Source organism: Amycolatopsis sp. NPDC059657, assembly GCF_042734395.1.
Lineage (GTDB): Bacteria > Actinomycetota > Actinomycetes > Mycobacteriales > Pseudonocardiaceae > Amycolatopsis.
Window position 1 is genome coordinate 49,109 of sequence record NZ_JBHWEB010000028.1, and the last position, 41,124, is coordinate 90,232.

Sequence of the window (41,124 nt, forward strand, 5' to 3'; positions counted from 1 at the left end):
GCGGGGGTGTTGTGGTGGGTGGTTTTTTTTTTTTAAGAGACCGTGGTGTGTTCCCCCACGGTTTCGCCCCCCCGCAAACACCCACGACCCGGAAATCAGCGCTTGCCGTAGATGACCACGGACCCCGACGGTCCCGCGCATTCGTATTCCCAGGAGATCGACTCGCAGCCGTCCGGCACCTGCCAGACCGAGCGCGTGTCGGCCGGGATGCTGTCGAAGTGCATGGGTTCCTGCACTCCGTTGAAGAACACATGGACGTCCTGCATGTCGTGATAGCCGGCGGACACCGCGAACCAGACGTCGCCGACCACGGCGGAGATGCCGCGGGTCTCGATCGTGCGGTGGTGGTACTGGCGCTCCTCGCTGCCCGGGTATTCGTGATCTAGCGGGCCTGCCATGTCGTCATCCCCTTCGGACGGTGTGGTCAGCAGATGGTTGTCGGTGTAGGACTCGTTGAGGTCGACCCCGCTCCTGGCGGTGATTCCCGGGATCTGCCCCGACTCGGAGTACTGATGGATGTCGTAACGGCCCGCGTCGGCGTGTGGCCTGTTGCCGCTGTACCTGGCGATCCAGATCACCAGGTCGTCGATGCCCCACAGGTCTGGGCGCAGCTGCCGCGCGAGGCCACTGTTCATGTAGATGCCGGGCCGGAAGCCCAGCTCACGCACCCGGTTGCAGAACCGGATGCCGAAAGGTTTCTTCTGCGCCAACGGGATCTTCGGCGCTCCCGGCTTCGACTGGTCCTCCATGTCGAGCATCGGGACCACCTCGGTCGCGCCCAGGCGCCTGACCTCGGCGATGAAGATCTCGGCCTGCCGCTCGGGACCGGGCGTCGGCTCGACGAAGTGATACCCGCCGACCGCGATGCCGACCGATTTCGCGCCGGCGACCTCCGCGTCGCCGGGGCCCTTCGGCGCGACACCGCCGCCGTCGGTGAGTTTGACCCAGCAATAGGTGACCCCGTGGGCTTTGACCTTGTGCCAGTCGGTGACCTTTTGGTTGGCTCGATAGATATCGATGCCCAAGGCCATGATGCGTCCCCCTTTCGTGCGGTCACGGCCTGGGTTCGGCCGCGGGTTTGAACTCCAGCCGCAGGTCGTCGACGGCCTCGCCGCCATGCACCCACGCCAGCGGCGCGTAGTGGTGCCGGAGACCTCGCGGCTTTTGCAGCAACGGGCGCCCGCGCGCGTCACGCGGCCATTCCACGTCGCCGTTCAGGGTGCGGGCGGCGATCAGCCAGTAGTCGCCCGCGTGATAGGTGCCGCCGGTGAACCAGGCCTGCACCCCGTCCTCCAGGTCGAGCCACTGGCCCGAAACCAGCGAAACCGCGCCCTGGTCGAGTGGCTGCGCGCCGCGGCCGGTGGGTGCCCGGTGGTCCCAGCGGCGCAGGAACGGGTGCCGGGTCGCGAGCCGGCCGACCGAGGGATGGGGCTCGCCGCTCAACTCGACCCGGAGCCGCTCGGTGTCGATGTCGACGACCTGCAACAGCGGCAATGTGACGCCACGTGCGTCGTACGCGTCGTCGACGACCTCGACCCAGTCGCCGATGTCGAGATCGAGCTTGGCATCGCGGCCGAGGTCGGTCAGTGTCACGATCGACTTTTCGACGGCGGAGATGCCGAACGTCACGGACGCGTTCTCGCGTGACCACTTGAAGGTCGGCTTCTCGCCGCCGCGATGCACCTCGACCCGGTACAGCTGGTTCTCCGGGCCCCGATACCGCGAGTCCGGCGGGGTGACGCACGGATTGTCGTCGGTCTTCGCGGGCTTCTCGGTGCGAGCGGCCATCTTCCCGGTCGACACCGAGCCGCGCGCCCACTCGTCGAACGCCGTGCGCAGCCGATCCTTCGTCGGCCGGTCGCCGACGGTGAGCCCGGTCAGCGGCAGCACCTGCCAGGTCACCTTGAGCCGCGCGGACGTGTCGGGCAGTGTCGTGCCCAGCGCGGTCTCGCGGATCTCGGGGTCCTGCAGGTAGGTCACCAGCCGCTCGGTCACCTTGAGATAGGCGAGGAACGGCAGGTCGGGCAGGTGATCGAGGTCCTTCTCCCGCTCCGGATCGCGGTAGGCGTCCGGCTGGGTCCAGTACGTCCAGCCCCCGGCCGCGGCGGCGGTGCCGGGCTCGTCCTCGTCCTCGACGGGCACGCCGACCGGCGGGACGGCCGCGTCGACGCCGATGCCGTCCACGTAGTACCGGCCAGCGGTGATCGTCAGATCGGCCGGGTCTTTCCCCTTGGGCACATAGCCGATCCCGAACCCGAGCGCACCGAGCGGGCCGCCGTGGCGGCCGATCAGGTCGGCGGCCAGCGTGCGAGTGGTGTGCAGGGCGATCAGCGACTGCTCGTTGTCCTCCGAGTCCAGCCGGACCCGGCCCTGCTGCGTGACGACCGCCGAGAATCGCTTCTCCGGCCGGAAGATCAGGCGCGAAAGGTCGGCCTGCATGGCAACTCCTCAAGACTCGTAGACGATGCCGGCGTCCAAGCCGGCGGGCAGGAATTCCTCCAGGCGCGCCAGCAGGTTGTCTTCCCGCTGGGGCTGGAACAGGTCGTGGAACGCGCCGAGTTCGGAACCGTCCTCGGCGCCGCGCGCGATCTCGGCCGGGCAGTGCGCGGCCAGCTGGACATACCCCGGCGTGCCGTAGCGGACGCTGGTGAACCGGGGCCGCACCCGGCGTTCCTCGGCGGGCCCGGCCAGATCCGGCTGGCAGTGGTACCGCCGCGGCGTGCGGGAACCTGGCGGCACATAACAGAATCGCAGGCAGCCGATGCCGCGCCGGGCGACGTGCACGCGTCCGTCGAAGATGCTGTTTTCGCCGAGTGAGATCGCGTGGGTGTGCACCTCGCCGAGCACCGTGCTGCGGCGGATCGACAGTATCGCGTGCGCGTGGCGGCATTCCGGCGCGGACAGCGCCTCGAACTCCCGGTCGGTGGCGTCGAGGACGCTGTCCGCGAGGTGGATGCGCAGCGGGTCGGTCCGTACCTCGTCGTCGACCACCAGGATGGTGCCGAGGATGGAACGCTCGATCTGCACGCACGCCGTGGTGCACTCGAGGATGAGGCTCGGCTCCTCCGGTTGCGCCGGATGGCATTCCGGCTCGAGTGTCCACCCGGGAACGAGCGTGCAATGCCGCAGCACGAACTCACCCATCGGTCCGCTGACGTGCACGCCGCGGCCGGTGATCAGCAGTCCGTCCATGATCAGCCGTGGCGCGCGTGTCCCGCACTGGTCCTCTTCGGACCCGGCGTTCGCTTCGACGATCAGCGCGTCCGGCCGGTTGCTGTACCAGTCGAGCAGGCGGATGACCGGGCGGACGCCGTCGGCCGCTCGCACCTCCAGCCGGTCGCCCTGGTCGAGTACGAAGGCGATCTGCTCCTGGTAGGCGCCACTGTCGGTGATCTCGATGATCGCGTTCGACTTCGACAGGTCCCCGGCACGCTCTTCGCGCCAGCGCTGGTAGGCCTCCATGATCTTGCTGTCCGGCTGACCGGGCCCGACCCGGTAGACCGAGGCGTCCGGTGGCCGCGTCAGCTCACGCGGGTACTCGCCGCCGCCCAGGTCGTCGCTGAACGCGTAGTGGTAGGTCACCCACACGCCGCGTTTCGGCGCCGACCGCGCCCCGAACGCGATCCGCCCGAGCACCGGATCGACCGCGACCTGCTTGCGCTGCGGCCGGTAGGCCCAGCCGGACAGGTCGGCGACCACGAGGTCCGTGAGCGGCACCGGATGGTGGTCACCGTCGCGCCAGATCTGGAAACTCTTGCCAGGTCCGTAAAAATCGGCGAGCCGCTCGGCCAGCGCGCGCCTGCGGATGAACGCGGGCACGTTGTCCGCCGTCGCGATGTGCGTCGGCGACGGCTCGGGCACCGGCTTCGTGACCAGCGGCGTGTCGTTGCCGAGAATGGAGAAGGTGAACAGGTTGCGGGCCCGGTCGATGCAGTACGCGGGCGCGTTGGTGATCGAATACGGCTTCAGCCGCCAGACGAACAGCCCGACCGCGGGCGGCGAATAGCGGCTTTGCCCGCGTCCGGAGCTGATCCGCCTGGCAGCGGCCCCATGCGCGAAGCCGTCGAACGGCGTGCCGAGCTCGTCCAGGTCAGCGCCACGACGGACGTCCACAGTGGACGCCTGAGTGGCACGCGGGGCGAGCCGCACGGATTGGTAGGCGTCGAGCAGTGGCTGGAATTCGACCGCCCGCGCTGGCCAGCCCGCGACCGTCCACGCGATGTTTTCCAGCAGTGGCAAGGTTCCCTTGCGCCGTCTGCTGGACACAGTCGCCGCCACGTCCGCGCGTGGTGCCAGCCTGGCGGCGAGCGAAGCGGCGCCGGGGCCACCTCTGGCGACGGCCTCCTCGTAGCCACGCAGCGTCCGGTAGCCGACCAGGTCTCCGAGGTAGGGCACCGCCCACGGCGCGCAGGTCTCGATGAACCAGTCGTCGTACAGCTGCTCGATATCGGATTCGACCAGGTCGAGCTGCTCGGCCATGACGGCGAGCAACGCGCGCAATGGCTCGCCCGCCTCGGCATCGCGCCTGCGGTGGAACTGCGGCAGCAGCTCGTAGAGGCCGTCGGGTCGGCGGCTCATGACCGCACCTCCTTGAGTATCACCGTGTCGGGCACCGCGGCGGAGACCACCGCGAGCTGGGCTGGCCGCACGCCACGGAACACGATCACCTTCCGGCCGCGGGGCAGCGGCGTGACCTCGGTGATGTCCGGGTTGAGCCTGCCCAGTTCGGCGACCGTGATGCCGTGCTTGGCCGCGATCGCGGTCAGTGTCTCGGTCGGCTCGTCCGGCGGCGGGTCGACCTTGTACTCGGTCTCGTCGAACACCGCGAGCCTGGCGGGGACGACCGTGCGTGGCTCGTCGAGCGTCTCCAGCAGGCGGTCGAGGCCGACCGGGGTGATCCCGCCCGGCACTCCCGCGAACACGTCGACGTCCACATAGTCGACGCCCGGCACCGCCTGCGCGGTGGCCAGCACCTCCGACAGGTACGCGGGCCGGCCTAGCTCACGGCTGCGGAAGCCGAGCCGCCTGCCCAGCGCCGCACGGACGGCGGGCTCGACGGTCTCCCAGTCATGGTCGGGATGCACCCGGATGTTCGCCGAGATCACCAGCAGGACGGTCTCGCGGACGGCCACCTCGGTGGGGGTCGACGGATCGCCGTGCTCGGCCAAGGCCGTGCGCAGGGTGGTGACGATGTCGGAGTCTTCCTGCAACGCGATGTCGTCGGCGCCGGCGACCGTCACGTGCACGATCTGCCTGGTGCCGTTGAACAGGCGCCGGGCGCTCGCCCGGCCGACCCCGGCACGCGCCTTCGCGAAGTCCTCGAAGTCCGGCACGGACACGAGCCGCTCGAACGCGGTCACCCGCAATGGGATGTTGCGCCGCAGCAGGCTCGCGTCGTCGCGGTCCGCGCCGCCGGTCGCGGGCAGCGGATTGTCCACTCCGGACACCCCGAGCGGCCGGGTGGTCAGCTGGGTGATCCGCCCGGTGGCGACGTTGCCCGCCTTGCCGAGCCCGACGCGGTAGCGGGCACGGACGTTCTCCACCCCGGCGGGCAGCCGCGCGCCGTGCCTGCCGTCGCCGAAGGTGACCCGCACCGCGCCGTGCTCGGCGGTTTCGGTGACATAGACCTGTTCCTCGGGCCCGCGCCCGGCGAAACTGTCCACCTCGTGCCACCGGACACCGTCGACGCGGACCTCCAGCGTGCTGGTCGCGCCGAGCGGGTCATCCGAGGCCAGCCAGGTCAGCGGGCCTTGCCGGAGCAGGAAGGACTGGCTCGGCTTGCTCGCGTCGCCGCTGCCGATCGGCTCGTCGCGGCCCGCGCCGTGCGTGGCGCGCACGACGTTGGCGTAGACGTGCACGGTCTCCCGCTTGTACCGGTACGCCAGGCCGCCGACCAAGCTGATCCTGGTGTGCACCAGCTCGCCGGGCCTGGTCGGTTCGATGACCTGCTTGACCCCGGCGAGCATGGCCAGCTCGGTGCCCTTGACCCCGGCGGGGCTGCCGGGGAGATCGGTCCGCTCGCCGGTGACGATCACCCAGCGGCCGGGCGTGAGCCCGTCGTACAGCTCGGCGAGGTCGATCTCCTTGCCCTGCACGTCGTCGGTGATCGGCTCGTCGGCCAGCGCGAGCCGGTCGCCACGCAGGTAGATCGAGGTGTCGCGGATCTCGGTCAGCCGGGTGTCGCTGTCGTCGAGCCAAGGCCGGTCGAGCGCGAGTTCGGTGACCTTGCCGCTGATCCCGAACGCCTGCTTCGCGATGACCCGGACGCCGGCGACCCTGGCGGTGACCAGCTGAAGCGGCTTGGCGAGCTTCGTCGGACGTTCGATCACCACCCAGCTGCCGACGCCGATACCCTCGTAGACGGCGTCCAGGGTGAGCACGTTCGCCGGGAACCGGGTCTTGGTGTCGAAGACGATCTCGACGAACGGCGATCCCTCCGAGGTCGTGGAACGGCGCGCCGTGACGCGGATCTGCCGTTTGGTCTTCGGTTCGAACAGGTCCTTCTGGCCCTTGTCCTCGGCAGCGAAGTCGAACTTCGCGGTGCCGGTGAAGACACCTGTCGCGGTCACCGTGACCTTCTTGGTCGTCTTGTCCTCTTTGGACACGACGATCTTGTGACCGGGAATCCCGCCACCGAACGCGAAGGTGACCTCGCCGGTGTCCTCGTCGATGGTGTACTCGACCTCGCCGGGCCCGATGGCAAGACTGCCGTCTTCGGTCAGCGTGCGGATCTCACCGGGCCAGGTGTTCGCGCCCAGCAGGAAGCGCACCGACGCCGACTTCGGCGTGTCCTTGGGACCCGGTGGTTCCACGGGATCGTCGGGATCGGGTGGTGGCTTGGGTTTCTCGTCGTAGGTCACCGTCAGGGTCAGTCTTTGCTGGCCTTCGAGTTCCCAGTCCTTCGGCGGGATGAGCTTGCCGTCCTCAGTGGTCTGCAAGGGAGCCGTGGCGCCGAACGGGGTGGCGACCTGCCGCATGGCCTGCAGTTCCTGCAACGCGAGCGGCGCCGTGAGGTCGACCTGCCGCCAAGCGGTGTAGAGGCCTTCGCCGACGCGCGGGTCGAGCGCGGTCAGCAGCTGCGCGCCGAGATCCGAGCCGGGCCCGTACAGCTGGGCCAGATCACGCTTGAGCTGGCGCGAACTGGCCGGTGGGCGGGTCGGGGTGGTGCGCAACGCGCCGAGCAGCGCCCCGAGGCCGAGCACAGCCGGGCTCGTCGGATTCGGCTTGTCGAGCGCGAGAGCGGTGAACAGCGATTCGGACGCGTCGTCCGGCTGATCCGGCTCCAGCTTCCGGACGCCTTTCTCGCAGGCTTCCAAGTCCTTCTGGAGCGCCACGAGCCATTCGTTGATGTGCGCGTAGTGCGCGGTGAGCTCGATCTCTTCGGCCAGCCGCTCCAGCACCTTGGCCAGCGCACGCAGGTACTTCGTCGGGCTGGTGAGCTTGCCAGGGTCCTCCGGGATCGGTGGAGTGGCTTCCTTGTCACCGTTCTTGCCCGCGATGGCGCGCAAGGGTTTCAGCACGCCGAGCACGAACTTCTTCAGTATCGAACTGCGCCGGACGACGGGTTCCGGGTCGTCGATGATCGGGTCGAGCAGGTCACGCAGCTGCTTGCGCAGGTTCGCGAGGTCGGGGAGCGGCTCCGGCTGCCGGAGCACGGTCGTGACGTTCTTCTCGCGGTCGAGCACGACCTCCGAGACGACGTCGAGCACCTGCCTGCCCGGCTCGGTGCCGAACACGTACAGCAGCCGGTCACCGGGCTTGATGTTGTTGGAGACCCCGGCCAGCTGGACGTTCTGCCGCTTCTCCATCCCGGTCTTCGTGAGCTGGAACGGTTGCCGCTGCCGCACCTTCAGGTCGTTCCACGACCAGCGCGCGGCGAGCTCGTCCATGCTCTCGAAGGACTGCGGCTCCTCGCCGGGGCCGGGCACGCTCTGCGCGCGGGCGCCCTTTGGGATGGTCGAGCGCAGGTCATGGCCTGGCCGCGGGTCGGCGTCGAGGGTGTACGCCAGGTACGTGCCCGCCGAAACGCCGGGCCTGGGCTGATAGCCGACCAGGCGGCCGAGCAGCGCGAGCGAGCGTTCCTCGGTCGCCGTGCGCAGGTAGCCCTCGGACGCGATCCGTTCCAGGTGGAACGTGAGCAGATCCGCCAGCGACGCTGCCGAGTCGAGCAGTCCGATGGCCGGGTCGTCCGTGGTGCGCACGGTGAGCCCGCTCAACGCCGGATATGCCGGGCTGGACAGCCTGGCCAGCATGGTCGCGAAGAACTCGCCATGCGTGCCGACCCGGCGCGCGAGCGCGTCGAGGCCGGGTGGGTTCACCACCGTCAATGGGGTCTCCACCGCGATGCCTGCGCAGGTTTCGCAGCCGCAGCCGTTCATCGTCCACCTCCCACCACGAACGAAAGCTTGCCGTTCTCTGGACTGTCGAGTGCGTTGTCGAGCTGGGCGATCTCCAGCGGGCCGAGCCGTAGCAGCCCGGCTTCGAGCTCGCCGAGGTCCTGGCCGAACAGGCGGCGCAGCCTGGTCACCCGCACAGTGGCCACCCCCGGCACCGCCGCCGCGACGGCGACGATCTTGCTGGTGCGGACGGGGTCGCCGAAGGTGACCTTGTCGGGATGGAAGAGTCCACGCTTTCTGTTGCCCAGCAAGGTCTTCAGCGCGGCCAGCACGTGCTCGCGCTGGTAACCGGGCGCCAGGCAGACGGTCAGCTCGATGTCGAGTGGCACCAGGATCGCCGGGCCGACGGCGACCTCGTGGCCGATCCGGCGGACCCTGCTCAGCGCGAGCGAGACCGTGCCGAGCAGAGCGGCGTCCGGAGTGCCCTGGCCGAGTGGGTCGATCGCGACGTGGATCTGCGTGCCCGCGCCCGTCCAGCGTGCTTCGGCCGCGGCGCGTTGCACGCCGGGGACTTTCGCGGCGAGCGTCGCGTAGTCGGCGGGGGTGACCGCGCGGAGCAGTTCGCGGCGCAGGCCGAGCGGTGCGAGCCGGCGGACCTCGTCGAGTGACTCGGGTTCGGTGCCGCCCACGGCGGACAGCGGGTTGCGGACCTTGGTGACCCCACCGGTCATCGCGCCGCAGCACAGCACGACGTGGTTGATCGCCTCGGCGCCGACATTGCCTGCCGTGCCGTTGCCGACGCGGTACAGGGCTTTGAGTGTTTCGCCTGGTGGCGGCCTCATCCCGTGCTCGCCGTCGCCGAACCGCAGCACGATCTGGCCGGTGCCCTCTTCGGCTTCGCCGACGAAATGCCGGTCGCGCGGGCCGCTGCCGAGCAGGTCGCGCCTCGGTGTCCACAGTGGATCTCCGAGCGTGACGGCCGGGAGCGCGTCGCGTGGGTCGGTGCGCAGCGCGGCCTTCGCGGAGCCTGCCAGCGCCGGGTGCTCGGGGTTCAGGCCGATCGCGGACGGCTCGCCCCAGCTCTGGGTGAGTTCCCAGGCGATGCCGGAATCGAGGACGCCACCGTCGAGCGCGCGAGCGCGCAGGGTGGCGAGCCTCCGTATCTTGGCGGCGAGCAACTCGTCGAACTGCGCCTGAAGCTCACGCAACGCTTGCAGCGGCCGATGTTCGAGCCGGAGCTTGCTGAGCACCTTCGCACCGAACAGCACAGTCAGCTCGGCGATCTGGTCCCTGGTCAGCTTGTGTCCACCGTGGACCTGCCGCCAGAGCTGCGCGAGGCGGGCACGTACCCGGCCGGGGATAGCCGCCAGCAGCCGGGCCTGGCTCGCCGCGATCACCGCGGGCGCGGGATAGGCGACCTGCTGGGTGACAGGGGAGAACCGCAGCTTCGGCCGGAAGCGGCGGCGTGCGGGCGGATACGTGACCTGGGCCAGCAGCGTGCGGAGCGCGGCGTGCTGGTCCTCGGTCGTGTCGGGCAGCACGTACTCCCTGTCCTGCTGGGTGTCCAGCGCGATGACGATGCCCGCGCGGCCGGTCGCGCCTGGTTCGAGCAGGTCGTCGAGCGTGCGGACATCCTCAGGCTGGAGCGGTTCGCGGCGCTCGGCGGCCGCGATCAGCGAGGTGATCAGGTCAGCGGCCGGGCCGGTGACCGCGTCCGTGACGCAGCCGAACTCGGGGGGCTCGCAGCTGGGCGGGTCGACCGGCGCGGGCGGCACCACGAGCTCTTCCGGCGCTCCGCCGCACGCGGTCAGGCTGCGGCCGTGATCGGCCAGCACGACATTGCCGCGCGCGACGCTGATGTCCGTGATGACGCAGCAGTCCTGGCCGCCGCGTGCCGAGAGGCAGACGCTGAAGCCGAGTGCGTCCTCCTGCGCCCAGGTCACCTCGAGAAACGGCTGGTCGTAGAGCTTGTCGACACCAGGGGTGACCGTCAGCAGCCGGACCGCCTGGCGTTTGGCGGGGTCGGCGTCGGCGGCCGCGCCGGTGCTCGGCCCCTTGACCTCTTCGATGATCAGCACGTCGCCGGGGTCGAGATCCAGCTCGTCGTCGGCCAAGGTCGCCGAGGTGGCGCCCATGGGCAGTGAGCATTCCTCGTCGCCCCAGGTCCAGAAGCGGATCAGGTTGTGTGCCGGGCGCAGGGTGAGGTCGTCGGCAGGCAAGGGCTCGAAGATCTCGAAGACGACACCGGCGGGCAGCCGTTCGAGGTCCTCGTCGGAGATGACCGTGCCGAGTTCGGGCCACTGCAACGGATCGAGGTCGCTCAGGTCGACCGCGACGAACCGGAAGTCGTCCTTGCCCAGTGTCAGCACCTCGTCGACTTCGAGGCTGACGAAGGTGCGCGCGTTGCTGCCGTCGTGCATCGGATAGTCGACCAGGCGGGCGTGCCTGCGTACGGAGACCCGGCGGCGGGCGGTGTCCAAATAGGCCTCTGTGGCAACCGCGTCCTGGTAGTAGCTGAACTGATCGCCGGTGTAGGCGAGCAGCTCGGCGACGGTGACGCCGAGGTCGGGTACGTGGCGTTCGCGCCAGTCCGGAGTGGTCAGCGTGAGCCGGTCGAGCAGGACGCGGCGGATCGACTCGTAGTCGCGCGCTGTGTAGTCGAGCGCGGGCGCGGGATGCCCGGACGGCTCGGGGTCGGTTTCGGCTCGGCAGTCCTGGTCGGTCGGGCAGGCCTGGCGGAAGCTGAAGTCGGCGTGTGCGTATCGCGGGTCGAAACCCTTGTACGGCACCGTTCCCGGGAACCCGTACGAGTCGGGCTTGACGATCGAGAGCCGGTATGTCGAGTGGTCGCCGGTCTTGTCGACGGTGATGTGCGCGCGGTCGTCGAGCGCGGGATCCTCCTGGATCTCCAGCTCGACGTCGACGGCGGTGATCCCGGTGATCCGGCGGCCGCCGTCGATCCGGATGTTCTCCGTGGCGAGGTCGTGCGGCGCCTTGCCGAGGAAGGTGACGGTGAGGACGAGGCCAGCGTCGTCGACCTCGACCCCGTCGATGCCGTTCTGATGCTCGGCGCGGATCTTCGCGCGGCGCCGGTCCGTGCGGCAGAGCGTCATTGGCCGCCGCTCCTTTCGAACGTGTCCGCGCGCCGGGTGCCGGTCGGGCGGACGACATAGCCGAGGTGCACGCGCAGGACGTTGTCCTCGCTGACCACCTCGAGCGCTTCGATGTCGATCACATCGCCCAGCCAGCGCTGCAGACTGGCCTGAATGGACAGTTGCAGCGCGGAGGCGAACTCGGGACTGTTGGGCGCGAACACCAGGTCGAGCAGCCCGCAGCCGAAGTCCGGCCGCATCACCCGTTCGCCGGGGCTGGTGAACAGCAGCTGCTCGATCATGTCGCGCACGTGGTCGTCGTAGCCGGTGTCGGCCGTGCGGCCGCGGCCGTCGGCGCGAAACGGGAACGCGATGTCGGTGCGGTCGGGCAGGGTACGCGGTGAGGGCGGTTCGACCTGGCGAGAGGCTCGGGCGTTCATTGGCCGGCCGCCCGTTGCTGTACGACCGTCACCAGCGGCGGCCCCTGCGGGATCTTCTCGGCGCTCTGACACAGTCCGACCGAGCTTTGCAGGATCGCGGGCTGGCCGTTGACCTGGATCCGCGCGGACGGCGTCACCCACTGGATGGTCACGCAAGGCTGCGGCTTGCCGCCGGGCGCGAAGGCGCAGCCGGCGATCGTGTAGACGTCGGCGAGCGTGGCGACCGGTTGCGTGCCTGCCTGGACGCGTGATTGCGACGGCAGCAGCGTCGCCCGGCCGCCGTGCGGGCACATGACGGTGGCGCCGACGTGAAGCAGGTTTCCCATAGGTGTTTCCCCCTCAGGTAACGGTGAGCGCGCCCTGGTTGACGGTGACGGTCGGCCCGACGAGCGAAATCGAGGCGCCCTGCCCGTTGCTGATGACGATGCCGCTGTCGGAGATGGTGATCATGGCTCCGCCCGCGGCCTTGAGCGTGATGCCGAGTCCCGGTTGATCGGAGAGCACAATGGACTGCTGGCCGGTGGTCTGCAGCAGGATGTTCGGCGTGGCCGGTGGCCCGGTGAACGCCAGCGGCGGCACTTCTGCGCGCGAGCCCCACCAGCACCCGGTCCACAATGGATAGTCCTTGTCACCCTGCTCGAACTCCACCCACACGCCGGCGCCGACCGGCGGCACGACGTACGTGCCCATCTGCGGCCCGGCGACCGGCAGCACCGGCATCGCCCAGCTCGACGGCGTGCTGCCGAACACGTCGGGCACCTGCGCCTGTATCCGCCCGATCCCCATCGGGTCGACGTTGTTCAGCACGGTCCCGCGGTACTTCCCGAGATAGCGATTGGCTTCTGTCATGGGTTTCCTCTCACGGGACGACCGCCGGGGTCAGCGAGATCAGGCCTTCCCTGGCGAGGGTGAAGTTCTGCGTGTAGGCGCCCCGCTGCAGGTTGTGGGTGACACTCTTGACGTAGTAGAGCCCGTCATAGGTGATGCCCGCACCGCGCACGCCGACCAGCTCACGGGCACGCAGCACGTGTCCATATCGGACAACGTCGACCTGCCCTGACCCGGAGATCGCGTCGGCGGACTCGGCGGCCTTGGCGAGCGTCTCGGCCAGCGCCTGCGGAGCGTCCTTTTTGGCCGTGTCCGCGATGACCTTCTTCTTGAGCGCGGGCGCGGGCTTGATCGCCATCCGCGGCCGCAGCACGCTCAGTTCGGGCAACGGCACCGGAGCCGAGATCTTGGTGGCCGGGATCTGCACCATGGCCTGAGGCGCTTCCCGTGCGGTGCCATCGAAACTGAAGGTCATCTGATCCACAGTGGACTGTGCGTCGGAGTTCACGGTCAGCGCGGGCTGCGGCACCCCGAGCCGCACCTCCGGCCCCCAATACCCACGGCTGACACCGGGAACCGGCCCAGGGTCGATGTAGAAGACGTACCCGTTCGCCTTGGCGAGCTCGTTGAGATACTCGAGATCGGTGCCCTTCTGTGACTCGACCCGTTGAGTCGGCAAAGCGGTCTGCGGGAAGATCTCCGGCACGACGACCGGCACGACCCCGTAGGTCGCGTACTGCGAGATGATCACCGCGGCCCGCGCGGCAGGCGACAGCGCGGGATACTGGACGTGCTCCTTCTGCTCCAGGTCCATGAGAACGCTGAGGTCCTCACCGGTCACGGTGAGCGTGGACTGCCCTGGCTGGTTGCTGACGCCGACCTCTTGCCGGATGCAGATCCCGTCCATCAGCACGGTCGGCGTCCCGCGCAGGGTCACCATCAGGATCACCCGGATCTCGGGATCGAAGAATCCCGCCGGGAGCAGGGTCTCGCGGATGAGCCCCTTTTTGGACAGATCGAAGCTGAGCTGGAACCCGCTGCGCTGGCCCGCCGTCACGGTCACCTGCGCGGACAGCAGGGCGTCGGTGACCGGCTGCGGGACCGGCACCGGGATGCGCGGGCCCATCAGCAGGGTCAGGTGCAGCGGCGAGAGCTCAGCCATTGCCGGGAACCCCTTGCGGCAGCGTGATCCTGAGCCGCCCACCCGGCTCGGCGGTCAGCTCACGCGGATCGAGCACCGGGTTGGCGTCGGCGATCCGCCACCACGCCTCGGCGTCCCCGAAGTACCGCTCGGCCAGCAGGTCGGCGCGATCGCCCTCGTTGACGGTGTGCTCGGCCATGGTCACCAGCGCCTTCGGCGACGGCAGCAGCCTGCGCTTGAGGTAGGGCACGGTCCGGCCGTCCGGGGTCACGTGCGTCGACGTCTCGATGCCGTAGTGACGACTGCTCCGCGGATACGGGGTCGTGGTGGGCATCGCGGCGGCCATCGCGTCCATGGGACTGGTCATCGGGCTGGCTCCTGCCTCGTTGCGTACGTGGATGGACGACACGCGTGCCTGGATGGACGACACGCGTACCTGGATGGACGACACGCGTACCTGGATGGACGACACGCGTGCCCGGGGAGTCGACACGCGTGCCCGGGGAGTCGGCACGCGTGCCTGGGCGGTCGGCACGAGGTGCGCGGGCGTGCGACACGCGGTGCCGGCGTGTGGGACACGCCGAGGCTGAGCGCGGCGGTCACCCGTGTCCCACGTCGGGGTGCCTCGTGTCGCGTGTTCGGGTACCTCGTGTCCCGCGTTCGCGTTGTCATGGGCGCTCCTAGCCGATGTCCGGGTTGCCGAGGGTTTCGAGGCGGCCTTTGCCGGCGGGGCCTGCGAATTGCTCCTTTTGCGTGAGGTAGGCGAGGTAGAGGTCGTAGCCTTTGTGGCCGGTCGGGAGGTCGCTGACCGAGAGCACGCGGAAGCCGATCCCGACGGTCGCGCGGTACGGGTTGAGGTCGGCGTCGAAGGCCTCCTCGGTGATGCTCAGCTCGGTCAGCCGCATCGGCATGACCCGCTTGGTCCCCCAGACGAACAAGGTCAGCGGCGTCTCGACCGGGATCACCTCGAGGGTCCCCAGGCTCGCGAGCCGCTGGTTGGTCTTGATCTGCCCGGTGGACGGATGCACGAGCATCTCCAGGGCGGCGAGCTGCGGATGGATCCCGAACTCGGCGGCCACGTCCGGCTGGTCGGACGCGTCGAGCTCGGCGGTGAACTTCCAGGTCTCGATGGCCGGGCCCTTGAGCCGCAGCGCTTCGGTGCGATCGCCCTGCTCGGCGCCAGAGGCTTGGGGCGCGAGGCTGCGTTCGAGCGTGTCGGGATTGAACTGCAGCACGATGACCTTTTGGGACTCGCCCCCGCCGGGGTCGATCACGATCCCGGCGCGGACGGGCTTCGGCAGATCCGTATATCGGGTCATGGCAGTCCCCGTTCCTTGAACCCTCGGAGGACGTCTTTAGCCAGGTCGGCCAGGTCAGCGTCATCCCGTGCTATCGCTTGGATGGCCGGGATGAAGTCAGGGAGGCCGTAGTAAGTGGCCGCCCAGAGGCCAGCCTCCCGTATTTGGCCGTCCGTTGAGCGCAATGCATGCTCGATCAGACCGGCGAAATCGTCATCGCGCTCGGGTGGGGCGCCGAGCGCGGCGCGGAGCAGTGCCGCCTTCTTTTCGTCAAGAGTCGTCGCGTTCCGATGAGCGTCAAGAAGGTCGTCGTAGCTGAGTGGTCGCAACATTTCGGACAAGCTCTCCGCTATGTCAGCGACGTCGTCGACATCGTCTCCGCGCACTTCGAAGAACCGCGCTCCACTGATTCCGTCATCTACGTAGTGCATCGTCAGACCGGCGTCGATGTCCCAGATTACTTCGCGACGATCTCCGGAATCGGAGCGAAAGTCCTTTTCGCCGGCGCGAGTGAAACCCAGCCGTTCGGCGAGCGTGGCCACTTCCCCCGCCGTAACACTCGAAGGGAGGATCATTGACCTAGTCCTAACGTGGTCGGACATGGAACTCCAGACTTCGCTGTGCGTTGTTCGTCATCTCTTGGTCAGATCCTCCACAGTCAACCATCCCCATCTCACGAGCAGGATGTCCACTTGATCAGTGATGAACTTCGACGCGAAAGCCTGAGACTTCCCGGGCTCGAACAGTTGCTCGTCTTCCAGCGTCTGCTCGATCGCCCTGGTCAGCTTCTGCAACAGCCCAACCGGAGTTTCGAGTCTCTTCGACAGTTCTTGGTCGCTGAGTCCGGCCAAGTCCGGCCGGTTCCAGGTGGTCCGGGCTTGTTCGTACTGCGCGGGGCTGAGTCCCGCCATACCGGCCCTTCGTCGCATTACCGCGCGAATGCGTTCGTCCGGATCTTCGGAAGCGAGCAAGCCCTTCATGCTCCGGGACAACCGGGTGGACGCGAGTGTCGAAGCGTCCTTGACCATCGGCCCTTGTACTGAGATATCTCTCATGATCTGTGGTACGCCCGCGCCGGGTTTGATGATCCGTCGGATCTCGCCTTCCGAGGTGAACACCGCCGCCGGCCTCCGTTGCCCCTCGGCGGTCATCCGGACCAAGGTGAACAGTGCGGCCACGGTCGCTGCGTCGGATCCCTTCGGGAGTTCTTTGAACCGTCCTTGATGGATGAGCTTGGTAAGCTCCTGAAACCGGTCGTGTCCGATTTCATTGGCGACCTGGTTGAACAGGTCGGAGTACCTGCCCTTGCCTTGCTGAACCTTGCCGCTCAGTGGATCCACCGGCGACCAGATGCCCCCTCGGTCGCCTCGTTTGTTCCAGATCGCCAACTCGACGGGTGAGTCTTGGAGAACAACACGTTGAGCGGCCGTTCTGGCCTTCTTAGCTTCGGCGACTTGCTGGGTGATGCCGACTGGCGGCGTACCTTCTTGGGCCGCGACGACCGCCCTGCCCTGCGCGTCCCGGCGGACACCAGGCGGATCCTCCTTCTGTCCCTCCCGTGCCTTGCGTCGACTCAACACCTGATTGACTCGCTGCTCTACCTTGCTGACGATCTCCACTCCACGAAGCACCTCGGTATCGCTTACGTCGTCTTCCGGGTTCAGGGTCGCCCTGATCGGCTTGGTGTTCGATCCGCCCTTGAGTTGCAGGGAGGTCAGGTGATACCAGCGCCGCATCGCGCCGAGAGCCTTGGTCAGAACGCTCTTGCTGACACCGCGCCGGAGCAGGAAGTGAACCTTTGGCCTGATTTTCGCGATGGCCAGCTGTAGACGTCGTTCTTTCGCTTGTGGACTGTTTTGCTCGTCGCGTTTTTTCTGCTTCTTCTCCTGGCGCTGCTTTGCCTTCGCTTTCCACTTGTTCTTGAGGCCCCGGTACTTGTCGCGGGCCTTCTTGGCCGCGTTCTTCAGGCCCTTGCCGAGCTTGCTGTCGGCGACCTTCTTGCCGATCTTCTTCAGCGTCGACTTGACCTTGTCGACGCCCTTGCGCACCGCCGCCTTGGCCTGCCCAAGCACACCCTTCGCGCCAGGCCGCGCGGGCTTCCCTGACCGACCAGGACGACCGGGACGAGCCGGGCGACCAGGACGACCAGGGCGCGCGGGACGGCCTGGCCTAGTGCGCGCACCCTTGGGCTTCAAAGCCTGACCGACCTTCTTCAGGCCGGTCCGGGCCGCGTTGATCATCTTGCCCGCGCCCTTGCGTGCGCCCTTGCCGGCGCGGGCGAGGGCTTTCATGATCTTCTGCGCGATGCCCTTGAGGGATTTGCCGACGCCCTTCGCGGCCGAGGCGAGCTTCGCCATCAGGAAGTTCGTGATGAACTCGAGCAGCGCGACCACGCCCGCGGCCACGGCTTTTGCGAAGAGGCAGGCGGCTGGGCCTGCCTTGACCGCTTTGACGAACGCGATGAAGGCGCCGATCGCCGCGAGGATCTTGCTGATCGTGCCCCAGGCCGCCATCAGGCCTTGGATGACCGCGAGTACCGCTCCGGCCGCTGGGATGATCAGGGAGACCAGGCGCTCGATGACGACCGTGACGATCATCATCGGCAGGGCCGCGATCAGTGCGTCCCAGGCCATTTTGCCGATCTTGGCCATGGAGAAGCAGCCTTTGATCAGGATGTTGATCACGGCTTTGCCGAGGCCGAGCACGGCTTCGACCTTCTCGTTGAACCAGGTCTTGACCGCGCTCTTGATCGCGCCCCACAGGAACTCGCGGATGCCCTGGGTGGCCGCCGAGACGAGCTTGCCGATCCAGGTGCCGACTCCGGTGGACGCGATGTCGGCGATGATCGCGGCGAACTCGCCGAGCATCTGGATGGCGGCTTTGGCGAACTCGATGGCCGCGTTGACGGCCTTGCGGACGATTTCGACCGCTGCTTTGAGGCCTTTCTCCAGCAGCCGCAACAGGCCGGTGAGAGCTTCCGCGAGCTTGTTGAGGAGGAACTCGACGCCGGCCTTGAGCGCGTCGGCGAGTTTGTTGACCGTGGCTATGGCCGCGTCGCGGAGGTTTTCGATGTCATTGCGTATTCGGGCGGCGAGTTCGGGGAAGAAGACCGCGAGTGCGTCGCAGAGGGTGAGGAGGACGTTGGCCAGTGCGTTGATGAGGCCGACGATCGCCTTGCGGGCCAGGTCGATCAGGCCGGTGACGATGGTCGCGAAGGTCTTGATGATCGTGTTGACCAGTGCCACGGCCGCGTCGAAGATCTTGGTGATCGCGTTGAGCAGGCCCTCGAAGAAGCTGGTGACCTTCGAAGCCAGCCAGCTGAAGAAGCCTCCGCCTTCGGATTCCTTCTTCTTGGCCTCTTTCTCCTTGCGTGCCTTCTCTTCGGCTTGCTCGCGCTCGTGGGTGATCTTGTCGTTGTCCTCTTTCTGCCGCTCGTCGACCTTCTTGTCGCCGTCGGTCTTCTCCTTGTGTATCCCCGTTTTGGCGTTTTCGTGCTCTTCGTCGGCCTTGGTGTCGGTTTCGGTGATCTTCTTGTCTTGTTCGGACCGCCATTCCGCGCGCTTCGCGGCGGCGTCCTCGGCGACTTTGCCGCGCTCGGCCGCCTGCGCCTCCGAGTTCTCCTGGACCGTGCGGGTGACCTCGGCCTCGTGGTCGGCGTTCGCCTTCGCCTCGGCCTGCTGCTGGGTCTGGCGCTCGGTGCCCATGGCCGTCTGACCCTCGGCGACGCCTGCCTGGATCTGCGGTCCGCGCTCCTGCTGTGCGACGACCGCGACACCTGGGTCGGATGGCCCGGCTTGGGCGGCGGCCGGGCCGCCGCCGGGGGCGGACGGGACCTGCGCCGACAGGGTCTGTGCCGGGGCGTTCGGGAAGATCTGGTTCTCGCCGAGTGGTTTCGCCGCTTCCCGCTGGCCGGTGGTGTGGTACTTCGTCGACGCGTCCCGCAGCTCGGTCGCCTGCTGGTCGGTGCGTGCCGGGTCTTGTTCGCCGGTCAGCTCGACGTGCTGGCCTTCGACCTTGGCCTGCAGGCCGGGATCGGTCGTCGGCACGTTGTCGACGGCCTGCTGGACGTTCTTGACCTCCTCCGCCGAGATCTGGCCTTCGGCGTTGCCCGCGACATGCGGCCGGGGCGCCTGGCTTGCCTGGTTCTGGCCTTGGACCTGCTCCTGCTTCAGCTTTTCCTGCTGCTCGGCCCGCTGTGCTTCGGCCTGAGTGAGCGTGACCTTCTCGAATTCGCCCGCGGGCTCGGCGGTCGGCTGGCCGTCCAAGGTCTGCGGCGCGCCGGACGGGCGCTGCATGGTCGGGGGCGCCGCCTGCAACGCGGACTGCTTCTCGCCGACGTCGTGGGAGACCGCGCTGTCCACTGAGGACAGCGACGACGCCATCTGGTCCGGCGGCAGCGTCGACACCGTGGCCAGCGCCGACTCGGGCGGCTGCGCCGAAACGTCGGGCGGAGCGGGCTTGGGTGCGGGTTCGGCGGCGGGCGCCGGAGCACCGCCTCCGCCACAACCACCGCCTCCGGCGTCAGGTTCCGTGGTCGGTGCGGGTGGCCCTTCGCAGCCGCCCCCGTCACGCTCCAGTGACGCTTCGGGTGCCGGGTTCGCGGTCGGCTCGGCCTCGCCTGGGACCTCCGCAAGGTCCTGAGCAGTGGGAACCTCGGCAGGCCCGGCCTCTGCCTCGGCGGGTTCAGGCTGGACCGGTTCCGGCGCCTCCTGCTCGACGGGTTCGGGCTCGATCGGGGCCGGAGTGGCCGCCGGCGCGGTGGCGGGATCGGGGCCGACTTCGGCGTCGAGAGGCTGCTCGGCCGGTGGCTCCTCGGCTTCGACCGGCTCGGGGACCGCGGGCGTTTCGTCGGGGGACTCCTCCTCTACCTGCTCGGCCTTGGTCGGCGGGGGAGCGGGGAAGCTCGGCGCCTGCTGGGGAGGCGGCGGCGATCCGCTGGCGGGCAGCGTGAGGTTCTCGGCCGTCGGGACCGCTGAGACGTCCAAATCGGACTGGGGCAGGCTGTCTTCCGGCTTGAGCGCGGGACGTTCCGGCTCGTCGTCCTCGGTCTTGGGCTCCTCGGGCTCGGGGAGCTCGACCTCCTGGTCAGCCGCGGGCTCCACGCCGATGGGTCTTTCCTGCTCCTCGACGCGTTCGTCCTGCTCCGGCCGGTCGACGCCGTGCTGGACCAGCGGGCTCTCCGGGGCCGTGGCTTCCGCTTCGACCTTCTCGGGCTGGGCGGGTGCCGGTTCCGCGGTCGCCATCGCCTCCGCGGGCATCGGGGTCGCACCGGCGGCAGGACCCTGACCGGCCGCGGGCATGGCGCCCGGCGCTCCGGGAGCCATCGCGGCCGGGGCCTCAGCCGCAGGCTCTGCGGAAACCTGCTCCTCAGCAGGCCTTTCCTCCGCAGGTTTCTCGTCCGAAGGCTTTTCTTCCTCCGGCTCTTCCTTCTCTTCTTCCTTGGGTTTCTCTTCCTCAGGCTTCGGTTCTTCGGACTCGGGCTTCTTCTCGGCAGGGGGCTTTTCTTCCTCGGGCTCCTTGGCCGGCGCCTCCGGTTCGGGCTTCTCCTGCACGGGAGGCTCAGGCTCGGGTTCAGGCACCGGCTCGGGCACCGCCGGTGTCTCCACCGGCCCGCCCGCGGCGGCCTGGTCCGCCTCCTCCACCAGCTTCACCAGCTGCGTGAACTCCGGCGACGGCAGCCGCAGCTCCAGCTTGACCAGCACGGTGTGCCGGAGTTCCGGCGTGAACCGGCTCAGCTGGCCGCGCACCCTCCCGGACAAGTCGCCGGGATCGCCACGCAGGCTGCGCAGCACGCCTGCGACCAGGCGATCCACCAGTGTCGCCGGGTCGAGCTGCTCGGTCCGCATCCGGTCGGCGTCGACGGTCGCGTACCGCATCCACGCCGCGCCCTGACCTTGCGAAACCTCCGTCCGCGGCTCATCCGATCGCGCGATCTGCTCGGCTTCCCGCTCCAGTGGTTCGCTGGGCAGACTGACCGCGCCGGAGTCACGGCCTGCCCACACGGCGCCTCGCGCGTCGGGCACCTGGACGGTGTGCAGCAGCTCGTGCACGAGCAGCCTGCGCCCGTCCGTGGTCTCGGGCCGGAACAGCGCCTGCCCGAAGAAGATGTCCTGGCCGACCGTCACCGCGTCCGCGCCCAGCAGCTCGGTGACCGCCGCCGCGTCGGAGTCGTTGTGCACGCGGACGCGGCCGAAGTCGTGTCCCAGTCGCGATTCCAGCTCGCGCCGCAAGCTCGGGTCGAGCGGATGGCCCGGTGAAGCGAGCACCTCGCGCAGCTCGCGTGGCGGACGGGCGGGCTTGGCCTGCTTCGGCTTGTTCTCCTTGGCAGGCTCGGCCGGTTTCGCGACGGCGCGGGTCATGGCGCACCCCGCAGGAGTCCACTGTGGACCGACCGGGCGAGTGCCGTGCCCAGCCGGTGCGCGGACGCCGACGCCGGGACCTGTGGCGCCCGCGTGACTTCCGCGTCGTATGCCGCCGAGCCCGCGCCGCGCTCGGTCACCAGCCTGGTCAGCTCGTGCTCGAAGGCCGCGAGCAGCTTGTCGCGGTTGATCCCGTCGAACCCGGTGAGCACCAGTTCGCCGATCTCCACGGTCACGTCCATCCCGCCACCTCCGAAGAGGTGAGCGAGCGTTCGAGCTTCAGGTACTCGCTGCGCGCGGCCGCCAGCACATGCCGCATCGCCAGTGGTGCGGACTCTTCGGCGGCCAGGAACGCCGCGGACAGCGCGACGTTGCGGATGCTGCCGCCCGCGACCGTCAGCTGGGCCAGCAGCCGCATGTCCAGGTCGCTGACCGGCGTCGACGGCGGGATGACCCGCTGCCAGATCTCCGCCCGCTCGGTGACACCGGGAAACGGGAAGTCCACCACGAACCGGATCCGCCGCAGAAACGCCGTGTCCAGCGCCTTCTTCATGTTGGTGGTGAGGATCGCCAGCCCGCGATAGGCCTCCATCCGCATCAGCAGATAGCTGACCTCGATGTTGGCGTAGCGGTCGTGGCTGTCCTTGATCTCGCTGCGCTTGCCGAACAACGCGTCGGCTTCGTCGAACAGCAGCAGTGCGCCGCCACTCTCGGCCGCGTCGAACACCCGGCGCAGGTTCTTCTCGGTCTCGCCGATGTACTTGCTGATCACCTGCGACAGGTCGATGACGAACAGGTCGAGCCCGAGTTCACCGGCCAGCACCTCGGCGGCGAGCGTCTTGCCGGTGCCGCTCGTGCCCGCGAACAAAGCGGTGACGCCGAGCCCGCGCCGCAGCACCGACTCGAAACCCCAGTCCTGGTACACCTTCGACCGCTGGCGCACATGCGCGACCATCTCGTCGAGAATCCGCCGCTGCGGCGCGGGCAGCACCAGGTCCGCCCGTGTCGCGCGCGGCTCGATCCGGTGCCCGAGTTCGTCGAGCGCGATCCGCGCCTGGGTGAGCCCGGCCTGCCAAGCGGTGGTCCCGTCGCGCCGGACGCTCGTCCCCGCGGTCCTGATCTCGTGTGCGGGCAGGGAGAACTGCGCGACCAGATCCTGCAGCTGACGCTCGGTCCCACTGCCGTTCAGCTCCGCCTTCCACAGCGCGCGCTGCTCGTCGGCCGTCGGCCGGGTCACCGTGACCCTCGGCCATTCCCGGCCAGGCACCGGGTCTTCCGCCGAAACGACCACCGGTGTATTCAGACCGGCCACAAAGGACTGGGCGGCGGCGCCCTCGACGAGCAGCGCGGCGGGCAGGAGCAGCGATTCCCGTTCCCACAGCCGGGAAAGCGCCTCACGTTCGGCGGGAATGGTCGGCAGGTCTTCGGCGGTGACCGCGTGCAGTCCGATCCCGGCCTGCCGCGCGGCAGCCGCGGCGACCTCCCAGCGAGTACGCCGATCCGCGCCGATCAGCTGGACCTGGGGATCGTCGTCGAGGCGGGTCCACAGCTCGGCGATCGACCTGGCCGCGGTCTGCTGGGACACCGGGAGCCCGGCGGGCGTGGCGACCTTCGACAGCAGGCCGTGCAGCCTGCTGTCGACATAGGGCACTCCGGCCAGGAAGTGCAGCACCCGCTCGTCGATCCGGAGCCTGCCCATGGTGAGTGACGGCTCGGGGTCCAGCTCGACCAGCCGCCACCGCCGCAGGGGCGCGACCGGGGTGAGCGCGCTCCAGTGCGCGTCCTCGAAAGCCGCCAACGCCAAGGAGAACGTCGGGTACGCGCGCTGTGGGTCACCGCCGGCCGCGGCACAGCGCGCGGCCGCGCTCGGGTCGAGTTCGATCGCGGCCGTGAGGACCACAATGGACCGTTCGAAGGAGCTGAGACCGAAGCAGGAGCACAACGTGTCGAGTGCGGAGAGTTCCTCGGTGGGCTCTTCCGGCTCGGCGGGGGCTCCGGCGTGCGCGTCGAGGCGGGCCAGCACGGCACGGACCGCCGCCGCCAGCGCACGCTGATGCACATCCCCCCGCACTGACACGTCGCCTCCCTCAGCCGGTGATGTCCAGCGTCGGCCCGCTGAACGTGCCGTCCTTGATGTCGAGCGGGCTCTCCGCGCCGTCGACCTGCACCCGCACCAGGTAGCGCCCTGGCTTCGCTTCGGTGATGGGCACCAGGAACTCGTCGACCGGGCCCTCGCCGTTCCTGAGCGGGAACGGCGCCTCGAACTGGTAACCACGTGGCTTGCCCGCCGGGGTGCGCTCGTCGAGCAGCAGCATGATGCGCTGTTCAGGCCCGGCCGGGATGTCAATTTTGATCTTGGCCTGACCTGCGACGATGCTCGCGCTCGTCACGCGCGGGCGCCGGACGTACGGCGCCATGTTGGATTCCAGCCATGGCTTGGCCTGCGCCGGACGGCCGATCTGGACGTCGTACCGCAGCTGCACCGGGTGGATACCGGGTGGCAATGACGGTTGCCCGAGCACCACCAAGTCCTCTGTGGACCGCAGCACGGGTGCGCCGACCCCGCCGATGAGCGCGCTCATGCCCGGCCTGGCGAGCCCGGAGCCGAGCAGGGCGAGTTCGCGGTCCTTGGTGATCGGATCGTCGCCCGGCTGGGTGCCTGCCGGGGCGCCCGCCGGCAAGGACAGCACCTTGTCGATGACCGGCCGGACGAAGGCTTCGACCGCGATCTGCCGCCGCAGCACCGGCTTTCCCGCACCGGGCACGGACTCGCCGTCCAGCAGCACCGCCGTGGCCTGGTAGACCACGGACAGCGCGAACGGTGTCTGGATCATCGTCGACCACAGCTTGGACATGTCGTCGAGGTCGAGCGCGGTGGGCGTGAACCGCACCCGCTGGGGTGCGGCCGAGAGATTCGAACCGACGAGATGCGCCAGTACCTGCGCTTCTTCGATGTGCTGCCGGGACAGCGTGGGGTGCTCATGCAGGCTGCGGGTGACCGCGCCGAGCAGCCGTTGCGGCTCCAGCTCGGCCTCGTTGCCGTAGAAGCTGATCAGGTAGTGCAGGTCGAGCGCGTGCTGCGGACGTTTGAGCACCGTGCCGTCCGCCGCGCGGGTCACCGCGTCGTGGTTGCGCAGCGAGCCGTTGGGCGTGACCTGATAGAGGAACAAGGTGATCAGCGGCTCGGCGGGGGGATCGGCCGGTGGCTTGCGTGCGTCGACGTTCACCGGGAGGTCCGCGTCGGCAGCCGCTTTCGCGACGAAGATCTTCAGCGCCGCGGTGACCGTGGCGACGGCGAGGAAATTGCTCATCTGCGGCCCTCCTCGGACAGGTAGCGCTCCAGGCTCACGGCAGGCTCGGCGCGCGATGGCCGCGTTTTCGCCGCCGGTTTGGCGGCCTCGGTCGCCTTGACCTCGACCCGCCCGATGGAGATCCGCACCGGCGGCTGAGGCGGCGGATCTCCTCGGCGGGCGGCGGTCTCCGGTGCGCGGCGGGCTTCGCCGGGCAGCGCGGGGACGACCACCGTGGTGGTGGACGGCAGCAGCGTGGCCGACGGTTCGCCGGGGGAGACGCTGACGTTCACGGTGGTCAGGTGCTGTTCGGTGACCTGCTCGACGCGGGTTTCGCCCGGCTCGGTTCGAGGCTGCCCGGTGACCACGGGCGGCTGCGGCCTGAGCACGGAGGTGGTCGTGACCTGGCGTGCGGCCGGAACCCACGGCTTGGCAGCCGGGGCCGTTGCCGCGATCGGCGTCGCAGGGATTTCATTGTGGGTTTCGATGGCGGCGACGGCAGGAGGGGAAGGAACCTGCGCGACCGGCGTGGGGGAGCGTCGCGATGGCGCCGCGACGAACTCCTCCTGTTCGAGGCCGTTCGTGAACTGCTCGAACGGTTGCGGCAACCGCGGCACGACGAGTGCTTCGCCCGCCGGGGCCGGGCAGCCGGGCACGCTGCGCGCCAGCAGCCGGTCCAGGAAATCAGCCATGACCCACCAGTTCCAGGTAGAACCGGCGCCTCGTCGGGCTGAGCGCCAGCACTTCGGGCTCGGCCCAGCCGTACGCCGAAGCGAGCAGGTGGACCTCCAGCATCACCGCGCGTGCCCAGGCGTCGAGCTCGGCCCAGAGGTAGGACACGATGTCGACGGTCGCCGACGTCGTCCGTCCACATTCGACACACGGCATGGTGAGCCGCACATCGGCCGCGGAGTCGGCTTCCGCCAGCGAATCGGCCATCGCCGTCTGGGCCGCCGCGGGCAGATCGTCCACAGAGGACGGCTGACCGCGGTGCTTCGCTTCGATCGTGCACCGGGTGACGAGCTCACGCCGCGCCCCTTCGGGACCGGCCGCGGCCGCGGCGAGGAGGTCGCCTGACGTGGGCAGGCGCAGCCGGATCGCCCAATCGCCGCTGTGTGCCAGCACTTCCGCGGGCTCGTCCATCGCACCTCCCAGCACATTGCCGACGTCGAAGCCGAATTCCTGCTCTGTCTCACAGTCCAGGCAGGTCACCCTGCCGTTGAGCCGCTCGCCGAACAGCGTGCGGCGCAACGAGAACAGCTCGCGGTCCCGCCTGCCGACGGGCACTTCCAGCCGCCCGCCGTCCTCGGCGCCGGTGAGCGCGTGCAGCAGCACCGCGCGCCGCACCGGGCCCGCCGCGAGGCCCGCTTCCCAGGTGGCCAGCAGTTCCGTCGGCTCCGTCGGCGAGGGCACCGGTCACGCCGGGAACTGGATGGACGGCTCTTCTGGCTCGGCGACCTCCTGGTCGCGCTCCCAGCCCTCGTTCTCCAGCTTGAGGCTCTGGATGGCGACCGCGTTGGCGTTGGCGTCCAGCTCGCCGAGTATCTGGTACTCGGCCACCCACGCCCGGTAGATCTTGTAGGCGACGGCGACCTGACCGGCCTCGTTGAGCACCTGGATGACCAGGTCCTTGCGGAAGTCGCGCAGCGAGGACTCGGAGCCCTTGCCCTGCCCGACCATCCAGACCTTGTTGGCCCAGCGGTCGAACTCGACGTCGTGGGTCACCCCGCGCTCGAGAGTGATCGCCTCGAACTCGGTGCGCCCCGCCGACTTGCGAGGCGAGCTGGCGTCGCCGCCGTTGCGGTGCTTGACCACCTCGGTGGTGCGCTTGAGCGGGCTGATCTTGGAGATGCCCGCGACCGTGCGGCCATCCCACAGCACGAGGAACTTGAAGTTCTTGTAAGGGTCGAACCGCTGCGGATTGACGGTGAACTCAGCCATGGTTTCTCCTAGACCTCGATCTGCCCGGCGAGCTGTTCGATCTTGATCACCACGAACTCGGCCGGCTTGAGCGGAGCGAACCCGACGAGCACGTTCACCACCCCGCTGTTGATGTCGTTCTGCGTGGTGGTTTCCTTGTCGCACTTGACGAAGTAGGCGTCGCGCGAGGACACGCCCTGGAAGGCGCCGCGCTCGAACAACGCGTGCATGAACGCGCCGACGTTGAGCCGGATCTGCGCCCACAGCGGCTCGTCGTTGGGTTCGAAGACCACCCATTTCGTGCCGCGGTAGAGGCTCTCCTCGATCATCAGCGCGAGCCTGCGCACCGGCACGTACTTCCACTGCGACGCGAGCGCGTCCGCGCCTTCGAGCGTGCGCGCGCCCCATACGACGGGGCCGATCACCGGGAAGCTGCGCACGCAGTTGACGCCGAGCGGGTTGACCAGCCCGTTCTCCGGGTCGGTCATCGGCACGGTCAGTGCGCGCGTACCCGCGAGCCTGGCCTCGGTGCCCGCCGGCGCCTTCCAGACGCCGCGTTCGCTGTCGGTGCGTGCCATGATCCCGGCGACCGCGCCGCACGGCGGGAACGCGCGCAGCCTGCCGCTGAGCTGGTCGACGAGCTCCAGGTGCGGGAAGTACAGCGCCGCGTAGTTGCTGCGCACCGAGTCGAAGGTGCCGAGGTTCGCGCGTGCCTGGTCGAGCGTCTTCCACGCGGCGGGGCTGTCCACCAGCAGGAACATCCGCTTGTCCTGGCAGAGCCGCTCGGCCGCGGCGATGGTGGCCACCATGTCGTCGGCGCTGAACGCGTTGATCTCCGGCAGACACAGGATGTTCACGTCCTCGAGCGCGCGCAGCGCGTTGATGCCGGTCTTGGCACTCTCGCTGCCGATGATGTCCCTGAACGTCGGCGCGCTGCCGTTGACGCCGGCGGTGCCTTTGCCCTGTGCTCCGACGTCCGCGGTGGCGCCTACCTGGTACGCGGTGACGTTGGGCGAGGTGCTGAGGCTGAGCTTGACGGCCGCGGAGCCGCTGAACTCCAGGATCGTGGCCGGCGTCGTCGAGCCGGAGACGATCTGCAGCCGGTTGCCCATGACGGTCACCTTGATGGCGCCGAAGGTGCGGTCGCCCGGCGTGTCGGCGATGCCGCGCAGCGCGTTCTCCAGCAGCAGCGCGAGCTCGGCCAGTGACTTGGGGACGGGCACGTCCTTGAGCGTGATCTTCTGGGTCTTGCCCGTGCCGCGCAGGGTGACGGTGATTTCGCCATTGGGATCGGGCAGTGGGGCCGCGGTGTCGAAAGCGCCGGATACCGTGCCGGTCGGCTCCGGCCGATTCTTCACTGCGGCATCCGGGTGACTCACCCTGATCAAGCTCGACGCGGAATTGATCACGTCGACCGCGTACCGGACATCCGTCTTGTCGAGGGAAAGGTCGGTGAAGCTTTCCCGTGGTGATCCACTCGCGCCGAATACTTGAAGGTTGAACGTTTCCGTCGGATTCTTCGTCGCGTAGTCGACCGAAACCCGCAGTTCATTTCCCCACGCGCCCGGTTCTTTCGCGGACACGATCAGCGCGGGGCCAGCCGGGTCCTGCGGGCTCGCGGTGGTGTTCTTCAGTACCACCGACGCGTTGCCCGCGCCCGCCGCGACCCGCACGACGATGCCGATCGAGCCGCCGTTGAGGAAGAACTGCTGCACGGCGTAGCTGACGGCGCTATTCGCGGCCAGGCCGCCGAAACGGCGCTCGTAGTCGGCGAAGCTGGTGATCGTCACGGCCTCGTTGACCGGGCCCTGGGTGGTGTAGCCGACGAACGCCGTCACGGAGGTGGAGACGGCCGTGATCGTGCGCACGCGGCTGGGTAATTCCTCGATGTAGACACCAGGGTAGGTAGGTGTAACAGGCATGCCGGCTCCATCTGTCGTCCACACGGCGCCGAAAACGCCGCGGCGTACCGAAAAGAGTGTGGGCGCCAGCCAATACCGTTGTCCGGGCATGCCGAAATGGCCGGACACCGTTCGTGAATCCCCCCGCCACATCCCCTCAATCGCCCGTGGCGCCCCAAAGGATCTCGCTAGCGATGCTTATCCCGATCACCGTCCGCGTCAAGCGGATCGGCCAGCTTCATTCCGGCGGACTCACATGATTACCCGGATGGGCCAATGCGGTGTTCACCGCATGCTCGATCGTTTGCCCGAAAGGGCGGAGATCAATTCATAATTGATCTCTCAATTGTCCACTGTGGAGAATTGACGCCATTTACGCTTGGTATTCGAAAGGTCGCGGCCTGCTCCTGGACGCGGTGCGGTCGGGCTTCATCGGTCCCGATCCGGCGTGTCGTGCCGGATCGTCGAACAGGCGGTGACCGCGGTGATCAAGTCGAGCTGGCGGGCGAAGCGGTGTCAAACCGTGGACGACCTCCTGCGGGACGCGTCGCGCGTTCGGCGACGTAAAGGAACCTTTACCATCGGCCGCGCGTTGGGCGGGTATGACGGAGCCGCTGACGGTCGAGCTCGGCCCTCGTGACCTGCTGGTCGTCGCCGGTTTGCCCGGCGCGGGCAAGACCACGATGCTGCGCGAGGTCCGCGAGCTGCCGGTGCTCGACTCCGACCAGGTCCGGGCCAGAATGCGCGTGCTGCTGCCCGCATGGGTGCCGTACCGGTTGTATCGCCCGATCGTGCACGCCTGGCATCGGCTGCGCGTCGTCGGTCACGCGGCCGGTGCCACCGGCCCGGTGATCGTGCACGAACCGTCGACCCGTGCCTCGACGAGAACGTTGCTCGCACTGGTCGCCGCGCTCACCGGCCGCCGGATTCACCTGCTCTGGCTTGACGTCACCGCGGAAGAGGCGCTCGCCGGTCAACGCGCTCGCGGTCGCCTGATCCGGCCGCGTTCGTTCGCCCGGCATGTCCGCCGGGCCGAACGATTCCGCCGATCGCTGCTCGCGCACCGGGTTCCGGCCGGCTGGAGCTCGGCGCGAGTGACGACCAGGGGTCGTGAGTGGTACTGCCGGTCAGAACCGGCCGTATCACTCACGAGTAAGTGATCCCCGGAAACGCCGACCGAGCCGCCTGGAACTGGCTTTCCCACGACGACGGCCAGCCGAACGCGGTGGTGGCCAACGGCTTGAGGTTGACGCCCGCCGCCCCGCTCATGAAGTGCACGAACTCGCCCCAGTTCATCCCACGCGTGAAGTCGTTGCCACTGCGGGGGAAGTACTTGCCCAGCAGCCCATAGAACCTCACCATGACCTGAGCGTGCCCACGGTCACGCCACAGCGGGTAGAACCAGTCCCGGAACCAATGCGTCCCGGCACGCGGGAAGCCGTCGACATGGTCCGCCGACATCATCCGGTTGTGGAAAGACTGAGCCTCGGCCGTCATGCCGAGCGAGACATAGACGTCGTAGATGAAGAACTCCATCCACTTGCTGTCCTGCCACAGCCCGAACGCGGGCGACCCGTGCTTGCCTGCCGCGATGCTCTCCACGACATGCCCCGCCTCGTGGGTGGCGACCTCGTATTGAGGCTTCGCCCAGCCATTGCCGCCGACGTCGCTGACGTTCCGGTAATCGTGGGACGAGTCGTACACGGTGGACGGATGGCCGCCGTAGTACTTGGCCTCATGGTGGATCGAGTACAGCCGATCGGACGTCATCAGGTTGCCCGAGTTGCCGTAGGTCTGCTGCGCGTACTTCCACATCCGCGTCAGGTACGGCAGTGCCCAGTCCTTTGTGGACGCCGGGACATCGTTGTCGAAGTACAGTGCGACCGTGTCGTTGTAGCCGGCCAGCTTGAGCGTCTGGACATGCTCGAACCAGTGCTCTTTCCAGGTCGCCGGGGGAGCGGCGGCCGCGTCGGCGGTGCTCGGTACCGTGCAGGCGAGCGCGAGAGCGCAGGCCAGCGCGAGAACTTTGCGCATGAGTGCCCCACTTCGTCTCAGTGGGCATGGGCGGCTACCAGTTGGCGGGTTCCGCCAGAGCGTAGGTGGCCGCGATGCGTGCGTGGTCGTGGAAGATCGAGAGCACGCTCTGCCCTGCGGGTTTACCGTCACGCCAGCCGGTGCAGTAGATCCCCGATGACCAGCGCATGGTCTTGGAGGTCTTGGGCAGCACCGTCTGGGTTCTGCTGACCTTCCTGGCGCCGTTGACCCAGACCTCGAACGCGCCGGAGTCCTTCGCCAGCTTGAAATGGGTGACGATGCGGATCCAGGTCCCGCGCAGGCCGGAGATGGACCCGATGGTTCCGCTGATCCCACCGGAACCGCCGTACTTGAGCTGATCGTTCTGCACGTACATCAGCAGCCAAGGGCCTTCCGGGGCTTCCGGCGACCACTGCTGGAAGGTGACGTTCTGGTTGTGCCACTGCCAGTTCGGCGGCAGGTGGATCGCCTGGCCGTAGTACTTGTCCTCACCGACGGACTGCGCGCCGCTCTTGAGGGTCTCCGAGTGGTAGCCGCCGGTCTCGTTGATGTACGTCTGCTTCGCTTCGATCGCGGTCGAGCCCTTGTACGCCGGGCTCGTCACGTTCCTGATCACGCCGTCCTTCTGCGCGTACGAGGAACTCCAGCCGGAAAGCGTGCCTTCGTTCTGGAAGTAGACGCCGGCTGGCAGCGCGTTCGCCGAGCCGGGAACCCCGGCCAGCGCCGCGGCCGCGAGCGCGATCGTGACCGCCATTCGCAGTGCCATTCACCCAAGGTAGCGGCTAGACATCCGATCTAAAACTTATAGTTGGAAAGTTGTCCACCGGACAACCTGGCCGGAGTCAGGTTGTCGCGGTGGCAACCTCCTCAGTCATCGGATGAGACGCATCGGTAGTTCGCGCACTCCCCACGTGAAGTTCGACGCGGTGAACTTCGGCTCGCCGATCAGCTCGAGCGAACCGACCCGCGCGACGAGCTCCTCGAGGAAGATCGAGACCTCCATCCGCGCCAGGCGGGTGCCGAGGCACTGATGCCTGCCGCCGCCGAACGCCAGATGCCGGTTCGGCGTGCGGCCCAGGTCGAACCGGTCCGCGTCGGGGAAGGCCTTCTCGTCGCGGTTGGCCGACACGTTCCACACGGTGACGCGGTCACCCTCGCCGATGTCGGTGTCGCCGATGCGCGTGGCGGCCATCGCCGTGCGCAGCACGTGGACGCCGGGCGTGGTCCAGCGCATGACCTCCTCGACAGCTGACGGCAGCAGCGCGGAGCCGCTCTGCCGTAGTCGTGACCACTGATCAGGGTGCTCGAGGAACGCGAGCACCGCTCCCGCCGCGGAATATCGGGTGGTCTCGTTGCCGCCCGCGAGCACGCCGTTGCAGTTGACGACGATCTCCTCGTCGGTGAGCGGACGCTTCCCGCCCGGCGCCGAGCGCTGGTCGTGCGCGATGCGGCTGACGAAGTCGTCACCGGGTTTCGCGCGGCGCTGGGCGACCAACTCGGTGAAGTACAAGAAGATCTCCGCGTGCGCGCACAGCCGGGCCTCCTCGTCCTCGCCTTCGAAAGCGGCGTTCATCGTGCCGCCCAGCCAGTCCCACTCCTCGCGCGGCACACCCATCAGCGCGCACACGACCCGTGTCGGTAGCCGCCTGGCGACCTCGACGAGGTCGACCTCACCGGCTTCGACGGCCTCGTCGAGTAGCGTTTGGACGATCCCGCGCGTGAGTTGTTCCGCGTGCGGGATCTCGCTCGGCGCGAAAGCCTTCGATAGGACCTTCTTAAGCTGAGTATGGTCGGGCGCGTCGGAGACGATCAGCATCCGCTGGGTCACCGCGGCCACGGCGCCGGGGTTCGTCCCGATCCGCATCCCGAAGCGGGAGCTGAACACGTCCGAGGCGTGGTACACACTCAGCGCGTCGTCGTAGCGGGTGACCGCCCAGAAGCCGCCGCCGTCCGGGTGAGGATGCCAGTGCACCGGGTCGTTTTCGCGCAACCAAGCCATATGCGTGAGGAAGCCCGTGTCCGCGAAGGACCGGTCATCGGTCAGATCGAGCACAGCAGGCTCCCCAGCAGCGGCAGCGTCAGCGGCACCTGTTCGGTGCCGAACAGGTGCCCGCCGGGGAATTGACGCCTGGCGAACTCGGCGGTCGTGTAGCGGCTCCACTCGTCCAGATGCCGCGCGGTGACGATGTCGTCGGTCTCGCCGCCCCACGCGTGGATCGGGGACGGCACGGCGATCTCGTCGGGCGTGACGAAGGTGGACACCAGTTTCGCGTCGCGGCGCAGGATGTCGAGTACGAACTCGCGGCTGTCCTCGTCGAGGTCCTCCATGCCGACCTGGCCGGCGTCGAGCAGCCGGTTGAGCGCGTCGTCGTCGCGGCGTAGATGCTCGGTGGTCGCCCACAGGTGCGGTGGCTCGCAGGCCGCGATGACCAAAGCGGACGGTGCCCGGTCCTTGAGACCCAGCCGCCTGGTCAGTTCGTAGCCGAACAGACCGCCGAAGCTCTCCCCGAACACCACCAGCGGCTGGTCGGGAGCCGTCAGCGCGAGGATCTCGTCGACGACCTGAGCGGCGGCTTCGTCCATTGAGGAGGGATGCGGCCGCGACCAGCGGTGCTCGCGGCCGGGCAGCTGCACACCGACCACCGAGACGGCGTCGCCGAGCTTGTCCTGCCACGGGCGGTAGCGCCCGCAGCCCGCGCCTGCGTGGGGGAGGCAGAGCAGCGTCGGGCGAGACGCCGCCCCGGGATGCCAGGTGACGAGCCAGGACTCGGGATTCACGAGGCCACCTCCGCGTCGGCGCGGCGGTCGAGTTCTTCTGCCAGCGTCGCCGGGGTCGGGTTCGCCAGCAGCACCGGGATCGAGAGCTTGAGCCCGGTGGCCTGGCGCAACGCCGCGACGATCCTCGCGGCGAGCAGCGAATGGCCGCCGAGTTCGAAGAAGTCGGCGTCGACGTCGTTGATCGGTTGCTCGAGCAGGTCGCTCCAGATCGCGCAGACCTCGATTTCACGCGGGGTGCCCGGCGCACGGCCGGTGAACCGCCGGGCGGCCGCGGACGCGCGGGCGAGCTCGGCTCGGTCGACCTTGCCGTTGGCGGTCAGCGGCAGCACGGGCACGAAGTCGACCGCCGACGGGACCATGTGTTCCGGTAGCCGGGTACGGCAGTGCTCGCGGATGAGCACGTTGCCCGTGGTCAGGTCGTGGCCGTCCGCGACCGTGACGGCGAGCCCTACCGTCTCACCCGATTCGAGCAAGAACGCGGCGGCCGAGGTGACGGCCGGTAGTTCGGCGGCGACCTGCTCGATCTCGGCGAGCTCGATGCGGAACCCGCGCACCTTCACCTGTTCGTCGCAGCGTCCGGCGAACTCGAGCTGACCATCCGTTCTGGCCACCACGAGATCGCCGGTGCGATAGAACCGCTCGCCGCCGACCCGTGCGAAGCGTTCGGCAGTCAAGTCCGGAAGATTCCGGTAGCCCAGCGCGACACCGTCACCGCCGATGTAGAGCTCACCGATCGTGTTGGCCGGCACCGGTTTCCCGTTGTCGTCGAGCACACGGACGGAGTAGCCGGGCAGTGGCGTTCCGATGGTCGAGACATCATCGCCACGCGCGGTATCGGACCACGTGGCCGCGATCGTCGTTTCGGTAGGGCCGTAGACATTGAGCACGCGATGGCGTTCCGAGAGGCGCTCGGCCAATACCTTAGGGCATCTTTCCCCGGCGACGATCACCACTTCCACGCTGGTCAGCGCGTCAATGCAGGGTGCGATCAGCGACGGGGTCAGCGACACCGTCCGAGGACCGATCGCGGTGATTCGCTGAGCGAGATCGACATGGTCCCCGTCCTCGGCGTTGAGGTCGACGATCGCCGTGCCCTGGCCGTGCAACAAGTGCAGAAAAGTGCACCAAAGCCAGCCGTCGAAAGCAGGAGAAAGCGGATTCAGTCCCATTCCTCCCGGGGTGAGACCAATGGTCGACAGCGCGTCGAGAAATATGCCCAAGCCCGCATAGCTGATTTCCACACCCTTGGGCTTGCCGCTGGTGCCGGAGGTGTAGATGAGGTATGCGCAACTGTCCCGATCAGCGAGAACGGGGGAGGTCGTCGTGGGCTCGGCACCCGTTTCCGGGTCGATCACCGGCAGTTCGGACGGCGCCGGGATTTCACTCGCGATCAGCACCTCGGCCTTGGCGTCTTCGAGGATGTAGTCGATCCGTTCGGCCGGGTTCCGGTCGTCGATCGGGACGGCGGTGGCACCCAGCCACCAGACCGCGAGCAGCGACGATGCGGCCAGCCGGGACCGGCCAGTTGTCACCGCGACAACAGTTTCCGTGCCGACGCCTGCTCGCGCCAGCGCCGTGACGATCGATCGCGTTCGCAGCGCGAGACCGTGAAAATCAAGCGACCCGTCGGGTGCGGTGAAGGCCGGCGCGGTGGGTGTCCGGCTGGACCAGTGGTCCACCGCGCCGAAGAGTCTGGCCACTCCGGGTTCTTTCTGGTATGCGGGCAGGGCGGCGTGAGTCATTCCGTTTCCTGTTCTCACCTGGGGTTTGCCGACAAATGACTGAAGTCGCTGCTTTCGCCCCCAAAATCGCGAGCAGCGCCTTGTTCGAGCGTTGAACGGCGTCAAACTACGTGCATTCCCGCTGACAGGCAACGGGGTGGCGTGAATTTCCTGGACTGCTGATCATCACTCACCCGTTCAAGGTAATTACTCCACTTGGGTGAGGGTTACTGTCAACGTACGGGCTAATCGTTAAATGTCGATTTATGTCTTACTGTCAGACGTGATTTCCGGGCGGAAATGTGGTCTTTTGGCAGTGGTGCCGAGCTCGCTCTTCGATTTCGAAATAATATGACAAACCATGATCGTTGATGGTGAACACTTGACGAGCGTTCCGCTCGCCGGTATGGTCTAGACCACATCGGTTGGATCCAGGTACGTGGTCTCCGGTGCCGTCTCAGATCCGCCCACTGGGAACCACAGCTCTGGATTGTGGAATGGAGCTGATATGAGTCTCAAACGCAAACTCACCGCCGCCGCCTTCGGTGCCGGCATCGTTCCATTGCTCATGGTGGCCGTACCGTCGGCGCCCGCCTTCGCGCACGGCTACATCTCGTCGCCGCCCAGCAGGCAGGCACAATGTGCTGCCGGAACACCGAAGTGCGGTGCGATCAAGTACGAACCGCAGAGCGTCGAAGGCCCCAAGGGCCTGCGCAGTTGCAGTGGTGGCAACGCGCGCTTCGCCGAACTCGACGACAACAACAAGGGCTGGAAGGTCTCGAGCGTCGGCCAGACGGTCACCTTCACCTGGAAGCTGACCGCCGCGCACCGCACCAGCACCTGGGAGTACTACGTCGGCGGCAAGCGCGTCGGCCTGATCAACGACAACAACCAGGTTCCGCCGAAAACCGTTTCGCACAAGGTGAACATGGGTGGCGTGAAGGGCAAGCAGAAGCTGCTCGCCATCTGGAACATCGGCGACACCGCCAACGCGTTCTACGCCTGCGTCGACCTGAACATCAGCTGATCGCCCGCACGGACCCGGCGGAGCCCGCGAAGGTTTCGCCGGGCCGCGCGAGTTCCTCGCGTGCTTGGTCGGGAGACAGTTTCCGGCCCAGTTCGAACTGTGCTCGGTACTCGTCTTCGCCGAGATTTCCCGTTGCGGTGGCGGCGATCCGATCGATGTCACCGTGTTCCGCCACGGGCAACGGCGCCCCGACGGACTCGCGTGCCGCATGAGCCGCGCCGAGCAGACGCGCGGCCCGTGCGTGCTCGCCGGCGAGCGCCTGCGCGCCCGCCAAGCCTTCCAGCGCCAATGCTTGCGCACGGAGATCACCCGTCGCGCGTGCGGCGGCGAAACCCTCCAGCTGCACCGACATCGCGGCGCCAGGGACGCCGCGCAACTCGGCGATGAACCCGAGCTCGGCCATGATCAACGCGACGCCGAGGTCACCGTCGATCTCGCGGCACCAGTCGAGCCAGGCTCGCAGGTGGCCTTCGGCGCGGTCGAGTTCACCTTGCCTGCGTGCGGTGAGACCGAGCCCGACCTCGGCGAACTGAACGCCGCGCTTGTGCGAATGTTCGGCGGCGATGTGCATCGCGCGGCGGTGCAGCTTCTCGGCCCTGTCATAGTCGCCGGTGAGGAGCGCGATCCGGCCGAGCCCCGACAACTCGTACGACATTTCGATGCGCAGCCCGAGTTCCTCGGCGCTGCGCAAGCCTTCGCGGTGAAGCCGGGCCGCTCGTTCGTAGTCGCCCTCGATCTCCGCGAGCGAGCTGAGCACGTCGGCCGCTTTGAGCTGACCCCAGCGATCGCCGAGCCTGCGAAACGCCGCGAGACTCCGCTCCCCGTCACGCTCGGCCGACGCGAGATCCCCGCGCGGACGTGCCTGCGCGGCGCGTGTGCTGAGCGCCGCGGCGACACCCCACTCGTCGCCGAGCGCGCGGAACCGGCTCAGCGCCTGGTCGAGAAGTTCCTCGTGGGCGGCCAGATCACCCGACCCGAGCAGCCCGGCGCTGAGGAACCACTCCGCACTGGCTTGGCCCGCCGGGTCGTTCGCATTCTCGAACAACGCGAGTGCCTGACGGGCTTGGCCATTGAGGTCGCCGCCATCGCCGAGCAGGACCGCGAACCCGGCCTGCCAAGCGGAGACCCGGGCTTTCAGCGCGGCGGGTGCGTCGCCGGTAGCCGCGAGCGCCGCGGTGAGGGAGCGATGGCCTTCGCTGAGCCTGCCGCGGAGATACCAGTACCAGGCGAGCGCGTCAGCCAGCCGGAGTGCGTCGGCTGCTTCGGCGTTTTCGAGCGCGGCGCGGAAGTTGGCCGCTTCGACGTCGAGGCGATCCAGCCACTGGCGTTGCTCGTGGCCGCGCAGCCGCGCCCGCTCGGCGAGTTCGAGGTAAAACCTCCGGTGTCCACTGAGGACTTCATCGAACTCGCCGGACTCGCGCAGCCGCTCGACGCTGTACGCGCCGACGGATTCGAGCAGTCGATAGCGCGGCCCCTCGGTGACCACCACGAGCGACCGGTCCACGAGCCGCGCGAGCACGTCGATCTCACCACCGCAGATGGCCTCGATCGCGTCGAGGCCCGCGCTCTCCGGGTGAATGGCGAGCCTGCGCAGTAGCGCCCGCTCGGGCTCGCCCAGCAGCTCCCAGCTCCAGTCGATCATCGCGCGCAGCGTTTGATGGCGAGCAGGAGTGCCACGATTTCCGGCTGCGAGCAGCCGGAAGCGATCGTCGAGGCGGTTGAGCAGTTCGGCGGCGCCGAGCGTGCGAACCCGGGTGGCGGCGAGTTCGAGCGCGAGTGGCAGCCCGTCCAGCTTCCGGCAGATGGCGGCGACCGTTTCGTCGTCAGCGGTGAACCCCGGGCCCGCTCTGGCGACGAACAACTGCACGGCACTGGTCTCGTCGAGCGGCGGAACCGCCCACACGGCTTCGCCCGCCAGTCTGAACGGCTCCTGGCTGGTGGCCAGGACGCGCAGCCGCGGAGCGGCGGCCAGCAGCTGGGCTGCGAGGTCCGCGACCTCCTCGATGACCTGCTCGCAGTTGTCGAATACGAGCAGGATCTCCTTGTCCCGCAATGCCTCCGCCAGCTGGGCTCGCAACGGCCCCGACGCCGGGGCCTCGCGAATGCCGAGCGCGTCCGCCACAGCGTCCGTGACGTGCCTGTCCAACCCGGCGAGTTCGACCAGCCTTGCCCCGTCGGCGAAGCGTGCCTCGACCGCCCTGGCGAGCTCGAGCGCGAGCCTCGTCTTGCCGACCCCGCCGGGCCCGGTGAGGGTGACCAGCCTGGCGTCGGCGAGCAGCGTACGGAGGTCTTCGACCGCGGTGGCGCGGCCGACCAGCTCGGTCAGCGGTGCGGGCAAGCCGCTGCGAGGTGACGGCGTGAGCGCCGGGTCTTGCTCCAAGATCGCCTGGTGCAGCGTGGTGATCTCGGGACCGGGGTCCACGCCGAGTTCCTCGGCGAGACGGCGCCTGAGATCACTGAGGCTTTCGAGCGCCTCGCTTTGGCGCCCGGCTCGGTACAGCGCGCGGACATGCAGCGCGCGCAGGCGTTCCCGCAGCGGATGCCTGCTGACGAGGTCGCCCAGCTCACCACCCAGCGGCTCACCGAGTTCGAGCTTCGCCTCGGCGAGGTCTTCGAGCGCGGCCAGCCGTTCCTCCTCCAGGCGCTGGACGGCCTGAAGCGCGAACGGCTCATCCGCGAAATCGGCCAGCGCCGGACCACGCCACAGCGCGAGCGCGTCGGCCAGCAGCGCGACCCGGCGGCGCGGCTCCTGGTCGCGTGCCTCGGCCACGAGCCGTCGGAAGCGGCGCACATCGACGGACTCCGTGCGCAGGAGGTAGCCAGGCGGCTGGTGGACGACCAGCTCGCGCGTGCCCGGTTCGGCGGCCTCCAGCGTGCGGCGTAGCTGGGAAATCTTGGTCTGCAGGGTGTTGGCCGGGTTGCCAGGCCGGCGCTCACCCCACAGGTCCTCGGCGAGCCGGTCGGCGGAAACCGGCGCGCCCTCGTGCAGGAGCAGGTCCGCGAGGAGGGCGCGCACCTTCGCCTCGGGCACCCGCACCGGGTCGCCTTCGGTGGTCCACACGGCCAGCGGCCCCAACACTCCGAATCGCACAAGATCGAACCTAGCGCGACCCACCGACAGTTTTCCGTGCGTGGACCATGCGCGGGCGTCGGCAAGGTGGTCCTTGTGAAAGAAGAAACCACAAAAACCCAGGTCACAGTCCTGGGACTGGGCGCGATGGGCGCCGCACTGGCGTCCACCCTGCTCGCCGCCGGTCACCCGGTGACGGTCTGGAACCGCTCAGACCGAGCGGTTCCGCACGGCGCGGTCCGCGCCGCCAGCGTCGCCGAAGCCGTCGCGGCGAGCCCGGTCGTGCTCGCCTGCCTGCTCGACGACCGTTCCGTCTACGACGCACTCGGCCCGTCCGCGGCGGCACTGCGCGGCAAGGCGCTGGTCAACCTGACGAGCGGCACGCCGGGCCAGGCGCGTTCACTGGCCTCGTGGGCCCGTGAACGGGAAATCGACTACCTCGACGGCGGCATCATGGCCGTCCCGCCGATGATCGGCGGCCCCGGCGCGTTCGTCTTGTACAGCGGCTCGCAGCCGGTGTTCGACACCTACCGGCCGGTGCTCGACGCGCTCGCCGACAGCCGCTTCCTCGGCACCGACCCTGGAATGGCGTCGTTGCAGGACATCGCGTTGCTGAGCGCGATGTACGGCCAGTTCATGGGCATCCTGCACGCCTTCGCGCTGGTCGGCTCGGCGGGCGTGACCGCGACCGAGTTCGCGCCGATGCTGAGCGGCTGGCTGACCGCGATGGGCGGGTTCGTCGCGGGTGCGGCGTCGCAGATCGACAAGCGCGACTACTCGATCGACGTCGTGTCCAATTTGGCCATGCAGGCCGCAGGCTACCCGCATCTGCTGGAAGCGGCGGTAGAACAGGGAGTCGACCCGTCGCTGCTGGCGCCCCTGGCACCGCTCTTGGACCGGCGGCTCGCCGACGGCCATGGGGCCGAGGCGATCACTGGTGTCATCGAACTTCTCTGGGAGGAAAAGTGAACGTAGCGGTAGTCGGCCTGGGCCCGATGGGTCAGGCGATGGCACGGACCTTCTTGGCACACGGGTACTCCACGACCGTGTGGAATCGGACACCGTCCCGCGCGGACGCTGTCGTGGCCGAGGGCGCGGTGCGCGCTGCGACGGTTGCGGAGGCTCTGCGGGCCGATGTGGTCGTGCTGAGCTTGACGGATTATCAAGCCATGTATGACATTCTCGGCGCGGAGGACCTGAGCGGACGGGTGCTGGTGAACCTGAGTTCGGACACTCCGTCCCGGAGCCGGGAGGCCGCGGCTTGGGTTGCTTCGCGGGGCGGGACGCTTGTGGTCGGCGGGATCATGGTGCCGTCGCCGTTGGTGGGGACTGAGCAGTCGTATGTCTTCTACAGCGGTCCGCGCGAGGTTTTCGACGGGGTTTCGGCTGTGCTGGCGGTGCTGGGGCGGCCCGACTATCGCGGGGAGGATCCAGCGCTGGCGCAGCTGTTTTATCAGGCGCAGCTGGATATCTTCCTGACTTCGCTGTCGGCGTTCCTGCACGCTTCGGCGCTGGTCGGGTCGGCCGGAGTCGCGGCCGCCGACTTTGTGCCTTACGCAGTCGAGAACTTCCAGATGATGGGGTACTACCTGGCGGACGCGGCGGCGGGGATCGACGCGGGGGAGTACCCGGGCGACCAGGCGAACGTGATCATGATGGGCGCCACGGCCGACCACATCGTCGGCGCGAGCCGGGACGCGGGCATCGACCTCGGCCTGCCCGCCGCGGTGAAGGCCCACTACGACGGGGCGATCGCGGCCGGGAACGGCCGGGCAGGCTGGACAAGCCTGATCGAGGTGATCAAGAAGGGCTCGTGAGGCCTGGTCCCGCCTGGGGTCGTGAGTGTTTAGGCCGGTTAGAACCGGCCGTACCACTCACGACCCCAGGCT

The 41,124-nt window shown here is 68.4% G+C and carries 30 protein-coding genes; 4 read left to right on the plus strand and 26 right to left on the minus strand.

Annotation, left to right across the window (positions count from 1 at the left end):
- Positions 1-95: 95 nt before the first annotated feature.
- The 20 genes from ACFV15_RS17655 to ACFV15_RS17750 all read right to left on the minus strand — a co-directional run bounded on the left by ACFV15_RS17655 (position 96) and on the right by ACFV15_RS17750 (position 28,626).
- A complete protein-coding gene (locus ACFV15_RS17655; RefSeq protein WP_378351523.1) occupies positions 96-1,031 on the minus strand; it encodes a glycoside hydrolase family 25 protein in 936 nt (311 codons plus the stop codon).
- A gap of 22 nt (positions 1,032-1,053) precedes the next feature.
- Positions 1,054-2,439, minus strand: a complete 1,386-nt coding sequence (locus ACFV15_RS17660) for a DUF6519 domain-containing protein (RefSeq protein WP_378351524.1) — start codon at positions 2,437-2,439, stop codon at positions 1,054-1,056.
- Between the two features lie 9 nt (positions 2,440-2,448).
- Complete coding sequence (locus ACFV15_RS17665) at positions 2,449-4,578, minus strand: hypothetical protein (RefSeq protein ID WP_378351525.1); 2,130 nt, start codon at positions 4,576-4,578, stop codon at positions 2,449-2,451.
- Positions 4,575-8,378, minus strand: coding sequence for a putative baseplate assembly protein (locus ACFV15_RS17670; protein WP_378351526.1), 3,804 nt, complete (start codon positions 8,376-8,378; stop codon positions 4,575-4,577). The genes ACFV15_RS17665 and ACFV15_RS17670 overlap by 4 nt, the downstream gene beginning before the upstream one ends.
- Positions 8,375-11,449: a putative baseplate assembly protein gene (locus ACFV15_RS17675; RefSeq protein ID WP_378351527.1), complete on the minus strand. Its 3,075-nt coding sequence runs from the start codon at positions 11,447-11,449 to the stop codon at positions 8,375-8,377. The genes ACFV15_RS17670 and ACFV15_RS17675 overlap by 4 nt, the downstream gene beginning before the upstream one ends.
- The gene (locus ACFV15_RS17680; protein WP_378351528.1) at positions 11,446-11,868 is read right to left on the minus strand and encodes a GPW/gp25 family protein; all 423 of its coding nucleotides are present in this window, start codon (positions 11,866-11,868) and stop codon (positions 11,446-11,448) included. The genes ACFV15_RS17675 and ACFV15_RS17680 overlap by 4 nt, the downstream gene beginning before the upstream one ends.
- Positions 11,865-12,194 (minus strand): hypothetical protein, encoded by a 330-nt coding sequence (locus ACFV15_RS17685; RefSeq protein WP_378351529.1) that lies wholly within the window; start codon positions 12,192-12,194, stop codon positions 11,865-11,867. Before ACFV15_RS17685 ends, ACFV15_RS17680 begins: the two co-directional genes overlap by 4 nt.
- A gap of 13 nt (positions 12,195-12,207) precedes the next feature.
- Positions 12,208-12,717 carry a phage baseplate assembly protein V gene (locus ACFV15_RS17690; protein WP_378351530.1) on the minus strand — a complete coding sequence of 170 codons (510 nt, stop codon included), beginning with the start codon at positions 12,715-12,717 and terminating at the stop codon, positions 12,208-12,210.
- A gap of 10 nt (positions 12,718-12,727) precedes the next feature.
- A complete protein-coding gene (locus ACFV15_RS17695) occupies positions 12,728-13,858 on the minus strand; it encodes a hypothetical protein (RefSeq protein ID WP_378351531.1) in 1,131 nt (376 codons plus the stop codon).
- On the minus strand, positions 13,851-14,204 hold the full coding sequence (locus tag ACFV15_RS17700) for a LysM domain-containing protein (RefSeq protein ID WP_378351532.1): 354 nt from the start codon (positions 14,202-14,204) through the stop codon (positions 13,851-13,853). Before ACFV15_RS17700 ends, ACFV15_RS17695 begins: the two co-directional genes overlap by 8 nt.
- Positions 14,205-14,517: 313 nt before the next feature.
- Positions 14,518-15,156, minus strand: coding sequence for a hypothetical protein (locus ACFV15_RS17705; protein ID WP_378351533.1), 639 nt, complete (start codon positions 15,154-15,156; stop codon positions 14,518-14,520).
- Positions 15,153-15,677 (minus strand): hypothetical protein, encoded by a 525-nt coding sequence (locus ACFV15_RS17710; RefSeq protein WP_378351534.1) that lies wholly within the window; start codon positions 15,675-15,677, stop codon positions 15,153-15,155. The genes ACFV15_RS17705 and ACFV15_RS17710 overlap by 4 nt, the downstream gene beginning before the upstream one ends.
- 90 nt (positions 15,678-15,767) lie before the next feature.
- Positions 15,768-21,494: a DUF4157 domain-containing protein gene (locus tag ACFV15_RS17715; protein WP_378351535.1), complete on the minus strand. Its 5,727-nt coding sequence runs from the start codon at positions 21,492-21,494 to the stop codon at positions 15,768-15,770.
- Positions 21,491-21,736: a hypothetical protein gene (locus tag ACFV15_RS17720; protein ID WP_378351536.1), complete on the minus strand. Its 246-nt coding sequence runs from the start codon at positions 21,734-21,736 to the stop codon at positions 21,491-21,493. The genes ACFV15_RS17715 and ACFV15_RS17720 overlap by 4 nt, the downstream gene beginning before the upstream one ends.
- On the minus strand, positions 21,727-23,571 hold the full coding sequence (locus ACFV15_RS17725) for an ATP-binding protein (RefSeq protein WP_378351537.1): 1,845 nt from the start codon (positions 23,569-23,571) through the stop codon (positions 21,727-21,729). Before ACFV15_RS17725 ends, ACFV15_RS17720 begins: the two co-directional genes overlap by 10 nt.
- A gap of 10 nt (positions 23,572-23,581) precedes the next feature.
- Positions 23,582-24,805 (minus strand): DUF4255 domain-containing protein, encoded by a 1,224-nt coding sequence (locus ACFV15_RS17730; protein WP_378351538.1) that lies wholly within the window; start codon positions 24,803-24,805, stop codon positions 23,582-23,584.
- Positions 24,802-25,476, minus strand: a complete 675-nt coding sequence (locus ACFV15_RS17735; RefSeq protein WP_378351539.1) for a hypothetical protein — start codon at positions 25,474-25,476, stop codon at positions 24,802-24,804. The genes ACFV15_RS17730 and ACFV15_RS17735 overlap by 4 nt, the downstream gene beginning before the upstream one ends.
- Positions 25,469-26,197, minus strand: coding sequence for a hypothetical protein (locus ACFV15_RS17740; protein ID WP_378351540.1), 729 nt, complete (start codon positions 26,195-26,197; stop codon positions 25,469-25,471). The genes ACFV15_RS17735 and ACFV15_RS17740 overlap by 8 nt, the downstream gene beginning before the upstream one ends.
- 3 nt (positions 26,198-26,200) lie before the next feature.
- Entirely contained in the window at positions 26,201-26,725 is a 525-nt protein-coding gene (locus ACFV15_RS17745; protein WP_378351541.1) for a phage tail protein, read from the minus strand.
- Positions 26,726-26,733: 8 nt separating this feature from the next.
- Positions 26,734-28,626, minus strand: a complete 1,893-nt coding sequence (locus ACFV15_RS17750) for a phage tail sheath family protein (RefSeq protein ID WP_378351542.1) — start codon at positions 28,624-28,626, stop codon at positions 26,734-26,736.
- Positions 28,627-29,207: 581 nt separating this feature from the next.
- Here ACFV15_RS17750 and ACFV15_RS17755 point away from each other — a divergent pair.
- Positions 29,208-29,765 (plus strand): AAA family ATPase, encoded by a 558-nt coding sequence (locus tag ACFV15_RS17755; protein ID WP_378351543.1) that lies wholly within the window; start codon positions 29,208-29,210, stop codon positions 29,763-29,765.
- On the opposite strand, the gene ACFV15_RS17760 is transcribed toward ACFV15_RS17755, so the two are convergent.
- The 5 genes from ACFV15_RS17760 to ACFV15_RS17780 form a co-directional block, all read right to left on the minus strand.
- Positions 29,752-30,639 carry a hypothetical protein gene (locus ACFV15_RS17760; RefSeq protein WP_378351544.1) on the minus strand — a complete coding sequence of 296 codons (888 nt, stop codon included), beginning with the start codon at positions 30,637-30,639 and terminating at the stop codon, positions 29,752-29,754. The genes ACFV15_RS17755 and ACFV15_RS17760 overlap by 14 nt on opposite strands.
- A 34-nt stretch (positions 30,640-30,673) precedes the next feature.
- A complete protein-coding gene (locus tag ACFV15_RS17765; RefSeq protein WP_378351545.1) occupies positions 30,674-31,405 on the minus strand; it encodes a heparin lyase I family protein in 732 nt (243 codons plus the stop codon).
- Positions 31,406-31,510: 105 nt separating this feature from the next.
- The gene (locus tag ACFV15_RS17770; protein ID WP_378351546.1) at positions 31,511-32,692 is read right to left on the minus strand and encodes a cytochrome P450; all 1,182 of its coding nucleotides are present in this window, start codon (positions 32,690-32,692) and stop codon (positions 31,511-31,513) included.
- Positions 32,680-33,417, minus strand: coding sequence for a thioesterase II family protein (locus tag ACFV15_RS17775; RefSeq protein ID WP_378351547.1), 738 nt, complete (start codon positions 33,415-33,417; stop codon positions 32,680-32,682). The genes ACFV15_RS17770 and ACFV15_RS17775 overlap by 13 nt, the downstream gene beginning before the upstream one ends.
- Positions 33,414-35,159, minus strand: a complete 1,746-nt coding sequence (locus ACFV15_RS17780) for a non-ribosomal peptide synthetase (protein WP_378351548.1) — start codon at positions 35,157-35,159, stop codon at positions 33,414-33,416. Before ACFV15_RS17780 ends, ACFV15_RS17775 begins: the two co-directional genes overlap by 4 nt.
- A gap of 487 nt (positions 35,160-35,646) precedes the next feature.
- On the opposite strand from ACFV15_RS17780, the gene ACFV15_RS17785 reads away from it, so the two are divergent.
- On the plus strand, positions 35,647-36,165 hold the full coding sequence (locus ACFV15_RS17785; protein ID WP_378351549.1) for a lytic polysaccharide monooxygenase auxiliary activity family 9 protein: 519 nt from the start codon (positions 35,647-35,649) through the stop codon (positions 36,163-36,165).
- Here ACFV15_RS17785 and ACFV15_RS17790 read toward each other — a convergent pair.
- Positions 36,158-39,256: a BTAD domain-containing putative transcriptional regulator gene (locus ACFV15_RS17790; protein ID WP_378351550.1), complete on the minus strand. Its 3,099-nt coding sequence runs from the start codon at positions 39,254-39,256 to the stop codon at positions 36,158-36,160. The two genes, ACFV15_RS17785 and ACFV15_RS17790, sit on opposite strands and share 8 nt — an antisense overlap.
- 75 nt (positions 39,257-39,331) lie before the next feature.
- Here ACFV15_RS17790 and ACFV15_RS17795 point away from each other — a divergent pair, with 75 nt between their 5' ends.
- Positions 39,332-40,204, plus strand: a complete 873-nt coding sequence (locus tag ACFV15_RS17795) for an NAD(P)-dependent oxidoreductase (RefSeq protein WP_378351551.1) — start codon at positions 39,332-39,334, stop codon at positions 40,202-40,204.
- Complete coding sequence (locus ACFV15_RS17800) at positions 40,201-41,052, plus strand: NAD(P)-dependent oxidoreductase (protein ID WP_378351552.1); 852 nt, start codon at positions 40,201-40,203, stop codon at positions 41,050-41,052. The genes ACFV15_RS17795 and ACFV15_RS17800 overlap by 4 nt, the downstream gene beginning before the upstream one ends.
- Positions 41,053-41,124: the final 72 nt, after the last annotated feature.

Coding starts and splice junctions, on each gene's coding strand:
- ACFV15_RS17785 (WP_378351549.1), top strand. CDS start 35,647: ATGAGTCTCAAACGCAAACTCACCGCCGCCGCCTTCGGTGCCGGCATC.
- ACFV15_RS17780 (WP_378351548.1), bottom strand. CDS start 35,159: ATGACTCACGCCGCCCTGCCCGCATACCAGAAAGAACCCGGAGTGGCC.
- ACFV15_RS17690 (WP_378351530.1), bottom strand. CDS start 12,717: ATGACAGAAGCCAATCGCTATCTCGGGAAGTACCGCGGGACCGTGCTG.
- ACFV15_RS17660 (WP_378351524.1), bottom strand. CDS start 2,439: ATGCAGGCCGACCTTTCGCGCCTGATCTTCCGGCCGGAGAAGCGATTC.
- ACFV15_RS17730 (WP_378351538.1), bottom strand. CDS start 24,805: ATGAGCAATTTCCTCGCCGTCGCCACGGTCACCGCGGCGCTGAAGATC.
- ACFV15_RS17765 (WP_378351545.1), bottom strand. CDS start 31,405: ATGGCACTGCGAATGGCGGTCACGATCGCGCTCGCGGCCGCGGCGCTG.
- ACFV15_RS17760 (WP_378351544.1), bottom strand. CDS start 30,639: ATGCGCAAAGTTCTCGCGCTGGCCTGCGCTCTCGCGCTCGCCTGCACG.
- ACFV15_RS17685 (WP_378351529.1), bottom strand. CDS start 12,194: ATGGGAAACCTGCTTCACGTCGGCGCCACCGTCATGTGCCCGCACGGC.
- ACFV15_RS17695 (WP_378351531.1), bottom strand. CDS start 13,858: ATGGCTGAGCTCTCGCCGCTGCACCTGACCCTGCTGATGGGCCCGCGC.
- ACFV15_RS17720 (WP_378351536.1), bottom strand. CDS start 21,736: ATGGACGTGACCGTGGAGATCGGCGAACTGGTGCTCACCGGGTTCGAC.
- ACFV15_RS17655 (WP_378351523.1), bottom strand. CDS start 1,031: ATGGCCTTGGGCATCGATATCTATCGAGCCAACCAAAAGGTCACCGAC.
- ACFV15_RS17715 (WP_378351535.1), bottom strand. CDS start 21,494: ATGACCCGCGCCGTCGCGAAACCGGCCGAGCCTGCCAAGGAGAACAAG.
- ACFV15_RS17700 (WP_378351532.1), bottom strand. CDS start 14,204: ATGACCAGTCCCATGGACGCGATGGCCGCCGCGATGCCCACCACGACC.
- ACFV15_RS17680 (WP_378351528.1), bottom strand. CDS start 11,868: ATGAACGCCCGAGCCTCTCGCCAGGTCGAACCGCCCTCACCGCGTACC.
- ACFV15_RS17670 (WP_378351526.1), bottom strand. CDS start 8,378: ATGAACGGCTGCGGCTGCGAAACCTGCGCAGGCATCGCGGTGGAGACC.
- ACFV15_RS17675 (WP_378351527.1), bottom strand. CDS start 11,449: ATGACGCTCTGCCGCACGGACCGGCGCCGCGCGAAGATCCGCGCCGAG.
- ACFV15_RS17755 (WP_378351543.1), top strand. CDS start 29,208: ATGACGGAGCCGCTGACGGTCGAGCTCGGCCCTCGTGACCTGCTGGTC.
- ACFV15_RS17735 (WP_378351539.1), bottom strand. CDS start 25,476: ATGGCTGATTTCCTGGACCGGCTGCTGGCGCGCAGCGTGCCCGGCTGC.
- ACFV15_RS17745 (WP_378351541.1), bottom strand. CDS start 26,725: ATGGCTGAGTTCACCGTCAATCCGCAGCGGTTCGACCCTTACAAGAAC.
- ACFV15_RS17665 (WP_378351525.1), bottom strand. CDS start 4,578: ATGAGCCGCCGACCCGACGGCCTCTACGAGCTGCTGCCGCAGTTCCAC.
- ACFV15_RS17750 (WP_378351542.1), bottom strand. CDS start 28,626: ATGCCTGTTACACCTACCTACCCTGGTGTCTACATCGAGGAATTACCC.
- ACFV15_RS17705 (WP_378351533.1), bottom strand. CDS start 15,156: ATGACCCGATATACGGATCTGCCGAAGCCCGTCCGCGCCGGGATCGTG.